Below are 57,671 nucleotides of genomic sequence, written 5' to 3' on the forward strand. Positions count from 1 at the left end.
ATCGACGTCTGGCTCAACAACCCCCTGCGCCTGCACGAGGCCAGTGGCACGAGCGGCATGAAGGTCCCCGCGAACGGGGGTCTCAACCTGTCGTGCCTCGATGGCTGGTGGCCCGAGGCCTACAACGGCGAAAACGGCTGGGCGATCGGCGACGGGCGCGTCTACGACGACCTGGCCTACCAGGATCACGTCGAAAGCGAGTCGCTCTACAACCTGTTGGAACGGGAGATCGTCCCCCTGTTCTACGAGCGCACGATCGACGACCTGCCGCGCCAGTGGGTCGCCCGCATGAAGGAATCGATGAAGACCATCGTGCCGGTCTTCAACACCAACCGGATGCTGCGCGAGTACGCCGAGCGGATGTATCTGCCCGCCCTGCGCCGCGTCTGCAAGGTGCGCGCGGACGATTTCGCCATGGCCCGCGCGCTGTCCACCTGGAAGGACCGCCTCCGCAGTCACTGGCACGAGGTGCGGGTCGCCGAGGTGCAGGCCCCCGGGCACCAGATCCTCAAGGTCGGCGACCAGCTTCCGTTGCTCGTCCGTATTCGCCTCGGCCCGATTCCCCCCGAGGACGTCGCCGTCGAGGCCTACTGGGGTCCGCTCACCCCGGACGGCGAAATCACCAGCGGCTCAGCCGTGCGGATGAAGTACGCGCGCGCGGAATCCAACGGCGAGCACTGGTTCGAGGGCGCGGTCCCCTGCCAGGCCAGCGGCCGCAATGGCTACGCGATCCGCGTCGTCCCGTGCCACGAGGACCTGGCCGATCGCTACGATCAGGGCCTGGTCGTCTGGGGCTGAGCCAGAGCGCCGTCGGCCCCGTCCCCAGCCGCACCACCGCGAGAAGGCGCCCGAACGCCTTGCCCAGCGGGGTGCGCCGTCTCATGGCACCCGCGGTAGCCAGACCCGCATCGCGCCGACATCGCGATGACACCAGGCGTAATACGGCACCGCGACGAGCTTGACCGGTGCGTCCCCGCGCGTGGCCGTCCCGCGCAGGATCGTCACGCCGCCGAGCAGCGTCGGCACTGGTTCGGCCCGCAGCGCAGCATCATCGGGCAAGATCAGGTCCGCCACCTCGCCGCCGTTGTCCACCGCCTCGACGCAGTACATGATCGGCCCGCGCTGGAGCGCAACCCGGTCCACGTTGTCCTTCACCGCCGGATTGGCCACCACGCGTCGGACCGCCATCGGCAGCGCCAACTCGACCCGGTCGCCGGCCTGCCAGGTGCGCTTCACACGGGCGTAGCCGCGCTCAACGTCGAGCGGAACCGCCGCGTCGTTCACGCGCAGGGTCGGCTGTGCCGCCGGCTTCTCGAGGAAGTGATACAGGTCGCTCGGCACCGCCTGGTCGCCGGCCCAGCCGGGAATTCGCACGTACACTGTGAACTCGGCGGACTTCTCCGGCGTGATCGTCATCTGCACATTGCCGTCCCAGGGATACCGCGTCGCTTGCGTCAGCGCGACCGTCTGCCCGCCCAGCGGGATCTGGCCGCTGCCGGCGACAAACAGATTCACGTACACGGCGCCGTCGCCGACCGCGTACACGTAGCCGGGGACCGACGGCAGGAAGCGGACAACGTTGGTCGGGCAGCACGAGCAATCGAACCACGCCTGGCGCTTCGCCTTGCCATCCGACGCCAGCGGGTTCACGTAGAAGAAAAGGTCGCCGCTGAGCGAGACACCGGAGAGGAACCCGTTGTAGAGCACGCGTTCGAGCACGTCGACATACTGCGCGTCGCGGTGCAGCAGAAACATGCGCTGGTTCCACATGGCGTTCGCAATGGCCGCGCAGGTCTCGCAGTACGCCGTCGCGTTCGGCAGCTCGTAATCATCGCCGAAAGCTTCTTCACCACCGCGGGCCCCAATGCCGCCGGTCACGTACATGCGCTTGGCGACCATGTTCTGCCAGATGCGGTCGATGGCGCCAATGTAGCGCTCGTCGCCGGTCAGCGTCGCGACGTCGGCCATGCCGCAGTACATGTAGCCTGCCCGCACGGCGTGGCCGACGGGGTGGTCCTGCTCGAGCACGGGCTGATGGTCCTGCGCATACTCGCCGTACAGCTCGCGGTCATGGGCATAGCCGCGCTCGTCGAGGAAGAACTTCGCCAGGTCGAGATAGCGCCGCTCGCCGGTGAGGCGATAGAGCTTCGCGAGGCCAATCTCGATTTCCTGGTGTCCGGGGACGCCGTGGCGGGCCGTGGGCCCGAATTCGCGGGCGATGAGATCGGCGGACTTCAGCGCCACGTCGAGCAGCGTGCGCTTGCCGGTCGCCTGGAAGTGCGCGACCGCGGCCTCGTACAGGTGTCCCATGTTGTACAGCTCGTGACTCTGGGCCAGGTAGGACCAGCGCGTCGCGCCGCAGCCGTCCGGCGGGTTGTCGGGATTCAGGCGGCGGATCGTGTACAGATAGCCGTCCGGCTCCTGCGCCGCGGCGATCTTGGCGATCAGGTCGTCGAGGTACCTATCGAGTTGCGGGTCCGCCTGCACGGTCAACGAGTACGCCGCGCCTTCGATCACCTTGAACACGTCGGAATCGTTGAAGCGCAGGCCTTCGTGCTTGCCCGGCATGAGTCCGCCGGCCTTGGCGAAGTTGTCGATCCGCCCGGTCTCTTCACACTTCTTGAACGCAAAGGGGATCGTGACGCGGCGGTTCGTTTCCAGCCGCGGCGACCAGAACTCGTCCGTGAACTTCACGGCGGTGAACGGCACGGCGGTCACGGCCTGTGGTTTCACATCCTGGGCGCTGGCCAGTCCGGTTGCGCCGGCCGCACAGAGCACGGCCGGCATGATGCGACAGAGATTCATCATGGTTCCTCGCTCACTTCTGCGCCGGCGCCCGGGTGGCCTCCGGCACTACCCAGTCGTGCGCATCCGGGCCGTCGCCAATTGTCGGGAACGACGCGATACGCAGCCGGGCACAGCCCATCGGGATCAACGTTACGGTTTCAAGCGGCTCCTTGCTGCGCGCCGGGCTGGGCTGCAGCAGGCCAACCAGGCCGAGCGCGTCTTCTTTCCAGGCCGGGATCCGCCGCGCGGACGCCCGGAGCGCAACCGGAGCCGCCTCGGCGGTGAACGGCAGGTCATCCTCGGGCCAGGCCTGGGTGAGCACTTCGAACGACGCCGCCGGTTCGCCGGCCCTCAGGACCAGGCCGTAGTTCCACGGCGTGGTCGGCAGGATTTCATAGGCGGGCCAGGCATCCGTCCCGCCGGCGCGCACGATCTGCTCACCGATCTTCAGCGCGTAGGTCAGCGGGCCGCGCGACACGGAGACGCTGTCCTTGTTTTTGGTCCAGCGCTGGAGCGTGATCGACATGGGCAGGCACAGTTCCACACGGTCACCGTCCTGCCAGGTGCGCTCGACCACGATGTACCCGCGCGGCGCCGCCGGCAGCTTCTGCGGCTGACCGTTGACCTGCACCTCAGGCGCCGTGCACCAGCCCGGGACACGCAGATACAGAGGAAAACGCACCGCCTGCCGGACCGCCAGGCGGATCGCAATCCGGTCGTCAAACGGGTAGTTCGTGTCCGTCTGCAGCGTCACCTCGCCGTCCGGCCCGACGCGCACCTTGGCCACAGCGGGCGCATAGAGCGCGGCCGCCACGCCGTTGTCCGGCGTCGCCAGCCACAGGTGCTCGACGAAGTACGGCCAGGCCTGGCTGACATTGTGCTGACAGCAGCGATAGCGGTGCGGGTCGAAGGAGAACATGTCGCCGTCGTTCTGAATGCCCGGGGCCTTGTTGCCGCGGTCGCAGCGCACGAGGTTCGGCGACGTCAGGTAGTGCAGGGCTTTCTGGTCGGCGGTCATGGAGGCGGGCAGCGAGTCGAAGGTCACCTCTTCACAGCGGTCGGCCCAGATCGGGTCACCGCAAATCGTGAGCAGCATCTCGAACGAGCGCATGTACTCCGCCCACGTACAGGTCTCGGTGCCCTGGCGCGGGTCGATGTAGCCGGGCCGCGCGTTTTCGTCTGCGCCGAAGCCGCCGCCTGGCACCTGGCCGTAGATGCCCATGACTTCCGCGTAGTTGCGCTCGGCGGCGCGGAGGAACTTCGGATCCTTGGCCTGCTGGTAGTACACCGCCGGCCCCCGGAAGGCTTGCGCGATGTTCACGCCATGCCAGTCGGCGACCCCGTCGGTCCAGTTTGCGGTCCGGCGATGGATCTTCTCCGCCAGCTCCAGGAGGTACTTGTCACCGCGGATGTTGTAGAGCCAGTAGACGTTGGCGAGGTTGTCGGCGGCGCGCTGCTGCTGCCAGAACGGGAGCAGAAAGTCCTGCTCCGGCCAGTCCAGCTCCCAGCGGAAGAAGCCCGCCATCAAATCGAGCACCCGTTCGTCGCGCGTGAACTCATAGTACGAGCGCAGGGCGTCGAGCATGATCATGTGCGGCCAGACATCTGGTTTGCCGTCGAGGCTCGTGAGGTTGGCACGCGGGCCGAAATAGCCGCTCTCGGCCTGACTGGACAGCACGCCTTCAATCCAGACGCGTGCTTCCTTGATGATGCGCTCGTCGCGGAGGATGTAGCCCAGATTGCCGAAGCCGCGCAGCCAGTACGGCACCTCCTCCCAGCCGAAGTCGCCCTCGCCGGTCGGGCTCAACCACGCGTTGTGCTCTTTCCTCAGGAACTTGCTGATTTCCGTGAGATGCCCGATGAAGCCCTCCGCCTCAAGCTCCAGTTGCTTGCGCAACCAGCCGCGCGGCTCGATCTGCCCCACCGGCAGCTTCGAGAACGGACTGGGCAGGAGCGGCGGCTGGTTATGCACGTAGTGCGTATTGGCCGACTCCACCGGCGGCGCCGCCACCACCGACACCGCGTCCTGCGCGCTCACCATCGACATCGTGATCACCGACAGCATCAGGGCACCCAAACGATACGCACACATGCGGCTCTCCACATGGCCACGTCCCGCACGTGGCACGAGTCTTGCGATTTCCATCACTTCGTGCGGCGCGGCCTGACCGCAGCGCCGATCCTCCACGGCGCCGCGCCCGTCACGCGCTTGCCGTGGTCCCGCAGGATAGCCGGAATCCTCGCTCAGGGGACCATCTGAAACGGCGACCGCCAGCCGTTCGCGGAGGCAGGCACCAGGCGAATGTCACCCACGTTGTGTGCCCCCAATGCCCGCAACCACTTGATCCGCTCGTCCGGCGTGCGGCGGGTCGCCGCGCTCCCCGGTGGGCTGCCGCCGCCCACGCGTCCCGCGCCGTTGAAACCGGGCCGGGAGCGTGAACCGCGCACAGCCCCTCCGCACACCCACTTCCCCCGACCCGCCGCGAAATTACGCTCCCAAACTGAGGCATCGGGCTGCCCGCAGGCTGTGTTCACCGCTGTGTGGCGCGCGCCACGCAGCGCCGACGGCTGGCATGATACGCTCGGCCGCACACGCCGTCGATGCGCGCGGCGGGAGCGATTATCGGTCGAATCGGCGCTGGGCGCCGCCACGACCGAGAAAACCGCATTCCAATCATCGCTGTAATCTGTTATTCTGATGAGCGAGTCGGCCTTGACCCTCTTCTGACCGAAGAGGGAACGGGAGTCCTGTTCGTGCGTCTTGTACAGATCAGGCGCATAAGGAGCATCTCAATGCGTTCGTTCGGGTGCCGTTCTATGCTTGGGCTCGTAGCGACAATGCTCGTCATGGCCGCGGGGGTGCCCGCCGTTGGTGATGAGCTGTCCCTGAACATTGGAACCGACGGTGCTCTGCGCGCCACCGGGGGCAACGCGCCCACACCGCAAGTGATCGTCCGGGGCTACGATACTGAGAGCCTGGATGTGACTGTGCAGTTCCTGGGCTTGGACCTGGCGACGGAACTCACGGACCTCGGTGAGGTCATCCGCGTGAGCTGCCCGGACACGCCGCTGGCCGGCGCGGATGGCGCCCCGGCCCTGCCGGTGGTTCGCAAGCTCTTTGGGGTGCGCCCGGGGGCCCGAATCGACGTGACCGTCGACGAAGGCCCGACACTCTTCGTCGACCTGGCGGCGCTCGGGCTGCGGGGCGTCGTCGCTCCCGTGCAGGGGTATCCCAGCTTGGCGCCGGTGTCCGGTCAGGGCACGCGGCTGGACGCCGAACGGTACGCGGCGGACGCCTTTGAACCCGCGACCCCGGTGAACATCTCGCGCGTGGGTATCGCCCGCGGCCTGGAGCTGCACCTGCTCGAAGTGCGGCCGGTGCGGTACAACCCGGCGCAGGGCGCGCTTGCGGTCTGCCCGCAGATCGATATCGCGCTGCGTTTCGACGGCGGCGAGGACCTGAGCCACCTGGCGACGCCGCTTCCCGGCGTGGCGCAGACACTGCTGAACCCCCCGCCCGTGCAGCGCGACCAGCCGGACCGCGCCAAGATCCTGCTGATCATCACTGCCCAGGACTTCGCCGGCAGCGCTCCCCTGACCCAGTTCATTAATGCCAAGACCACGCAGGGTTACACCGTCTCCACATACACGGCCGTATCCGGCACGACGAACGTGACGATCAAGGCGTACATTCAGAGCCTGTGGCACACGGCCAACACGCCGGACTATGTGCTGATCGTGGGCGACGCCATCAGCAGCGCCGACGTGGCCGAATCCGAGACCATTCCAGTCTGGCGCGGCGGCGGCTCCAAGTTCAACTACACCGACGTGCCCTACGTGTGTCTGGACGCCGGAGACGACTGGATGCCCGACGTTCCACTCGGCCGCTTTCCGGTCGCCACGGTGGGCGAACTGCAGGCCATCGTGGACAAGGTGCTCTACGTGGAATCCGGCGCGTTCGCCGACCCAGACTACCTGAAGCGCGCGGCGTTCATCGCGGGCGTCGATCCGTACGCCGACGCCGAAACCTTGCACAACTACATCATCCTGACGTACATGCTTCCAAACAGCATCACGTCCAACCGCGTGTATGCGCTCAGCTACGGCGCCGACACGCAGGACGTGGCGGACGCGTTCAACGAGGGCATCTTCCTGGGCTCCTACTTTGGCCACGCCACCGCGACCGGCGGCTGGGGCAGCCCGGTCTTCGGCTACGGCGACATCGACAATCTCACGAACGCACAACTCTATCCCTTCCTGGTGAATTTCAGTTGCAGTTCGGCCGGCATCCACTATGTCGGCAGTCTGGGCTGCAATGAAAAATGGATGACGGTCGCGAACAAGGGCGCCGCGTCCGCCTACGGCACGACGCGCGAGCTCGAGCCGTACGCCTGGTCCACCTGGGGCAACCTGTACAAGTTCCTGTTCCAGGCTCTGTACAGTGACGGGACCCGGGAACTCGGCCCGCTGTGCCACGCCGCCGACCTCCTCTTCGTCACGTACTACGGCACGAGCGACCCCGTGTCGCGCGATTTCGTCGAGGAATTCGTCATTCACGGCGATCCGAGCATGGCGGTGCCCGCCCCGCCGGAGCCGCCACTGGGCAACTACCTGATCGTCGCCGCCTCCAACTACGTGAACTCCGCGCCGCTCAACCAGCTCATCGCGGCCCGCGAAGCGGACGGCTTCGTGGTCACCACCTATGCTGTTCCCGCTGGCACCAGCCGCGATTCGATCAAGGCCTACATCCAGAGCCTGTGGGGCACGGGCAACGCTCCCAACTATATCCTCATCGTCGGTGACACGAGCGGCGCGACCTCCACCGCCACGACGATCCCGCACTGGGTCGGCGGCGGCAGCAAGGCCGCGACGACCGACCTCCCCTACGCCTGCATGAACGGCAGCGGCGACTGGTACCCCGACATTGCGATCGGCCGCTTCCCCTGCACATCCGTGGCCCAGCTTCAGGCCATGGTTGACAAGACGCTGTTTGTCGAGGGCGGGTCGTACCCGAACCCCAACTACGTCCGGCGCGTGGCGTTCCTCGCCAACCCGGACACCTACAACACGGCTGAGCCGACCGCCGAATGGGTCATCTCGACCTACCTCGAACCGCGCGACTACGAGCCCGTCCGCATCTACGCGGCCCAGGGCGGCAACACGGCCGCCGTCACCGCCGCCGTCAATACGGGCTGCCTCTTCGTGACCTACATGGGCCACAGCGGCTCCAGCGGCTGGTGGGATCCAGCCTTCAACCAGAGCAACGTCAACGCGCTCACGAACGTCGGTCGCTACGGCCTCGTGTTCGGCTGGTCCTGCAACACGGCCCACTTCGACTACGACGAGTGCTTCGGTGAAACCTGGGTCCGCGGGGCCAGCAAAGGCGCCGCCGCCTACATCTCGGCGTCGAACTATATCTACTGGGGCAGCGTCGAGGCCTGGCTGCCGTCCGCCATCCTGGAGAAGGCGTTCTTCGGCTCGTTCTTCGCCAAGGACATCTGGCGCGTCGGCCCGGCCTGGAACGAAGCGCTGTACCAGTTCCTCGATGAGTACGGCCAGCCCGCCACCCCCGGCGGCTTGCCGACCCAGAACGCTGACATCATCCGCAACTTCTTCGAGGAATTCGTGCTGCTGGGCGACCCGGCGCTCCACCTGCCGCAGGGTGACGGCTTCGGCGTCACAGCCACGCCCGCCACGCAATCGCTCTGCTGTCCGCCGGCCACGCAGGCCTCCTACGTGGTCAGTGTCGCCAAGCTCGGCAATTTCGCGCAGGGCGTCAGCCTCAGCGTGTCCGGCGTCCCCGCCGGCGCCACCGCGAGCTTCACGAACAACGGGCTGCTGCCGCCCTACAATTCGACGCTCACGATCGGAAATCTGGCGAGCGCTCCCCCCGGCAGCTACACGCTGCAAATCACCGGCACGGGCGGCGGTGATCAGAAGAGCGTCAGCGTCACGCTGACGATCTCGAACACCGTCCCCGGCACCGTCACATTGTCGACGCCGCCCAATGGAGCGGTCGATGTAGCGCGCCAGCCCACCCTGACCTGGCAGCCCGCCGCGCAGGCCGCCACGTACGACGTGCAGGTCGCGACGGACGTCAACTTCAACGCGGTCGTCTTCAGCACCACCACGTCGGCCACGACGGCGAACGTGACCGTGAACCTGGATTCCAACCAACTGTACTACTGGCGGGTCCGCGCCATGAACGGCTGCGGCAACGGCACGTACTGCACGCCCTTCTCGTTCACCACGCTCGGACAGCCGGATTACTTCACGGAACTCTTCGCTTCCGGCAGCGGCAGCGTCGACCTGGACTATTACACGCTGTTTCTGATCCCGGACGGCTCGGGCGATTTCTACCACGCCTGCATTGCCAGCGCGACGGCGCTGCCGACCAATCCGGCCGGTGGCACGACCCTTACCCTGAGTGACGACGCCTCGGCCCTCGTCACGCCCCAGGCCGTGGTCAAGCTCTACGGCAACAGCTACTCGTCGTTCTATGTGAACGCCAACGGCAATATCACCTTCGGGCAGGGCGACGGCACGTGGACGGAGAGCCTGACCGTCCACTTCACACTGCCGCGCATCTCGGCGCTGTTTGACGATCTCAACCCCGCCACCGGCGGGACCGTCAGTTGGCGCGCCCTCCCCGATCGCGTCGCGGTCACCTGGCTGAATGTCCCCGAGGTCAGCACCAGCAACGCGAATACGTTCCAGATCGAGATGTTCCTCAACGGCGAGATCCACATCACCTGGCTCGCGCTCGCGTGCAACGACGCCGTGGTCGGCCTCTCCCGCGGCACCGGCATGCCGTCCGACTACGTCGAGTCGGACCTCACCGCCTACGGGCCGTGCGAACCGCCCGGCGCCTGCTGCGTCGGTGAAACCTGCCTGATCGCCTACCAAACGGACTGCCTCGCGTCCGGCGGCACGTTCCTCGGCTCGGGCACGGATTGCGAGCCGAACCCATGCCTCACGTATGACACGTCCTGCCTGATCATCAGCGAGGTCGTGCGGGGCACCGAGAGCGGCGGTTGCCCGCGCTGGGTGGAGATCACTAACACCGGCACCACGGAGTTCCCATTCTTCCAGGGCGGCCTCATCGTGCAGTCCGCCGGCAGCTCCGACGTGGTCGTCGATGTCGATCTCACCGGCGTCGTCATCCCCGCCGGCACATCGTTCGTGATCGTCTCGAACTCGAACGGCGTCTGCACCGGGGCCTTCCCCGCCGTGTACGGCCAGGCCGCCGACCTGTACACGAACTTCACGTTCGGCCTGGGCGACGAGCGCTTCATCCTGACCGACACGGCCGACGGCTCTCACCTGATCGACATCTACGGCGAGTTCGGCGTGGACGGCACCGGCACGCCCTGGGAATACACCGACGGGTATGCTTACCGGCTGCCCCTGTACAACGCGGCCCAGGGTGGGACCTTCGTGCCCGGCGAGTGGTTCTTCGGTGGCGTCGGCAGTCTCAGCGGCGAAAACCCCACCGAACTGCTCCTGACGCTCACGACTCCCGGCACGCACGCGTTTGACGGCCCGTGCCACCCGATCCTGCCCGGTGACCTCAACTGCGACGGCGTGGTCGATTTCAAGGACATCAACCCGTTCATCCTCGCACTCACGAACCCGGCCACGTGGCATGCCATGTATCCGGGCTGCAACATCGCGAACGGCGACATCAGCGGCGACGGTCTGTTCAACTTCGGCGACATCAACCCGTTCGTCACGCTGCTCAGCGGCGGCGGCTTCTAGTCCGCGTCCTGCACAGAGCCAGCCTCCGATCCCGACAACCAACGCGCTCGGGACCGGAGGCTGTTCTTTGCGCCGCTCGCCGTTCACTCGTTATCCGAAGCCGGGTAGCATCCCCGCATGCTGGCGAGCGACTCCGCTTCGATGTCCGCCTGGCACGTGCGGTGCATGCTGTTGGTCGTACTGCTCGGCGCCGGCCTGCTGCGCCTGGCCGCCCTCGATGAGGTCCCACCCGGCCTGCACCAGGACGAGGCCGTCAACGCGTGGAACGCATACTGCCTGCTGCACACGGGGCGTGACCAGGCCGGCGTCTCCTGGCCGATCTTCTACACCCGCGCCCTCGGCGAGAATCGCAGCACGCTCTTCATGTACACGCTGCTGCCGTTCCAGGCTCTCGCCGGCATGAACACCTGGACCATGCGTCTGCCCGCGGCCCTCGCCGGCCTGCTCACGGTCGGGCTGCTCTACCACGTCGGCCGCCGCCTGTTCGGGCCCGCCACCGGGCTGGCCGCGGCCGCCCTGCTGGCCATCAACCCCACGCACATCCAACTGACGCGCTGGGGACACGAGGCGGCCCTGAATCCGCTCCTCACCCTCGCGCCGCTGGCGGCGCTGCTGTGGGCGGGCCTGCCCGGCAGCGACCGCGACGCCACACCCCGCCCCCGCCGCGCCGCACTCGCCGGCCTGCTCACCGGCCTGTGTTGTTACGGCTACCCGGCCGTTCGGCTGTTCCTGCCCGCGTTTCTCGCGGCCAGTATGGCCGTGACCTGGCGCTCCTGGTACGCCTTGCTGACCGCACGCGGCGGACGACGAACACTGGTCGCGTATGTGCTCACACTGGCCGCCACCGCGGGTCCGCTGGCGACCATGCACGTTCTGCACCCGGAGGCGATCGGCAAGCGGGGGCAGACTACGTGGATCTGGTCACCCGACGATCCGCCTGCCACGCGCGTCGCCAAGGTGCTCGCGCGCCACGCCAGTCACTTCGCGCCCGACTTCCTCTTCGCGGCCGGCGACGCCGATGAGACCGCGTGGACCGTACCCTTCGGATTCCTGCCCTGGTACTACGCGCCGCTTTTGGCGCTGGGCGTCGGAGTGTGTGTGGCGCGCTGGCGCCGCTCGCCCGCGGTGCGCCTGCTGCTGGTCGGAGTCGTGCTCTTTCCCGTCGGCGACGCGCTGAACTGGCACATCAGCCTGCACGCTCTGCGCAGCACCGCCGGTCTCTGGCCGCTCGTCCTGCTGGCCGCCCTCGGGCTCACCGCCACGCTCGGTGCACTCGCGCGGCGCCGCCTGCGCGCTTCCCTGGCCGTGGCCGTCATCGGTCTGCTGGCCATCATCGTCCCCCAGACCGTCGCGGTGCTGCAGGCGTATTTTCAAGCCCGGGCCCGGCAACTGCCCGTCTACTACGGCACGCACACCGATCTCGTCTCCGCCTGCGCCTGGCTGCGCCCGCGGCTGTCGGACGTCGACGCCGTGATCTGCTTTGCCGCCGGCCCCAACCCCGGCTACACACCTTACATCGTCATGCTCGTCGCGCTCGGCCATGACCCGCACGCCTGGCACACCGAGCCGCGCGAGGTCGATACGACCGGTGCATGGGACCACTATCGTCGCTACGGGCGCTTCTACTTCGTCGACGGCGCGGCGCGCGCCGCCGTGCTCGCGGAGCTGCGCGCCAACGACCGCCCCGACCGCGTCGTCATCTTCGCCCGTCCCGACCAGGACGCGTACGGCCCGCCGGCCGCCAGCATCCGCACGCCCACCGGCGAACCCGCCGTACTGATCTACGACTGCCGGCTTTGACCGGCCGCGCAGCGTTGCAACCCCGCTCCGCCCGGGTAGCATGCTCACCATGCCCGACACGACGGCTGAAAAACCGGCCAGCGACGTTCCGCCGGCCGCGGCACCCGCGGCGGAGGCGGCCGTACCCCGGCCCAGCCACACGCCGGTGATCAGCGACGTCTGGTCGTGGACGGCCCGCAAGTACCGCATCCGCGCCGTGGCCTCCCTGGCCTTTAATTTCCTGCTCTTCTGCGGCCTGTGCATTTTCACGTACTGGCTGCACGACGGCGTGCTGTTCAATTTCCACCCGGAGACGTACTTGGGCCCGCTGCGCTTCTGGGGCTCCCAGACGCAGAACCTCTACGACTTCATCCTGTTCCCCATCAGCGTCGATCAGACGCCCATTCACGGCGTGGTGATCGGCTTGCTCATGGCCGCGATGGTGGCTGTCCCGATCTCTGTCTCGATCCTGTATCGCTTCAGTTGCGCGCTGCCGTTCATCCTGGCGGTACTGCTGTTGGGGCACCTGCCCTGGATGGCGATCACGCTGCTCGGCAGTTGCGTGCTGGCCTCGGTGCGGCCGTTCCGGATGTCGTTCCGCTTCGGTTCCGCGCTGGTGGCCATGCTCCCCGTACTGCTGTACCTGTTCCTCGCCACGCGCGGCCCGGGCGATACCGTCAGTGCGAGCCTCTCGCCGGAGCGCAAGCTGCTGCTGGCCGCGCCCTGGCTGCTCGCGATCCTCGCCGCGTGCATGATGATGGCCGCCATCATCTTCGCCGCGCGCCTCGTCAACTACCGTCCCGGCGCCGTTGCGCCCGTCATCGCAGTCATGTTCGCCACGCCCGCGATCCTCTTCCATGCCTATGTCGGCGTCGACGAGCTGCACTACCGCGTGCTCGAATCCAAGTACGGCCCGCGCTCTGAGCGCTTCGAGCCCGTGCGCGACGCGACCGACACCATCCTCACGCTGCTGCACCACTGGACCACGCCCGGCCTGGAGCGCGAGCCGCGCCGCAGCGCCCTGCTCGCGATCTGGAGTGCCGACCCCCAGGAGCAGACGGCCCTGAAACGCCGTGTCCTGCGCCGCCTGCTCCTCGACCTGATGGACGACCGCCGCGAGGCCTACGACGCCTGCAAGGACTTCATCGCCGACCACCCCACCAGTCGCTACGTGCCTTGCGCGCTGTTCATCCAGGCCCGCGCGCTTGACACGCGCCTCGACGAGCGCACCCTCATCGGCGAAACCGCGCAGCGCGAACTGTACACCGACTTCCCGCACCTCGAGTCCGAGCCCGTCTGGACCAACCTGCTCACCCAGTACCCGGACTCAGTGCTGGCCGTCGCCGCCCGCAACCGCGTCGCGCAGCTCCGCACGCGCAAGGGCGACGTGGACGGGGCGCTCGCCGTCCTCGCGCCACCGCCCGCCGCGGCCACCGAGCCGGAGCCCACCACCGACGTGCGCGCGCGACCCCGGCCGCTGCTCCACACCACGCCGCCCGAGACCAGCCTCGATTTCGATCCGGACCAGGATCACTTCGAGGCCCGGCGCCTCCGCGAACTGCTCCTGGCCAACCGGGACGACCCCCGCTACGGCGTCGCGCCGCTCCGGGCCCTGTCCGCGCTCGATCCCCACCGCGCCGGCTATCGCGGCCAGTTGCAGTACGTCGCAGCGCAATACCCCGACAGCCTGCTGTACGACAACCTCGTCGTCCGCTGGGCCAGCGCCGCGCCCAAACGCGAAACGCGCGCTGCCGGCCTGCTCGCCTGTATCCAGCGCTTTCCGACCGGCGATGCGCTGCCGCAGGCGATGTTCGAGCTGGCCGACCTTGAACTCCAGGGCTTCGGCGGCGATGAGGCCCGCCGCGCCGCCGGCATCGCCCGCATGCGCGAAGTCGCGACGCGCTTCGAGGACACCTGCTGGGCCACCCGCGCGCGCGAACGCCTCCGCATCCTTGAACCCCGGTCCGAAACCAGCAGCCGGCCCACGGAGCCGCCATGAAACCCATCGTGATGGCCATCACCGGCGCCAGCGGCGCCGTCTACGCGCGCCGGCTGGCCCAGGCGCTCGTCGCCGCCGACGCCCACGTGCACCTCGTCGTCTCGCCGCACGGCCAGCGCGTCCTGGCCGACGAGCTCGACCTGCGGACGCCCGACCCCGCGGCCCTTCTGGGCGCGCCCACGCCGGCCGTCACGCTGCATCCCTACCGCGACATCGGCGCGGTCATCGCCAGCGGCTCGTTTCCCACCGCCGGCATGGTCATCTGCCCGTGCAGCAGCAACACGCTGGCCGCGGTGGCGACCGGCCTCGCGGACAACCTGATCACCCGCGCCGCACTGGTTACGCTCAAGGAGGCCCGCCGACTCGTCGTCGTCCCGCGCGAAATGCCGCTCGGCCAAATCGAACTCGCCAACATGCTCCGCCTCAGCCAGGCCGGCGGGGTCGTCTGCCCGGCGTGCCCCGGTTTCTACCTGCGGCCCACGTCCATCGCCGCGCTCGTGGACTTCGTCGTCGGCCGCGTGCTCGATCTGCTCGGCCTGCCGCACGCCTTGGACACGCGTTGGGACCCGTCGCCGGCCCGCCACCGCGCCCAGCCCGCCCCGCCGGAGTGAGGCATGCCGACGCTGCCCGCCAGCCTGCAGACGTGGGCGGAGATGATCAAGCTCGCCCACTCGGTGTTCGCCCTGCCGTTCGCACTGCTGGCGACGTTTCTGGCCGCCCGGCCGGAGTTGCCACGCTGGTCGCAGTTGACGCTCATCATCGTCTGCATGGTCGCGGCCCGCAGTGCCGCCATGACGTTCAATCGCCTCGCCGACGCCGCGTTCGACGCGCGCAACCCGCGCACCGCGGCGCGTCCCCTCCCGCGTGGCACGATCTCGGTGCCCGTGGCCTGGACGTTCTTCGTCCTCGCCAGTGCGCTCTTCGCGCTCGCGTGCGCCGGTTTCTGGTGGCTTGACCACAACACGTGGCCGTTGCGTCTGTGTCTGCCCATCCTCGCCTGGCTGTGCGGCTACTCGTACACGAAGCGGTTCACCACGTGGTCGCACGTCGTCCTCGGCGCGGGGATCGCGTTCGCGCCCGTGGCGGCGTGGCTCGCAATCCGCCCCGAGACGCTCGGCCCGCCCGCGTGGCTGCTGCTGGTCGCGGTCGCGCTCTGGATCGCCGGCTTCGACCTCATCTACGCCTGTCAGGACGTGGACTTCGATCGCAGTGCCGGCCTGTACAGCGTGCCGGCTCGCTGGGGCACCGCGGCTGCGCTCTGGCTGGCGCGCGCGTTTCACGTCGTGACGGTCGCCGCCCTGCTCGGCACCGGCTGGACCGGCGGGCTGGGCGCGCTCTACTACGCGGGCGTCGCGCTGGTCGCTATGCTGCTGATCGTGGAAAACGCCTTGGTCAGCCCGCGCGATCTGCGCCGCGTGAACGTCGCCTTCTTCACGGTCAACGGCATCGTCGGCCTTGTCCTCGGATTGCTGGGCATCCTCGACATCCTGCTGGCCCGTCATGCAAGCTGAGCCACCTACCGCGCGACCCGTTCGCCGCCGACGCCGGCGCGGTGGCCCCGCGCGCGTCATCCTGCTCTGGCTGCTCCTCATGGCACCGCTGCTCACCTGGGGCCTGCCCACTTCACGCCACGACGACCTGCTCTTCGGCGGCCAGCCCGCGTGGCCCACCGCGCGCTTCAACGCCGCGGACACCGCCGCCCAGCTCGCCGCGCGCGACGCCGGCGCCGACACGGACCTGAACCCGCTCGCGAACCGCACGCAGATCGTCGACCTGACCGCGGACGATGCGGGCCGCGCGGAAATTCTCCGCCGCTATCGCCTCTTCTCGCGCCAGCCCGACGAGATGATCATTTTTCGCGCCCTGCAGCGCATGCACCCGCGCGAGCTGGACTTCGACCCCCGCCTCTACCAGTACGGCGGCGGCTACATCTACCTCGTGGGCGCCGCCCTCGGCGCGGCCGCGGTCACGCACCTCATCCACCTGACCTCCAACCTCGGCTTCTACCTCGAGCACCCCGACGCCTTCGGCCGCTTCTTCATCGTCGCGCGCTGCATCTCGCTGCTCTTCGGCGCGCTCGCCCTCGCTGCCGTCTACCAACTCGCGCGCCGCGCCGGCGGCCGCGCGGCCGGTTGGATCGCGCTCGTCAGCGTCGCCGGTTGCCCCGTCTTCATCACCGCGGCGCTCGAAGCCAAGCCGCATCTGCCGTCCGCCGCCATGATCCTCTGGGCCACGCTGAGCGCGCTGCGCTACCGCGGGCGTGGACGCTGGCGCGACGCGCTTCACCTGGGCTGGCAGGCCGGCTACGCATTCGGCCTGGTCCTCACCGGCCTCGCCGCCGCCCTGCTCTGGCCGGTGCTGCTGCTGCTGCCAAGCGTGAACCGACGCCGCACGCTGCTCGAAGTGCTCGCCGCCGGCGTACTCGCGCTGGCGGTCTACGTCATCACGAATCCGTACGTGCCCTACAACTGGCTACGCGGCCGGTCCGCCCTGACCAGCAACATCGGGAACTCGACCGCGATGTACCGCGACCAGATCCGCCAGGCGCCGCAAGGTGCCGTGCGCGTCGCTGAACTGCTCGTCGCAGGAGCCGGCTACGGCGTCCCCATTCTCGGCACGCTCGGAATGGTGCTCATGCTGCGGCGGCGCTGCGGCGTCACCGTGCTCGGTGCCGTCTGCGGACTTGGCATGCTCGCCCTCTGCATTCTGCTCGGCGCCAACAAGCCCGCCGAGTTCGCGCGCTTCCTCATCCTCCCAGTCCTTCTGCTGAACGTCGCCGCCGCCGGATTCATCGCGAGCGTCGGGCGTCGCCGGCCGATTCTCGGCCTGTTGCTCACGCTGGCCATGCTCGCGACGCTGGGCACGCCGGCCTATATCCGCGCCTTCGCGCGCGACGCCCGTGGCGAACACGAGTCGCGTCTGCTCGCCGCCCGTTACCTCGTCGCGCAAGTGGCCCCCGACGACGTCGTCGGCGTGCTTCAGGAGCCTGCCCCCTACGCCGTCCCGCCGCTCGACTTCGCCACACGCCGCGTACTGTGGCTGCCGCCGACCGCGCCGGCCGATCTCGACCGCGGCGCGCTCCCCGCGTGGCTCGTGTTCACCGCCGACAACGACCACGTCCACACCGGCGCCTGGTGGCAGTCCGACTACAAGCTCGTGGCGCGCTACCCGGTCCCCTCAAGCGACACGCCCATCGCGTGGGCGGACAAGCCGGTCTTCATCTATCGCCGCGCCCCGTCACCGGAGCCGCACTGAACCGGCGCAAAGGGACGGGCGGCACAACCCCAGATGGAGTGTACCGCCCGCAGGACGCGACAGACGATCTCAGCCGTCCCTACGGCTGCAACAATACGAAGCTGAAGGCCGAATTACGGTACTGCTGCGTCGTCACATAACGAATGTGAACGCGGAACTCCAGCGTCATCGGATCGGCATCCGTCTCCAGTGGTTGAACTGCCACCACCAGCATCTCCGCGTCCGCATCCGGGTTGAAGAACACCGGGTGCGGGGTCACGCTGACTGGATAGTCGCCCAACTGGTACAGTGAAGGGTCAAACGAGTCCGGCAGCTCCACGGTCAGCCGGTACTTGCCGGTCGCTTCGCGGTACGACGTCACGTTGTTCGGCAGCGTCAGGTTGGTGCCGGCCGCACTGATCTGGGCCCGGGCGAGCACCCCCGGATCGCCTTCCGGCCCGGTGGGGCCGCTCGGACCTTCCGGCCCTGTTGGACCCGTCGCGCCTTCGGGCCCGGTCGCACCGGCCGCGCCTTCGGGTCCGGTCGCGCCAGTCGGGCCCACCGGACCCGTCGGGCCCTCCGGCCCCGTCGCGCCGGTCGGCCCCGCAGGGCCGGTCGCCCCGGTGGCACCCGCCGGACCGGTCGGGCCCGTCGCCCCCTGCGTCGGCAAGCCAGGATTCGCCAGCCCTTCCTGCAAGTCCTGTTCGAGTCCGTCAACTTGCTCCTGCAAGTTCCGGAGCCAGTACTGGTCCAGCACGCTAGCTCCGATAATTCCGCATCCCGCGAGCCCCAGCGCCAGCAGCGTCACCGACATGACACGAATCGCTTGTGTGCACATGGATCCCGGTCTCCTCAGTTCGCGGCGCCGAAGAAGTGTCGGGCCCTACGTCCGTTTCCGCGCTGGCGGCCGACTGCAGAACCAGCCACGCGCGAAAGTATAGGCCCGACAAGACGTAAGAGTCCAGCTTATCCAGACGCCCCGGCCGGCACCCTCCGCTGGCCCGCCGTGCATGCGCCCCCCTGCCGGCGATCACGCTCAGCGGACGTGCACACCCGTCTGTACCATCTCCGACTGGTGGTAGATGCTGTTGTTCCGGTCGAAGTGGAACTGCGCGTCGCAACTCGCCCGCGTGTAGAACGTCACCTCATCCAACCGGTAACCGTTCTCCACCGCCGGCCAGTCCGAACGCACCGGCCCGAGCGTCGCCAAGTACGCGTGGTCGGCCGATGGCCCCAGCGCGAGGTTCACCGGTGGAGCCGGAACCGCGGCGCTCGAGATCACGCCGCCGGGCTGGGTCGCGCTGCACCCGGCCACCACTACGCTCCACAGAACCAACAGAACTCGTCGCCTCATCATTTCATTCTATCCGGAACCGGTTCCGACAGGTCAAGCAACAACTCGGCGACTCGGGCCAATCGCGACGCGGCTCGCCCCGCGGAAGCGCTTTTATCTGGACGCGCCCACCTCCGTCTGATATCCCCTCCACCCGCCCGCAGATCATTTCCGGTCCCAGGCCGCGCGCAGCCGGTCCGACACCCCGATGAGCCGCCCCGTCTCTATGGACCGGCGTTCGAGCCACGCCAGCGCGATGCTGTTGCGCGTTGACCCGGGCAGGCAGCGCGCGACCGGTCGCCCAGCCTGCACGCACTCGACGAAGTACGCGAGCTGGCGTGCGTAGGCGTCGCCACTCGCGGGCAGCGCCTCCGGCGCCGCGCCGCCGGTATCGAGCAGCACGTTTTCGCCGCGGGACAACGCCCAGCCGAGCGTGCCGCGCTCGCCGTGCACCGTGATCTCCATCTCGAACCCCCACGGCGCCGCCGAGACCCAGCCGCCCTCGATGGTCACGTAGCGCCCGCCGGCATAGCTCCAGAGCGCGCTGACGTGATCGAACTCGCCGGACGGCCCGCGGGTACCGCGCGCCAGGATCGCTTCCGGCAGGCCCAGCGCATACTGCGCGAAGTCGACGTCGTGGACGTGCATATCCAACAGGGCACCACCGCTCTGCCGGCCGTCAAGCAGCCAGTTGCCCGCGGACCACTGGGGCGCGCGGCCGAGACGCCGCAGCGTCATGAACCGCACCGTGCCGATCCGACCGTCCTCGATGCAGCGCTGGATCGTCTCGTAATGCGGCCAAAAGCGGATACATTGGCCGATCATCAGCGTTCGCCCCGTTGCCGCCGCCGCCTGAAGCATGCGGTCGCAATCCGCGACACACCCTGCCATCGGCTTCTCGCACAGGACATGCTTGCCCGCGTGGAGGGCCGTCACGGCCACGTCCGCGTGCAAGGGCGTCGGCAGGGCGATGAGCACGGCGTCAACGCGCGGATCGGCGACTAGTTGTTCCGTCGTAGCGTACGCCGTCACGCCCGCGAGCGCGGCGCGGCCGTCCGGCGCGCCGGCGATGTTGAGATTGCCAACGGCATCATGCCAGTCGCCGGCCCGCCGGCGTGCGTCGCGATCGCAGACGGCGACGACCTCCGCGTGCGGGTTGCCCCGCACTTGCGCCAAATGATTCCGCCCCATGAACCCGAGACCGCAGATGCCGAAACGCAGCTTACTCATACGTGCATGGATACCCGCGATGGCCGACGGTTTCAACCGGGACGGGCGGGTCATCAGAACCCGAAGCGGCAGCGCCGGGCTCGCGCTGCGCGACCCGCTCGCTGGCGCTCGAGGCTCTGATTTACGGCTTAGTGTGGCGCGGCCGGCACCGGGCTCGCGCGCCCGGCGCCGGCCGCAGATGTTGCCAGCTGTGGCGGGACGATCAGCCGCCGCTGCTCAGGAGGGTCACGAACGGGTTGATGTCACCGAACGACGGATAGTTCCCGTCGCCGTTGATGTCGCCATTCTCCGGCGGGCAATCCGGGTACGTCAGCAGCCACGTGCTGTGGTTCGACAGGTAGAGCACAAACGGGTTGATGTCACCAAAGCCGACGTTGCCGTCGCAGTTGAGGTCGCCCACGAGCACCGCTGACGGCTCGACCACCCTGAGCCGCACGCTGTTGGCAGTGTACTCCACGCGCCACGCGCGTCCGCTCGGCAGCGCGGGCAGGTAGACCGGGTTGAACTGGCCGACGCGGGCACTGTACCCCACGACGTCGAAGCTGGCGCCGAGGTTCGGTACGAAGCCGCTGGTGAGCCGGACGTCCAGCTCACCCGCCAGGTTCGCCGTGCCCTGCACGGACAGGCGATCGAAATCATCGAGCGCCGTGCCGTGGATGCGAATGCGCAGCTCGGCCCCCGCGTAGGCCGTGAAATCGCCGTTGACGTAGAGGTGGCCCGACGGCAAGGCGCTGTGGCACGGCAGCAGGTAGTTGTGGTTCTCCATGTCGCCGTAGACGTGCGCGTACGTCGCGCCCGGGCCGCCGGCGTACATCGGCCCGTTGTTGACCAGCTTGCTGCTGTTGCCGACGTCGATATGGCTGCTGGGGTACATGGTCAGGGTGCCGTTGTTCTCCACGGCATTGGCATAGCCCAGCCCGTCGGCGGTGATCCAGCGATCCGAGTTCAGCGTGAAGTTGGCGTAGTTGACGAATCGCCGGCACGTAAAGTTCGCGTAGTTGTTAAATGTCCCGTAGTTCAGCAGCGAGCTGCCGCTGAAATCGCCCTGGTAGTAGTTGAAGGTGCCGTTATTGGTCAGGATGCCGCGGAAAGAACCACCATTGAACGCTGCGCTGCCCATCTGGAACGTCGCGTTGTTGGCGAAGTTGCACAGCCAGTACGTGCTGGGTGGATACGCCAGCTCGCCGCGGACAATCGCGTTCCGCCACAGCGTGAAGTTGCCCGCGTTGTGCGTGAGCGCGGTCGCGCGGAATTCGGCGTTGTTGTCCACGTTGACGCCGGAAGTCGAGTCGTTCGTGAAGTGCGACGTCGTCATCACGCCGCCGTCCTGGTCGTAGTACCCGGAATGATTGATGACCTCGCCGTTTACGTCGAGCAGGCCGGCGTTGGTCCCGAGATAGACGTAGCTGTAATCGCTCGTGGACGTGCCCTTCCAGATTTCCAGGTCGCCGGCGATGGTCGCGGTCCCCCCCGTCTGCTCGTACTTGCCGAGGGTCTGCACGCCGACGAGCAGATCGTCGCCCACGTTCAGGACCGAGGCGCCGTCGGTGTTGCCGAGCTTGTACCACGTGCGATAGGGGTGGGTGCCCTGGCAGCCGATGTTGATGTCGCCCAGCGTGGTGACGGTTCCGCCGGTCTGCGTGAAATAGGCGTCGCCGTTCCAGGCCAGCGAGATGTGGTCGATATCCAGTTCCCCGCCTTTCATCAGGTACGTACCCACGCCGCCGGTGTTGAGGCCCATGATGATGCCGTTCGTTCCGGTCTGCTCGAACTCACCGTTGCGCTGCTCGAACGTGCCGGCATCGCCGTTGCCGATGACGATCTGGTTGTTCACCTGCAGGCGACCGTTGCGCAGGATGTAGGTGCCCGGGTCGTTCTGGCCGACGTACAGGCGGTAGACCTCGGCGATGCCATTGGTATGGTCGAAATCGCCGGGACCGCTGTACCCGACGTAGCATATATCCCCTACGTAGAGACCGGCGCTGGGATCATTGACCGTGTTCATGTAGAAGTGCGCGTTGTGGGTCCCTTGGTAACCGACATACAGATCCTCGTTGACCCACAGGAACGGGGGGCCCTCCATCCAGTACCAGGCGTCGCCGTTCAAGCTGAGGTACAAATTGGTCGTGGTCAGCACCTGGCTGTACTGGAAGATCGCCCCATAGTAGCCGGCGGCGCTGCCGTCGACGGTCACGCCCTGGTAGTTGCTGACGTCCGTCCAGTTGTAGATGACGGACTTGTGGGCGTTGCCGCTGACGAGAATCTTGGCGTGCTCGGTCGAGTTCGGGCAGTGCCCGAGGCTCCAGTTGGCCGCAACGTTCCAGTTGCCACCGGCGGCCGGCACGTACAGATTGTCCGCGGCCCATGCCACCGGTAACACGAGCAGGGCCACCCCCAGGCCCAGCCAGATTCCTGTGCTTGTCGTTCGCTGCGCCGCCATGGCTCACCTCCAGGTTTACTTGCCCGCTGACGTGCTTCGAGCGTGAACCCACGCGGTTCACACTCGTTGGCCGCGAGCGCAGCCCCCACGCATGCCCTGCACCCCGGCGGGTACCCTCATTCCAGGGCCCGCCCTGTGCCAGCCGACCAGATACGCGATATCCGGCGTGGACTGACGCAAACAAAACTGCAAATCGCAGAAAATCCGCCCAGGTGGCGCAGCCGCTTCTCGCTGACGCGTTGCGGGCCCCCAGCGCGTCGAACGGCCAGGGTGGCACGGCCACGGTCCAATGCCCCCCTGCCGCAAGCAACCCATCGACTCCGCCGACGCACACCCGCGCCACAGACCCTCGGCCGTGCGTTCCGCTGGCCGACGCAGGCCAAGACAATCCCCACCGAGACCGAGCAGACATGGCCACGGCAAAACGCCACTCGGCCCGGCGTACGTCCACGACTGACCAGTCGCGACACCCCATTCACGTCGACTGGTGCGCGGCCATGCCACACGTCGCGCTGCGCGACCCGCTCGCTTGCGCTCGGGGCTCTGATTGCGGGCCCCAGGGCTGATGGCTGAAAGCTGACGGCTGACGGCTGAGAGCTTCCTACTGCCACTCAATCGTGCTCGGCGGCTTGCTCGAGACATCGTACGCGACGCGATTCACGCCGCGGACTTCGTTGATGATGCGGTTGCTCACCGTCGCGAGCACCGCGTAATCGATATGGACCCAGTCCGCCGTCATGAAGTCCTTCGACTCCACCAGGCGGATCACGATCACGTTCTGCCCCTCGTACGACCGGCCGTCGCCCATCACGCCGACGCTCGCGACCGGCACGAGCACTGCAAAGCCCTGCGCGACCTTGCGATACCAGCCCGACGCATGGAGCTCTTCGAGCAGAATCTCATCCGCCGAGCGCAGGACCTCGAGCCGCTCTTCCGTGATGTCGCCGGCGATGCGGACCGCCAGCCCCGGCCCCGGGAACGGATGTCGCCAGACGAGCGTCTCCGGCAGCCCGAGCGCCTCGCCGACCAGCCGCACTTCGTCCTTGAACAACAGCCGCAGCGGCTCGACCAGCTCGAAGCCGAGTTCGGCCGGCAGGCCGCCGACGTTGTGGTGCGACTTGATCACCGCGGAGTGCCCGGTCGGTCCATGGCCGGACTCGATCACATCCGGGTAGATCGTGCCCTGGGCCAGGAAACGCGCCCCCGGGATCGACCGCGCCTCCTGCTTGAAGACCTCGATGAACTCGTGCCCGATGATCCGCCGCTTCTCCTGCGGATCCAGCACGCCGGCGAGCTGACTCAGGAACCGCTGCCGCGCATCGACTACGTGCAGCTCCATGCCAAAATGATCCTGGAACGTCAGCTTGACCATTTCGGCCTCACCTCGCCGACACAGGCCGTTGTCGACGAAAATGTTGATGAGGCGCTCGCCGATCGCCCGGTGGACCAGCGCCGCGGTAACGCTGCTGTCCACGCCGCCCGACAGGCCACAGATCACGCGGTCCTGTGGGCCGACTTGCCGGCGGACCGTCTCGACCGCGTGCTCGATGACGTTCTGTACGCGCCAGTCGCCCCGGCAGCCGCAGATGTCGTACGCGAAGTTGCGGATCATCTGCTCGCCGTTCGGCGTGTGCGTCACCTCCGGGTGGAACTGCACGCCGCAGACGGGCAACGATTTGTGCCGGACAGCGGCAACCGGGCAGCCGGCGGTGGTGGCCAGGCTTTCGAAGCAGTCGGCGACCTCGGTGACGACGTCGCCGTGGCTCATCCAGACGGAGACTTCGGAGGGCAGATGCGCGAGCACCCCTTCGGGCCGCTTCACCTGCAGCCGGACGCGGCCGTACTCGCGGGTCTGGCCGGCCTGCACGCGGCCGCCGAGCAGCTCGCACGCCAGGTGCATGCCGTAGCAGATGCCGAGGACGGGTACGCCCAGGTCGAAGATGCCGCGGTCGCAGCGCGGGGCGCCGGCGGCATACACGCTGGCCGGCCCGCCGGAGAGGATGATGCCCTTCACGCCCAGCGCGCGCAGTTGATCGGGCGTGGTCGTGGGCGGCAACAGCTCGCTGTAGACGTGATTCTCACGCACCCGGCGGGCGATGAGCTGGGAATACTGGCTGCCGAAATCGAGGATGACGATAATTTCGTGTGCAGGCATGGCACACCGATACCGCGCCGCCACGCGGCGGTCAATCAGCGCGGCGCGCCGCCCATCGCCTGGTCATTCGTAATGCGCGGGATCGGGCCGTCCGCCGGCGGGATCGTCGCCGGCAGCGACACGACGCGGGCCGGCGGCGGTGCCGGTTCGTGCACCGCCCAGAGGGCCGCGATCAGCGGGAGCAGGTAGATCAGATTGGTGGCGGCGCCCAGCTCGCTGGCGACCAGCGCGCCGGTCAGCGTGATCAACAGCGCGCCCAGCAGGTTGCGCGGCTGCGTACGGCCGCCGACAAAGATCACCAGCGCCGCCCAGACGGCCAGCAGTGCGACCGAGAGCTTCACCATCCGCCGGATGATTACCCACCGCCCCGTCATCGGGGGCGGCCCGCCCCAGAGCCGCCAGGTGCCGGTTACGGGTGGGGCCTCGAATCGGGCGGGCAGCCAGGTCGCTTCCAGCACCGTGCGGGCCGCGACGGCGATCCGCGTGGAGTCCGGCATTTGCCGGACGGCGTCGCGATAGGCCTGCTGCAGCAGCGGCAAAGCGTCACCCTGCGGCGCGACCTGGCGATACAGGACGTTGCGCCCGGTGACACCGTTGGGCCATTCAATGCGCAGCGCGTCCGGGCCGGTGGCAACCTCCGCTAGCGCCGCCGACTCGCGCGTCACGAGCCAGTGCCAGAGGCGCACGGTCGCCACGGTCGAGGGGATCTGCTCTGGTCCTTCACGCTGGTCAAGCAGGAGCGTGCGGTCGTCGGTGAGCCGCGCTGCATAGAGCGGCTGGAAGCCGGCGGAGGCGAGCGCGCCGTCGGCGCGCGGCAGCGCGGGCTGCACCAGCCAGGCCAGCCCGAGGACGATCGCCGCGAGGCCACCCAGCAGTCCGAGCGTGCTGCCGAACGCCTGCCAGCCGCGCCGCCAGTGATACGCCAGCACCACCGGCAGCGCGAGCCACGCCCACGGCCACGCGAGGCCCGCGAGTACGAGCGTCAGCAAGGCGAGCAACCCGCCGAGCCACGGCAACAGCGCAAACGCAAGTGTCCACGTCAGCAAGAGCGCCGGCAACATCACGTCCGGACGCGTCAGGCACTCGCGCGTGCCGGGAAAGACGCACAGCAGTGCGACCATCAGCCACCCGCTGCCGGCGGCTCGCCAGCGACTCCCGATCGTGTACATTCCCAGCAGCACGCCGACGAACAGCACCGCGTTCACCAGTCGCGCGGCGGCGAGATCAGCGTATTCCTGCCACGGCTTGTCCAGCCAGCGCGCCCGGTTTTCCCAGGTCATCGTCTGCGGCGCCGCGTCCTCGTTCCAGTCATAGGTTGGCGGCAACAGGCGCACAGCGCCGGCGTGCACCAGGTACAACAGCGGCGACTGGGCCGCGTAATCGGTCGCATCACCGTACGGCAGCTTGCCTGTGGCGGCGGTGCACAGGCCACCGACGAGTCCATCGCGTGATCCGGGCGTGAGTGGCGCGGTGGCAAGCTGCTGGATCGCCAGGCCCATGCCGGCCAGCACCAATACCAGCCGCACGCCCCCGCTGACCATGCCTCCGGACTGCACGGCGCCGCGCGCCAGCAGGAGCATGGCCCCGCGCAAGAACCAATACACGACGGCACCGGTCAGCCCGAGCAGGGCCCACCACTGCCAAGTGCAGGCGCTGCCCGGTGGCGTGCCACTGGCCTCGCGCAGGCCCAGCAGCAGGCACATCCCGGCGAGTACCAGCGCGTCCAGGTTCCGCAGCCGCAGCCATGGCTTGGGCTGGATGGTAAGCATGAGCACGGCGACGGCCGCGAACCACGCCAGCGTGGACCAACCGAGATCGGGCCAGACCGGCCCGGTCGGCGTCACCGCCGGCGCGGTCGGCGCGGCCTGCGTCGTGGTTATGACGGGGGGTGGCGGCGTGAAGCCGGCAGCCCAGGCCGAACCGACGCTCAGCATCACCAGCCCCGCCCCCAGTGTCCAAGTCAATGCTGTCCGCGTGCTCGCCATAGTCGGCCACCCGATCCTGCTCGTCATGTTCCGCACCGCGCCGGGGCACATCTCGTCGGCGGCGCATCCTACCACGAGGCCACACGACCGGACAGGCGCGCGGCGCGCAGCGCGTCCTGTTCTTATACGCTGGCACTGCGAAACGGATGCGGGCACCCTACCATCGCGGCCCGCTCCGGTTACACTACCGCCTTCTGTGAATTCCGAGGAACCCGCCAAACATTTTCTGACAAATGGGGTGCCCGTATGGCGTCGCCTGCTGACCAGTTCGGTACGTTTGAGTTTCTGAAACGCCTGACCGAGACCCCGGGCGTGCCGGGTCGCGAAGAGCGCGTGCGTGAGTTGCTGCTCGCCGAAACCAAGGGTCTGTGGGACGAAACCACGGTCGACCCCATGGGCAACCTGATCTGCCTGAAGCGCGCCACGCGCAAGCCGCGTGCGAAGGGTCGCGGCGCCGCGCCTGACCGCCCGCAGCGCGTCATGCTCGCCTGTCACATGGACGAGATCGGCTTCTACGTCCGCTACATCGACGACCACGGTTTCCTGCGCATCCATAACGTCGGCGGGTTCGACACGCGCAATCTCTTCGCCCGCCGCGTCGTCGTGCACGGCAAGCAGGACCTGGTCGGCGTGCTGAACCCCGCCGGCAAACCCGTGCATCTGGCCTCCGAAGAAGAGAAGAAGAAGATCCCCGAAATCCGCGAGTTCTGCGTCGATCTATTCCGCCCGAAGAAGGAAGTCGAGAAACTCGTCGAGATCGGCGACCCGGTCACGCTCTGCCAGACAACGGAGGTGATCGGCGACGCCATCTGCGGCAAGGCGCTCGACAATCGCATCGCGCTGTGGGTCGGCATCCACGCTGTCCGCAAGGCGCTGGGAATCCTGCCCAGCGGCACGGTCAAACGCGGCCTGATCGCCGGCACGCCGTACGACATCTACTTCGTCGCCTGCGTGCAGGAAGAGGTCGGCATCCGCGGCGCCACGACAGCGGCGTTCGGCGTCGACCCGGACATCGGCATCGCGATCGATACGACGCTGTGCTGCGACACGCCGGGCATCGGCAAGGACGAGGCGGTGACGGAGTTCGGCAAGGGCGTCGGCATCAAAGTGCTGGACGGCGCCGCGATCAGCCATCGCGGTCTGTTCGACGAGTTCGTCGCGCTGGCCCGCAAGCACAAGATCCCTCATCAGCGCGAGCTGTTGCCGCGCGGCGGGACCGACGCCGGCGCGCTGCAGCGGACGCGCGCGGGCACGAAGACGATCACGCTCTCCGTTCCGACGCGCTACATCCACACCGTGACGGAAGCAATCAGCCGCAAGGACGCCCAGGCGGCGGTCGATCTGCTGGCCGCCTGGCTGACGGCGTAGGTCCGCCGGCGTTACTCCGGCCAATACCGTGCCACGCACCCTGGCTCTTCTTCGACCGCCACGCACCGCAGGCATACCGCGCCCGGCAGGCTACGCGGCAACCCCCCCGCCAATACCACCGCGACGTTCTCCGCCGATGGCTGGCGCTCCGCGAACACCGGCAGGCCGTTCAGCGACTGCCCCGCCAGCGCCGCGCACAACTCGCGCAGCCGCTCCCGCACCACGCCAAAATCCACCAGCACGCCCATGTCATTCAGCTCCGGCCCGGCGTACGTCGCTGTCACGTGCCACGCATGAGCGTGCGGCGTCTCGAACGTCCCGTCCGGATAGCGCAGTTGATGCGTGGCCTGAAACGTGTCGGTAACGCTGACCTCGAACATGGCGTCGTCTTCCTCCTCGGGGCCGCAGGGTCTGACCGCTCGACCCGGTCGGCGAATTGTACCCGCGTCCGGCGTGCACGGACGGCCCACCGTGTGCCGATAAGACGGATAGCGCCGGCGGTTGTCCCACCCGGGGTCGGCCGGCGGCGCGACAGGCACCAGAACTACCGCCATGCCGTCAGTGCAACGCACCTGCCCGTGTTCGCCCGGCCGCCTGGCCGTTCTGGCCGCGCTCGCCGCCCTGCTCATGTCCGGCTGCAGCCTGAGCGCTGACCCACACTACAATCGCTTTGCCCCGCGCACGGATAAGCCGGTTATCACGGAGCGGGCCGACGACGTGATGAATGCTGCCAACCGCGGGGTCGACAACGCGGCGCAACGCCTCGACAATATCATCGATTGAGCCGCGTGACCGTTGGTATGAGGGCAAGCGGGCCGCATGCGTATCTGCTTCACCAGTGACTTGCATGGCGCCACCGGGCTGTACGCTCAGCTTGACGACCTGCTGCGCAGCGCGGCGCCAGACGTCGTGATCCTCGGCGGCGACCTGTTTCCCGACGGCGAACAGGATGATCCACGCGGCACCCAGGGGGCCTACCTGGAGCGGGTTTTTATGCCGCGCGTCGCGGCGTGGCGCACAGCCCAGCCACGGCTGATCATCGTGTGCATCGCCGGCAACCACGAGTGGGCGTGCTCGCGCGACACGCTGCAGGCCCACCATGACGCCGGCCGCATCGTCCTGCTGGACCACCGCCGAGTCTGGCAGCACGACGGCGTCGCCCTGCTGGGCTATTCCAGCACGCCCGCCACGCCGCACTGGTTGAAGGATTTCGAGCGACTTGACCTCGCCGGCGACCCCATCCCGGAATTCGGCGGCGTCACCTGGGATACGCAGACGAACCGCGCGCAACCTGTGGACCTGGCCGCGTTTTTCGGCGGACGGGCGACGATCGCGGACGAGTTGACCGAAGCACCGCTGGCCAAGGCTCCCTGGATCCTGGTGTCGCACGCGCCGCCGTTCGATTCCAAGCTCGACCGGCTGCCAACCGTGCCTTATCCGATCGGGTCGCGGGCGGTACGGCAGTTCATCGAACAACGCCGCCCACTGGTCACGCTGCATGGCCATATCCATGAATCGCCGATCGTGACCGGCAGCTACGCGGACAGGGTGGGTGACTCGCTGTGCATCAACCCCGGCCAGAGCCACACGCGGCTGCATGCGGTCCTGTTCGACACCGCCCGCCCGGCGGAGACCCTCCGGCACACCGTGCTCCGATAGCTCCGGCGGCATGCGATTGCGGCTTGTAGCACGCTCCGTCTACACTGATAGCGCGCGCCAACGAGCCGCGCCGAAAGGACCTGAGCGTTGAAAGACCGCCGTCGCCGCCGCCGTGCGGCCAAGCCCACCGCCACGGAGGCGCGTGAACGACCTCCGTCGCTCGCACCTTTCGGCTTCGCGCTGGGTGTGCTCCTCTTTGCCATCGGGTGGGGCTGGTGGCAGATCTCCCATAAGCCGGCGACGATCGGCCCCGCGACGACCACCGCGTCCGCGCCGCTTAACCTGCTGCTGATCACCCTCGATACGACCCGCGCCGACTACCTCGGCTGCTACGGCAACACCGCCGCCCAGACGCCGGAACTCGACCGCCTGGCCCGCGAAGGCACGCGCTTCGCGGCGTGTGACACCGCGATCCCGCTCACACTGCCGGCCCACTGTACGATCATGACCGGGCTGAATCCCGCCGCCCATGGCGTACGGCGCAACGCGCTCGACCGCCTGGCGCCGGAGCACACGACGCTGGCCACATTGGCGAAGGCCGCCGGGTTCGCGACGCGCGCGGTCGTCGCCTCAGTCGTGCTCGATGGCCGGTACGGCCTCAATCGAGGCTTCGATACGTACAAGGACGTTGTGCCGGCCCCGGGCGCGAACGCCGCAGCCGCCGAGCGTCGGGGCAACGAAGTCTGTGACGACGCGCTGGCGCAGCTGCGCGGCGCGGCCCAGCAGCGCTTCTTCCTCTGGGTCCACTTCTACGACCCGCACTATCCGTATGAATCGTCGCGCGGGGCCGCGCCGGACTCGCCCGCGGCGTATGCCGAAGAAATCACGTTCATGGATCGGCAGATCGGCCGGCTGCGCGCTGCGCTCGAGGAGCTACGACTCGATCGCCGGACGCTGGTCGTCGTGGTCGGCGACCACGGCGAGGGACTCGGCCAGCACGGCGAGTCCGAGCACGGCTATCTCGTGTACGAATCGACGCTGCACGTGCCGCTGATCGTGTGGTGCCCCGACATCATTGCGGCCGGCCGCACCGTGGCGGCGCGAGTGCGCGTGCTCGACCTGCTGCCGACCATGCTGGACTATCTCGGTCTCCCGCCCGCGCCGCATGCAGAGGGCACGAGCCTGCGTCCGCTCATCGCCGGCACGACGGACGACTTGCAGCTCGCGGCGTACGGCGAGTCGTTCACGGCACAGACCGAGTTGGCGTTATGTGCGCTGCGCAGCGTCGCGGAGGGCGATTGGAAGTACATCCTGGCCACGCAGCCGGAGCTGTACGATCTGAGCGCCGATCCGAACGAAGAACACAATCTCGCCGCTGCGCAGCCGGAGCAGGCGGCGCGGCTGCGGGCGCGACTGGCCGAGATCGTGGCCGAAGCTGCCGCGACCGCGGCGCCAGCGACGGCCGGGCCAGCCCTGAGCGATCAGGAAGTCGCCCGCCTCGCGACGCTGGGCTACGTCGCGGCGGCAACCGCGGACGACGCCACGCCGGCGGAGGTGGCGGCAGCGCTGGAACCGCGCGGCGACAGTCCGATGGCGCACATGGCGACGATCGAGCAATATGTCCGGGCCCATCGTCTCGTCGGCGCGGGTGATTTCGCCGCCGCGGAGCCGTTGCTGCGCGCGGTCGTGCAGGCGCTGCCGGACGCACCCACGCCGCTGAACGAGCTGTCGCTGGCGCTGCGGCGTCTGCAACGCGAGTCGGAAATTCTCGACGTATGCGCCCAGGTGCTGGCCGAAAAACCGCCGGCCAGCGGAATGCGCCTTTTCTACGCTCGGCGATTGCTTGAAGCGCGCCGGCTGGCAGAGGCCGAGGAACAGCTCGCCACGCTCGTAGAGCAGAACCCATCAGACGCCGACGCGCATTTCGAGCACGGCAACGCCCTGAACGCCCTGCAGCGCAGTGACGAAGCCCGCGCGGCGTACGAGCAGGCCATCACGGCAAATCCCCATCACAGCCGAGCCCTGCACGCGTTGGCCATGTCCTTGGCCCGCGAGAAGCGCTTCAAAGAAGCGTCCGACTACCTGCGTCGCGCCATCGAGCAAGACCCGCGTTCGCCGAAGCTCAGGCAAGACCTGCAGCGCATTGAGAGCGAACTAGGCCAGCCGTCCCCCTGACGCACGCCGCCGAGATCAGAGCCCAGAGCGCCAGCGACGGGTTTCCGGACGGGTGACGGCGAGTTGACGTAGGGCAGGTCCCCGACCTGCCGTAACGCTAGGACGCGGCCCGCGCCGACCACCCACTTCACTCTTCTACAGATCCTCTCCGGGCCCCTCTGTGCCCTATGTGTGCCTCTGTGGTGCTCCGTCCCGCAGAGGCCAGCAGGCCCCTACCCCGACCACTCCTGCAGTCCGAACCGGAACGCCCATGCCGCCTGGACCAGCAGCAGCAGCGTCAGGAGCACGTACCGCCCGACCGGTTTCCACTCGCGCTGGCACCACGCCGCCAGGACGATCAGGGCCGGCACCGCGACGGCCATGTACCTCCCAATCGGTTCGATGCCGAACTTCGCCCCGCCCGATGCGAGATACGAATGCAGGAAGATCAGCGGCCCCAGTGCCAGCAGCGGCCGGAAGCTCCGCGGCACGCGGCCCAGCCCCGCCAGGCTGAGGAACAGCAGGAAGAAATTCAGCGGCATGTTCCACAGGAACGGATGCGCCAGGTTGATCAGCCCGAGCGGCAGATACAGCACGAGGTCGCGGAAATACTTGAACTGCTCCCACACCGGCGTCAGCGTCAGGAACTCCAGCCACGTCGCCCGCCGTGCATCCGGCACCCAGCCCGCCTTGAAATTCGCGAAATACACCAGCGGTGAGCCAAATTGCCACGTCAGGTACGCGGCGTAGCACAGAATCCCCGCACCAGCGAGCACGCCCAGCGGTATCAGCGTCGCCAGTCGCCGGCCGCGCGGCCCGGAGCGCTTGAACCAATACGCCAGCGCAAAGACCGCCGCGATCGCGAGTGCAGTCGGACGCGTCGCGGTCGCCAAGCCGCACATGACCGCCGCCCGCAGAAACAGGCCACGGTCAATCAGCCACAGCGCCGCCACAAACGTCAGCAGCGTCACGCTCTCGGCGTAGCCGTAGCTGTAATACACGGACGCTGGCCAGCAGAACGTGAACGCGACGGTCAGCAGCGCCGTGGGCTCGTCGACGCGGCGGCGCACCCACAGGTACAGCAGGATGCCCGCCGCCAGACCGAAGACGTGCGCCACGATGATCATCGCCGCGTGCGTCCCGACCAGCCGTGCCAGCGGCCAACACAGCGCCGGATACAGCGGAAAGAAGGCGATGTTCTGCTCGAGCAACTTGCGATCAGTTGTGCCGGGCGGCGGTGTTTGGTAGCGGTAGCCGCCTTCGATGATCGACTTGTAGTGCACGCCATCGAACCGGCAGAGCGGGGCGAGATTCGTCAGCAGGTCGACAATGGATTGGTATTCCGCGCTGCGGCCCTGGGCGGCTTGCGCCTGCAGCCGGCGGACGTGCTTCTCGAACGGCGGGTCGAGCTGGTGTTCAATCCGCACCAGCATCGCCGCCCCGCAATACGTGGCGGTCCACGTCAACAACCGCGTGCCCGCAAAGATCAGCAGCACCAACAGCAGACCACGCGCCACGCCCGGCCGCGCTGCAGGCGGCGCCGGCGGCGTGAATGCAGGATCTTCGAAGAGCAACGGTGCCGGCTTCATCGCGTCCCGGGTGGCACCTCCATCAGGCCGGCCAGCAGGCCAAAGTGCCCGCAGCCCGCCCCCTCGCGACGAAACGAATAGAAGACGTCATTGCGACACAGTGTACACACGCCGGCCAACTCGATCTGCGCGGCGGGCACGCCGGCCGCCTGCAACAGGCTCCGGTTGGCTATCCACAGATCGAAGTACATACGCCCACCGCGACGCGCGAAGCAGGGTTCGCGCTCCGGCAGCGTCACCGCCGCCTCGTACACGTCGGACTGCACTTCATAGCAGCACGGCCCGGCGCCCGGCCCGACGCCGGCGTGCAGATCGGCGGGTCGACAGCCGAATCGCTCGCTCATCACCTCGATGAGTCGCGTCGGCAGCCCCGCGACCGTGCACCGCCAACTCGCATGCACCAGCCCGAGTGCCCGCCGGACGGAGTCATGCACGAGTACCAGCGGGCAATCCGCAGAGAACGTCATGAGCGCAACGCCCGGTTGATCGGTAACGACGCCGTCACATTCGGGCAACGGGCCGGCGGCGACATCCCGCGTGACCACGGTCAACCGGGTTTCGTGGACCTGGAGGCAGTAGTACAAGCGGGACGGGTCGAAGCCCCAGTCAGTCAACATGGTCCGACGTTGCGCCTCGCGCTCCGCCGCCCCGGCGCCATCGCGCGGGGCCACATTCGCCGGCCGCGTGGAGAAGGCATGCACAAGACCGGCCGCGTGCCGCAAACGCTCGAACTGGGCATAGCGCCGCGCGTGGCGCTCTACGAAATGCATCAGAACGACCCGGGTTGCAGCAGGACTTTCACGTTTTCCGGCCGAGCGGCGGCCGCGAGGCCCGCCACACCCTGTGCAAGCGGATACACCGCAGTGACCAACTCATCCACTTCGACCCGGCCATCGGCGAGCAGACGCAGCGCCGGCGCGAACGCCCCGCAACGGCTGCCGATGACGCGCACCTCGTTGACGACCAGTGGCGCCAGGTCCACTCCGGCGGCACCGGCGTACGTGCTTTTCAACACAACCGTGCCGCACGGACGGCACAGGCGCAAGGCCAGCGCCAAACCCGCCGGCGCCCCCGTGCATTCCACAACCACGTCGCTGCCTTCCACGGCCGCGCAATCGGATACATCCAGCGTGCGAATACCCCAACGGGCACATAGCGCCAGCGTGGCCGGGTTGCGCCCGATGACAGTCAACTCGCCAGGCTGCATTGCCAGAACCTGTGCGACGAGCAGCCCCAGCCGCCCGCTGCCCAGCACGACAACGCGCTGTCCCGACTGGAGCGTGACCACATCGAGTACATGTGCCGCGGCGGCCAGCGGCTCGACAAACACGGCCTGCCGATCCGTTACGCGGTCAGGCACGAGATGACAGTTGCCGGCGGGAATCGTCAGGTACTCGGCGAAAGCTCCGTCGCGGCCCGCGATGCCAAGGACGGTGCGGCGCGGGCAGTGGTTGGCCAGCCCCCGCCCGCAGAAGTCGCACCGTCCACACGGGCAGTTGATTTCGGCCACCACGCGGCGGCCGTGCAGCCGGTCATCTCCGGCGACAACGGTTCCCACGAACTCGTGGCCGGGCACGCCGGCGTAGTGCATGTAGCCGCGGGCAATCTCGAGATCGGTCGCGCAGACCCCCGCCAAGTGGACACGGATGCAGACTTCGCCCGCCGCCGGCTGCGGCATCGGATGATCGCGCACGAACTCGACGCGGGGCGGTTGATCAGCAGGGACGATGAGGGCCTGCACCCGAATTCCTCGCGGCCGGCGGAAGGTGAACGACGCGCCGCCGGATGATCACTCGTCCTTGGAGCCCGGCCACAGCCAGCGGACCAGTTCCGTCGTATCGTACCAGCCCTTCTCCCACTGGTTGCTGTACGGCGGCCGGCGCGACTCGGGCACCTCGCCGCGATGCGCGAACGCGTTCTCGCCATTGGCTGCAAGCCAGTCTTCCCAAGCCAGCGCATTGGAATCGTGCGTGCGTCCGGTCAGGCGGACCAGAGAATCCTCGCATTGATGCGCGACGGCGAAGTCCTCGTCGCGCAGCCCCTCGATCAGGGCCGGGACGGTATCCGGTTCCGGGTAATATCCGAGGCCGCGCGCGGCGGCGATTCGTACGTGGCGATCCGGGTCGCTCTTCAGTCGCTCGAGCAGCGTCCGAAAGGCCTGCTCGCGATACTCTTCCGGGATCTGGCCTGCCGCGGACAGGTCAGCCAGGGCGCCGGTAGCGTCCCAGCGGCACAACGCCACCGGTGGCCAGACCTCCTCCGGTGGGTAGTCGCGGTAGTTCAGGATCTTCAGGGCGGTCTCAGTCGCACGTGGATCACCCGTGCGGGCCAGCGCGCGGATTGCGACGCAACGCGTCTGTGGCTCGCTCTCCAGCAGCGCGATGGCAACAAACCCCTTGATCGCCCACTCGCGGTTGTACAGCTTGCTCTTCGAGACCTGGACGACCGCGTCACGCCGGGCGTCGGGGTCGTCCGACGAGACCGCGACGAGCATGTACTGCTGCGGCGTCTTGCGGGGGGCGAACAGCTTCTTGAAGCCGGAGTCGAGTGTGGTCTCAAAGGACTGGTTCTGGCAGCCGGGCACCAGCATGAAACCCAGCCCCACCAACACCACACCAGCGAATCGCCGGTTCACACGTCGCTCAATGCGGCTGCCGCGCGCTCCCGACATAGCGCTCCGGTTCGACCAGCTCGACCTGTTCGATTGGCTCATTGAGGAACCTCGATCCCACCTGCCGAAACCGCGCCGGGTTGTCGCTCACGTAGCAACGCATGCTACCCGGGGTGGGGTCCGAACACAAGCCGCCGTGCTCGGTGAGGTGCCGCTGCACGGCCAGCGAGGTCTCGCGGCCGCTGTCCACAATGTGCACGCCGGGGCCCAGGCAAGCGGCGATGGCCTCGCGCAGCAGCGGGTAATGGGTGCAGCCCAGCACGATGACCTGGATCCCCTGGGCACGCAGCGGCCCGAGGTACGTCTCCACCGTGAGCTTGACAATCGGATCGTCGTTGTTGCGGCCTTCCTCGACCAGCGGCACGAAGAGCGGGCAAGGCTGCGCTATCACGGGCTGGTCCGGCGCCAGCGCGCGGATCGCCTTCGGATAGGCGTTGCTGCCAATCGTTGCCTCGGTGCCGATGACCGCCGCCGGCCGGCCTTGCGCCAGCCGCACCGCCGCGCGCGCCCCGGGCTCGACCACGCCGATGACCGGCGGGGGCAGCTCCTTCCGCAGCACGTCGAGCGCGAGCGCGCTGGCCGTGTTGCACGCGGCGACGATCAGCTTGGGGTCGAACTGCAGCAGAAATCCCGCGGTCTCAAGCGCGAACTGCACGACCGTCGGCCGCGATTTGGTCCCATACGGAATGCGGGCCGTGTCGCCGAAGTACACGAGGTGCTCGTGCGGCAGAAGCTGCCGCAGATGACGCACCACCGACAATCCCCCGAGCCCGGAGTCAAACACTGCGATGGGGCTGGTACTCATGCAGTCCTCCTTGACCGCCTCTCGGACACTGCAACTCTCAGAATACGCGGAACCAGCCAGCCCGGCCAGTGCCTTCGGCGAGCCGCCCCCTTCAATCCGGCACCACCCACCGCCGCACCAGCCGCGAAAAGACGATCGCCGCTGCCGTCCCGACCAGCATCAGTCCGCCGGCCACCAGCAGCACGTGCGGCTGCTCCTCCCACGCGACGACGACATTGTCGCGATAAGCCGCGGCGATGCGCTGTGCCGGCCGGTGCCACCAGAGCGCCACGAGAAACCCCAGCGCCAGCCAGGGCCCGAACGGGATCATGACGGTGCTCTTCAACAGCAGGCCGAGCAGCCAGCCAGCCAGCGCAATGCCGATCGAAAAGAGCAGGCCGAGCAGTGCGATATCCCAGCCCCCCGCCGCGCCCGCCGCCGCCAGGATGTAGATATCGCCGACACCGAACGCCTCGCGCCCAAAAACCAGCGTGAAGACGATCCGCAGCACCCAACCCGCGGCGGCCCCGATGATGGCCCCGTGAACGGCCGTCAGCGCTCCGCCCAGCGGCACGAAGTCTCCCCCCGGCGACCACCCCACGAACCGCCGCCACGCCTCGCCAAACGCGGGCCAGCCGCCGACCGCGCCAAGCGCCAACGCCCCCGCCACGAGCGCCGGAGCCAGCCAGGCCAACTCTTTCAACGCCGTCAGGCGCGCCTGCGGCTGCTCCTCCTCGATCGCGGCGTGAATCTCCGCATCCGCCGACCGCCGCTGACCGCCAACCACCACCACAACGGCGAACGCCGCCAGCAGGGCCGCAGCCACCGGTGGCCGAGCCGCGGAAACTTCGGTATGCAGCGCCGGGTAGACGAACCATGCCGCCAGCAGCACGAGCACCAGCACGCTGAACCGGCCCGCAATGCCGGCGGTCGGCGCCTCCGCGGCGGACAGCGGGCTCTCGGCGGATTCAGCCGCGCCGCCCTCCTCCGGCGCCGGTACCCGCCACACCGTGAGCCAGAGCATGACGCCGCTGGCCAGGAAGGCAGCGAGGGCGGCGGCGGCCGTCGGCGTGCCGGCGTGCGGGACGATGGACTCTGCGCGCGGCCACAGGGCCCGCAGCACGATGGCCGCCACCACGACGGCGTTCGTCACCCGCACATCCACTGAATAGGAAACGATGTCCATCGCCGCGCAGACGACCAGCCCCGCCACGAGCACCAGCCACGCCAGCAGCAGCGGCACATCCTGGGGCACTTGGAGGGCCATTGGTGTGGCCGGCGTCTGTGCAACAAAGATCAGATGGTAGACCAGCACGAACGCCAGGCCGGTCAGCCCCTCGACCAGCGGGTACTGCACCGAGATGCGCTGCCGGCAGTTTCGGCAGCGCCCGCCCAGCAGCAGCCAGCTCACCAATGGAATGTTGTCGTACCACGCAATGCCGACGCGACAGCGCGGACAGAATGAGCGTGGCGGGTTCGCGATCGACAGGCCGTGTGGCAGCCGATAGACGACCACATTTAGAAAGCTGCCCACGCACAGGCCCAACAGCCAGACGAAGATTTCGCAGACCACGTGCAGCATCACGACACTTCCGAGGTCACGACCCGCAGAACGGTCTCGACCACGCGCTCCAGGGGCAGTTCCTCTGTAGATACAACGTGGTCGGCGAGCGCAGCGTACAGCGGCTGGCGCGCGGACAGCAAGCGCCGCACCTCGCCCACGCCGGCCGCGTCCGTCAGCGCCGGCCGCCGGGTCGCCGTGCCCGGATCGGCCTGCGTACGCCGGTGCAATTCCTCAGCCGGGGCCGTGAGCCAGACGCACACGCCGGCGGCCCGCAGTGAGGCACAATTTTCCGGGTTCAAGACCGCCCCACCGCCGACACTCAGCACCTGTCGCGTGCCGCGCGCAACATCCTTTATTACCGCAGTCTCGAGGGCGCGAAACGCCGGCTCGCCGTCCTGTGCGAAGATCTCAGCAATGGTCCGCCGCGTCTGCGCCTCGACGCGCTCGTCCGTATCGACGAACTCCCAGCCGAGGCGCGCCGCCAGCGCGCGGCCGACGCTGCTCTTGCCGCTGCCGCGCAGCCCGATCAGGATGACGTTTCGGGCAGCCATCACGCTACTTCATTCTACCGCTCGCCAGGTTCGCTCCCGCAGCCACTCAGCATTTCTCCCACGCAGGTGCTGCGGGCATCTTGCCCGTTGCTCCGACGGGCGGGACGCCCGTACCACCCCTCTTGTGGGCCACTCTCAATGAAGCATTACACCCGCAATTCCGCTGCGCGCGTCGCCCGCGCGCGATGCCGCTTCAGGAGCGGCTGTACGGTGTGCGCCAGGAATTCCCGTGTTTGCTGCGGGGCCAAGCCAACGTACCGCCGGGCCTCCAGCACCCGCGCCCACTTCACGCGGGCGAACGCGGGATCGCCCTGCAGGCGCTCGATCAGATCGTTCGGCCGGCCATGCTGCTTGACCTGCCGGGCGGCCGCCTGCGCGTGCCGGCGGATCCGCTCATGCAATACCTGGCGGTCGCCGCCGCGGGCCGTCGCCTCCACGAGCATGTCCTCACTGGCGATGAAGGGCAGCTCGGCGGCGAGGCGGGCGGCGATCGTGGCCGGGTACACCACCAGCCCATCGCAGATGTTGTGCAGCAGCAGCGTCAGGGCGTCGGCCGCGAGGAACGCCTCCGGCACAACCAGCCGCTTGTTGCTGGAATCGTCCAGCGTGCGTTCGAGCATCTGGGCCGCGAGCGTCTGCGGCGGCGAAGTCGCGAGACTGAGCAGGTAGCGCGCCAGTCCCGTGGCCCGTTCGCAGCGCATCGGATTGCGCTTGTATGGCATCGCCGAGCTGCCAACCTGGTCCGCTTCGAAGGGCTCCTCGATCTCCTTCAGCATGGCCAGCAGGCGGAGATCGTTGCAGATCTTGTGCGTGCTCGCCGCGAACGACGCCAGCGCGGACACAACCTCCACGTCGATCTTGCGTGAATAGGTCTGCCCGCTTACGGGATAGCAGGCGTCGAAGCCGAGTTGCCGGGCGAACGAGCGTTCGAGCCGCGCCACCTTCGCGGGACTGCCGAGCAGTTTGAGGAACGAAGCCTGCGTGCCGGTCGCCCCGCGCAGCCCGCGGCATTGCAGGCCATCCCGCAGCGCGGCGCAGCGCTCCACATCCGCCACGAGGTCCGCCAGCCACAAGCACGCCCGCTTGCCGACCGTCGTGAGCTGGGCTGGCTGCAAGTGTGTGAAGCCCAGCGTCGGCAGATCGGCATATTCGTCCGCAAACTTCGCCAGTACCGCCACCACACCGACCAGCCGACTGACAATCAGATCAAGCGCCTGCCGCATGAGCAGCAGGTCCGCGTTATCCACGATATCCATGCTCGTGGCGCCGAGGTGAATGATGCCGCGTGCGACCGGGGCCGCGTCGCCAAAGGCGTGAATATGCGCCATGACATCGTGCCGCAGCCGGCGCTCATACTGCTGGGCCGCATGAAAATCGATGTCGTCGACAGCCCGCTCCAGCGCCCGGACCTGCTTGGCCGTCACCGGCAGACCCAGCTCGTGCTCTGCCCGCGCCAGCGCAACCCAGATCCGCCGCCACGTCCCGCAGCGCGACTGCGGGCTCCACAGGCGCAGCATCTCCGCCGACGCATAGCGCGCCGCCAGCGGGTGCTCGAAGTCCTCGTGCGGGCCGGACTTCCGGCGCGCGTGCTGCGGATGCGATACCAAGTGCGGCTTGCGGCGGATCGGCGGCATGGCGGTCAATCCTCCAGGGCGTGGCGCACGTCATTGAGCAGATCGTCGGTCGATTCCAGACCAGCGTGCAGACGGATGATCCAGGCGGGCTCCCCGGCGTTGGCGGCGAACAGCGTGCTGCTCAGTCCGCCCACCACCAGGCTTTCATACCCGCCCCAACTGCACCCGATGCTGAAGATGCGCAGGCGGTTCATGAACCGGTGCGCGGCGGCCTGCGACTGGTCGCGCAGGGCGAAGCTGAACAGCCCGGAGTAGCCGCGCATCTGGCGTCGTCCGACGGCGTAGTTCGCGTACGACTCCAGGCCGGGGTGATAGACGCGTTGCACCGCCGGGTGCGCCGCCAGCATCCGCGCCAGCGCCAGCCCGCTGCGCTGGTGCTGCTCCATGCGGACGGCTAGCGTGCGCAGCCCGCGGACCAGCAGCCACGCCGCAAACGGGTCGATCGACGCACCGAGATTCTCCGCCTCGCAGCACAGCTTGCGGCCCAGCGCGTCGTCGCGTCCCACTACCACCCCGCCCAGCGTGTCGCTGTGCCCACCGATGAACTTGGTCGCGCTGTGCACCACGAGGTCGACACCGAGATCGAGCGGGCACTGGAAATACGGCGTGGACCACGAGTTGTCCAGCATCGTCAGAATGCCGCGCTGCCGGGCCGCCGCCACGATCGGCGCCAGATCGATTACGTCGAAGCGCCCCGTCGTCGGGCTCTCGAGATAGATCAACTGCGTCTCGTCGCGCAGGGCCGCCGCGAAGTCGTCCGGGTTCGTGCCGGGCACGAACGTCACCGACACGTTGAAGCGGCTGAGGTACTCGGCCAGATAACGGCGCGTCGGCTGGTAGCAGTCAGACACGACCACAACGTGAGCGTCGGTTGTCAGGCGCAGATTGATCGCCGCGGTGATCGCGCCCATGCCCGACGCGAACGCCCGCGCCCAGTTCCCATGCTCCAGCCGCGCCAGCTTCGCCTCGAACACCGCCGTCGTCGGGTTGCTGCGGCGCGTGTAGTCATAGAACGGCGTGTCCGGCTGATCACGCCGGTCGAACGACTCCGCGTCGGGATACACGAACGTCGAAGTCTGGTAGATCGGCGGCGACGCCGCGCCGCGCTGGTCCGGCCGCGGCTCGCCGAAATGGGCACACAACGTCTCGAATCCCCCTGCCGCGCGCGGGTCGCGCTCCTGGTCACTCGCACTCAAGCACTACACTCCTTGTCGCCCCACCGGGGCCTGCCAAGACATTCCCCGTTTTGCACCCGGGGGTCAAGCCGGCCGGGTTGCGGCGGCGGAGAAGTAATCCACGTGCGGCAGCAACTCGGCAGCGCGATGAAACACGATCTCGTTGAATCCAAGCCGCCGACACGTCGTCGCCGCCCGCTGCGGCCACGAGCGGATCGCCGCGATCCGCCGGTAGTCGCCGCCCAGGTCACGGCGCAAGCGGTGCAGCAGCGGCGGCACCGGGAAGTCCGTGCCGAACAGCAGCTTCGCGTGCAGATTCTGCCGCCGCGCCAATCGCCGGAGGTAACCCACCTTGGTCCAAGTGGTGAGGGCCGCGATGTCCGCATACAGCGGCGCGTCGGCAAACTCGCCCGCGAGCGCCGCCAGTAATGCCCGGTGCGAGTCACGATCACCCCACGGCTGTACCGGTGTCGCCGCGTGAGCGACGATCGTACAAGGCATCTCACCCGTCCGACGGAAGCTGCGCAGCGTGTCCAACAGGGGGCCGATGCCGCGATATGCGGGCCGCTGCGTTTTGAGCGTGAACTCCTCGTTGTAATGCACCAGCACCGGCAGGCCGAGGGCCGCACAGCGCCGTAGCACCGCCACGCTACGCGGGTCGGTCACATCGATGTTGTGATGCAGTGGCAGCCACTTCAGCAGGCTGGCCCCCGCCGCGAAGACCTCTTCCACGCACGCGACCGCGTTCGGTCGGTACGGGTGTACGGACGCCCCGAACAGGAAGCGGTCGGGATGCCGCCGACATACGTCCCGAATCAGGCTGTTCGACGTGTAGATGTCACTCCCGAATGTATCGCCAGGGCCCGGCAGCGGCACGCAGCGCCCGTCATCGTCGTGCACCGCATCGAACGCGAGCAACACGAACCGCTCAATCGGCCCCGGCGACTGGAGCTGCTCCGCGTACTCCGCCGCCAGGCGCCGGTCCGCCGCGGCGTCGTCCGTCGGGAACCGCAGCAGCCGCCGTGCCAGCCGCCACGGGACGCGGTGCAGCGCCCGCGGCGACACGCACGAATCGTAGTCGGTCGGCCGCGCCGGCGTACCGGCAGTCACCGGTTCGAAGCTGAACCGCTCGGCCACGACGGGCCGCAGCCGGAGAAAGGTGTAATGACAATGCACGTCAATGATCATGGCGCTGGCCGCGCGGCTCGTCGTCCGCGGACGACTCAGGCCCCTCGCACTCGGCCCAGGCTGCGAGATCGTCCGCCAGATTCATGGGCGCTTCATGGCGCGCGTGTGGCGTAGCGTATTCATGGCGCTGGCCGCGCGTCCAGCGCAATAGGACGATGGTCACGACCAGCCCAACGACGATCGCGCCCACAAGCCAGCGCCAATCAAGCGCACCGGCGGCGACACGCGGCGCCGCGCGTTCGATCGATGTCGGCCCGGGCGCGATGATCAGCGCCGCCTGTTGCACACGCCCGGACGCGCCGTGATACGAGCGGGTCATGACGAAGTAGCCAGTCACCCGCAGCGCCGCCCCGAGCGGTATGTCCGCCGCGTTCTCGGTCAGGATCAGCGTGCAGGTCAGCGGCTGGTCGGTGCGCTGCAGCTCAAGCTGCCAGAGCTGGCCAAGCTCGGGCCGCGCCGGCAACGTGTACGGCGCCTTGTTCCGTCCGACAACGCCGGTGACGGTGACGGGCCGGCCGCGAAACTCGCCGGGGCGCTCGAGCAGGTCGCGCCAATCCGACACATCGAGCGGCCTCTGGGTCGTGCCGGGCGAACGCGGGCTGCGCTTCACGAAATCCAGCACGGCGTAAAACCCAGGCTGGTCGAAGTTGAACGCGAAATCCTGCGTGGCACCGAGAGCCGTGCGTACATCGGCGGGCAGCTCCCACTCGGCAGGCAACGTCGCAGGCGTTGGAGTCTGCCCGGCTGCATGCGCTGCCAGCGCCCCTACAACCATGGCACCCAGCAGCCCGGCTAGTAGTCGGCGTCCTGCTCCCATGGAAAGCTCGGTTGAGACGTCGCGGGGGCGGTCACGGGGGCCTCGGCGTCGCCCAGCGGTTGCATCTCGGCCGGCGCGAACGTCATCCGCAATTCTCCCTCCTCGGGGAAGACGAGAATGGCAATCCGGTCCTCGTCGGCACGGCGAAGCGCCACCTTGTGCTCCGGCAGAAAATCGACCTGGCTGATCACGAGATACGTCGGCTGGGGCACGTGCGCCGCGTCGATTTCCTTGATCTCCTGAATCGTCAGCGAGCGCAGCGAGTTCAGTACGCGCTCGAAACGGGCCCGGCTCTCCGGGTCGGTCGCCCGCGACACCAGTCGCCGATAGCCCGCGTAGTCGCCGGCCAGCGACGTCTCCATGAACTGCCGCAGGAACGCCACCACGTCCGGATAGTCCCGCTCCAGCCCGGCGGCAAAGTAATACTCCGGCTTCGGCGATGTCGGTTCCACCGCGGCCGGCGCCGGCGCGCTGCTCGGACGCTTCCCGGAAGGCGACCCCCGATCGCACGCCGTCACCCCGCACACGACGGCGATGGCCGTCAGGCTCAGAACACGCCACCAAGTGCTTCGAGGCATACCACGCTACTCCCACGCTGTGGACTGTAGCCTCATGCTAGCTCAAGCGCCGTGATTTGGCGAACGGTCGGGGCTAGGGCTGGCCGCGCCGGGCGAAGCGCACCGCCTGTTTCAGCGCGGTGAGGGCATCGCGTGGCGCCTCATCGGCCTGCTCGAAGTCGAACCACCGCACGCCGTGGCGGACGCCCTCCGCGACGGTCCGCACGAGGTCAGCCGGCTCGTCAAACAGCGGCTGCCAGACAGCGAGCGACAGGCCGTCGTCGGCCTGGACGGGCGCGAGGCCCTCTTCCGCGCGCTGCGTCCGCCGCACGACACGCAGCAGCGGACGAACGCCGACGCGGTCCCGGTACGGAAACGGCTCGTCGGCGGGAAACACGACTTGCAGCAACGGGTCGGTCTGCGCGAGGCGTGCGAGCCAGTCGCCGCAATCCGCCACCCGGACCGCCAGGTAATCAGCGACCAGCGGGTCATCTTCGGTCAGGGCCGGCGTCCCCGCGAGCGCGCGTTCGACCTGGACGCGCACACTGCGCGCCGCCTGGTCGGGAGCGACCCCGGCGCGGGCGGCAACCTGCCGGCAGGCGGAGCAGAAGCACGTGTCCACCAGGCGGCGCGCGGCCGGCTGCCAGCGCAGCGGACGAGGGAGCGCGCGATCCATCGGCAGATCGGGCACCCAGTCGGCCAGCTCCCAGGCAGCCGGTTCGTAGCGGTGCAGATCGTCCAGCGTTGCCCGGACCAGCTCGCGCAGGTCAGGCTGCGAGGCACAGCCACCCGCCGCGGTGACTTCCTGCCCCCAGGCGTTCCGCTGCAGCAGGTGGCTCGCCTGTTCCAGCAGCACCGCCGCGCCGCGCAGGTCGAGCCGCATGACGAGCTTCAGGTTCAGGCGCTGCGCATGCTCACGCAGCCGGCCCAGCACGTCCGCCCCCGCAAACCACGACGCCCGCACCGGCCGGATGCCCACCGCCGCATACGCCTTGGCCGCGTGGGGGAAATGCCAGCCGCCGGCCGTCTCGAAGTGCGGCTGCTCCGGCGCGGTCCCCACGCGAAAGTGCGTCTGCGGTCCCGTCACGACCGGCACTGTGACGTGCTCGAGCCCGATCTCGCCCGCGGCGCGCTCCAGCAACGCACCCCGGTCGGCCGCATAACTCCAGAGCGGCAAGACGATCCCGAATTGTGCGGCCATGAACAGCCGAACCTCCGTGACCCCGCGCCTGTGGCACCGCACCCGTGGCACCGGCGTTCCACCAGCCAACGTGTACTCCGAGGCACCGCGGGCCACACCGCCGAGGGTAGCCGATTCCGCCGCCGTCTGCTAGCATCCGCGTCTGAGCAACTCGGGAGTGCGCATCGTGCCGAACGAGTCGGATGATAAGCAGCGGTTCTGCCCGGGTGAGGAACACATCCGGATTTCCGAGGCGATCTGCCTGGGCCGACGTCGGGCCAATTTCCGCAAGTGCCCCGGGTGCCAGTTCAATGACGACGAGCGCGGCCAGACGCCATACTACGCCCCCTCCGGCCCCGCCGGGGTCCGGCCACCCCCGCGCGCCGTTCTGGAAATGGAAAAGCGAGACATGATCGAAAAGGTGTTCAAAGCCTATGACGTGCGCGCCACGGTGCCCGACCCGCTGAACGAGGACGTGGCCTGGCGCATCGGCAACGCGACTGCCCAACTGCTGCGCACGACCCTCACCGGCTACAATCGCAGCGATTCCAAGATGAACACGCTGATCGTCGGCCGCGACATGCGCAAGCACAGCCGCAAGCTGTGCCACGCGTTCATGGAAGGCGCCGCCGCCGTCGGCACCCCCGTCGTCGACATCGGCCTCATCGACACATCGCAAATCTATTTCGCGACGAACTACATGCCCTGCTGCGGCGGTGTGCAGACCACTGCCAGCCACAACCCGGCCAACTATAACGGCTTCAAGATCTGTGGCGCCAAGGGCAAGCCGATCGGCGCCGAGACCGGCCTCAAGGAGATCGAGCGCATCGCCCGCGCAATTTCACGGCACGACGTGCCCGAGACGATCCCCATCCGCACGCTCGACCTGTCGGAGCCCTACCGGAACTACCTCCGCAAGTTCATGCGCACGCCGCGGCCGCTGAAAGTCGTCATCGACGCCTCCAACGGCATGGCCGGCCGCTGGTTCCCGATCATCTTCAACGGCGCGCCGAACCTGACGATCATCCCGCTCAACTTCGATCACGACGGGGAATTCGTGCACCCGCCGAACCCGCTCGTGCCAGCGAACCTCCAGCAGCTCCAGGCCGCCGTGCGCGACAACCACGCCGACTTTGGGGCCTGCTTCGACGGCGACGCCGATCGCTGCGTGTTCGTCGACGGCGACGCTCACATGGTGCGTCCGGACCTGGTCACCGCCCTGCTCGCTGTCGAATACCTGCGCGAACGCCCCGGCTCCACCGTGGTCTACGATCTGCGCTCCAGCCGAGTCGTGCCGGAAGTGATCCAGAAGTCCGGCGGCACGCCCCGCCGCGAGCGCGTCGGCCACGTGTTCATGAAGCGCAGCTTGGCCGAGACCAACGCCGTGTTCGGCGGCGAGCTCAGTGGCCACTTTTACTTCCGCGATTTCTTCTTCTGCGACTCGGGCATGATGGCCTTCATCGCCCTCGTGAACGTCCTCACCCGCAGCGGCAAGTCGCTGGCCGAGCTGATCGAGCCGCTCAACATCTACGCCAGCAGCGGCGAACGCAACTTCGAAAACGACGACAAGGACGGCACGCTGCGGCGGATCAGCGAGAAATACAAGGACGCCGAGATCGACCACCTCGACGGCGTGACCGTGCAATACAAGGACTGGTGGTTCAACATCCGCGCGTCGAACACCGAACCGCTGCTGCGCCTAAACATGGAAGCGGCCAACGACCGCCTGCTGGAGGACAAGCTCGCCGAACTGACGCCGCTGCTCGGCAAGGCGGTGGCACACTAATGGCCCGCGCGACCGCGGCATTGCACGCGGGCTTCTTCCATGACGTGCTGCCCAGCGGCGTCGAATTCGGCGCCGACGTACTCCCCCAGCGCAACACCGTCGCCCTCTGCTTCCGCATGCTGTCCGGCGTCATCGATGAGCCGGCCGAGTTGGCCGGCATCGGCGCGGCGGTCGAACGCACCCTTTCCAAGGGCACGCGCAAGTATGACGGCCAGGCGCTGGCGGACGCTTTCGATCAGCGCGGGGCGCAATGGGCATCCGTCAGCGGCCGGCAGTCCATGCTGGTGCGTGTGCTCTGCCTGCCGGAATTCGTCCCGGACATCGTCGAGCTCGTCGCGGAGCTGCTCCGGCATCCGACCTTCCCCGACGAGGCCTGCCGCGTAGCGGTCGAGCTCGCGCAGCAGGAATTGCGGCAGATGGAGGACGAGCCGCAGGAGCTGCTGCGCGATATGATCCAGCGATTGACGTACGGGCCGGTGTTCGGTCGGCACACGGATGGCACGCTCGAGTCGTTGCCGCGCGTGACGCCGGAGGCGATGCGCGCCCATTGGCAGCGCGTCTATCACGCCGGGCGGCTCCAGGTGGCGGCGGCGGGGCCAATTCAGGCGCAGCAACTCGCCCGGCAGGTGGACCAGTGCTTCGCGGGTTTCGGCTCCGCGGACCTGGCTGGCCGCGCGCCGGCGGATTTCGAGTTCAAGCCCGCGCGCGAGCATCGACACAAGGAGCTCGAGCAGCAGTACATCGGCATCACCCTGCCGGGGCTCCCGCGCGACGCGGAGGAATTCGCGGTCGAGCAGGTCCTGCTGGGCGTGCTGGCCGGCGGCATGAGCGGTCGGCTCTTCACGGAGGTGCGCGAGAAGCAGGGCCTGGTCTACTGGGTCGGCGCCTGGCACGAGCAGCCGCGCGGCAAGGGCGTGCTGCACCTCGGCGCCAGCACCACGCCCGAACGCTGCCACCAGACCTTCGACACGCTGCTGCGCGAGCTGCGGCGCGTCGGCGAGGACCTCGACACCATCGAGACCGAACGCGCCCGCGACAGCCTGATCGCCCAGTACGAGACCGAGGACGACCTGACGCGCGCCCGCGTCGGTGACTTGAGCGATGACCTGTTTCACTTTGGCCGGCCGGTCGGGCGCGAGGCCCGATTGGCGGCGCTGCGGGCCGTGAATGTCGCGCAGGTCCGCGCGTATGCCCGCGGGCTGCCGCTGGATCAACTATGCGTCGCGACCCTGGGGCCGCGCGCTCTAGCGTGAGAGGAATGCACCCATGGCTAATCGACCTTTGAACGTCGGCCTGATCGGCGGCGGCGCCGGGGCCTTCATCGTCCACCCCCACCAGCGCGCGATTCACTTCGACGGCACACGCCGCGTCGTCGCCGCCGCACTGCACCCCGATCCGAAGATCGCCCTGCGCGAGGCCGAGAACTGGCCGTACCCGCTGCGCGGCTATCCCAGCTATGACGAGCTGATCTCCACCGAGGCGCGCAAGCCGCTCGGCGAGCGGATCGACTACGCCCTGATCGTCACGCCGAACTTCGTCCACTTCGACCCCGCCATGAAGTGCCTCGCCGCCGGCATCCCGGTGTTCTGCGAGAAGCCGCTGACCGTCACGCTGGACGAGGCGGACAAGCTCGTTGCCGCCGTGAAGCAGCACAAAATCCCGTTCGGCGTCGCCCACACGTACCTCGGCCATTGGACCAGCCGCCTCGCGCGGTTCATCGTTCGCAGCGGGCTGCTCGGCGAGGTCCGCTGGGTGGACGCGTACTACCTCCAGGGCTGGCTCGCCGGCCGCGCCGAGGACCAGGGCGTCATGCAGGCCGAGTGGCGCGTCGATCCGAAGCGCGCCGGGGCCAGTTGCTGCGGCGGTGACATCGGCACGCACGCGCTCATGCAACTGCGGTACGTCACCGGGCTCGATGTAAAGCGGCTCAGCGCCCGGCTGGAAACATTCGTCGCCGGCCGCAAGCTCGATGACCACTTCACGGCGTATTGCGAACTCAGCAACGGCGGTCGCGCCATGGTCCGCGCGTCGCAGATCGCCATTGGCCATAAGAACGACCTTGGCATCGAAGTGAACGGCACGAAGGGCTCGCTCGTGTGGGGGCAGGAGGAGCCGGAGCAGCTCATCATCCGCCTGCCGAACCAGCCGGACCGCGTGTACTGGCGCGGGGCCGTGGCGGCGAATGACGGGTTCCTGAAGGACCTGCCGGCGGACCTGATGGCGGAGCCGAACATTCCGTCGGGGCATCCGGAGGCGTTCCACGACGCGTTCGCCCGGCTGCACCGGTGCTTCGAGCAGGACGTGCGGGCGTACCAGGACAAGCGGCCGTTCAATTGTGACGGCAGCAAGTACGCGAACGTCGCGGATGGCCGGATGGGCATCGCGTTCATCGAGGCGGCAGTGAAGAGCCACGAGAAGGACGGGGCCTGGGTGAATCTGTAGTAGAGCCGACGCCTGAGCCGTCAGCTGTAGGGTGGGCATCGCCCACCGGATCGGAGCCCCGAGCGCCAGCGAGTGGGGCCGCGCTGCGTGGTCCAAGCGGTTTCTTTTTTGCGCGGCCTAATTGGCACCCTTCGTTATTGGGACATTGAAGCTGTCAGCGGTCGGCAGTCAGCGTTCAGCCGGAGGGGGATTCGCGCCGCCGGAGCTGTCAGCGAGAGAAACGGCGTAACAAGGTCCACAAGTAACAAAGTGACAATGTGAGCGGCAGCGGCGCAGCGTGCGGGCACGTGGGACATACAACCCTCCATTGACAAGATAGCCGCAGAAGGCGCGGAGGGCGCGGAGGGCGCGGAGAATACCGGGATTGCTGGATTCTGGCGGGGAAAGCGGTGATAAGGTGATAACGTGACAAAGGGCGTGGGAGGTGGGGACGGGGCGCTGTGCGTGGGAACGTGGGAAGGTGGGCACGTGGGAACAGGCGGTGGCGCGTGGTCCGCGCCGGGAACGGGAGTGAGCGAACGCGTCGAGCGCCGCGGCGACTACTCGACCCGGCGGTTAGAATGCGCAACATGGCCGGGCGGATCAGGTGGCGACGCGTACTCAAGTGGCTGTGCACGGGCGGCTGTGTGCTGATTCTGGCCCTATGGACCGCCAGCGTTGCCGCGCCATTCTCGTACAGCTTTGGCTATCGGGCGCTGGTTGTGTGGGGGGGCAAACTCGTGCTCACCTGGTATGCTACCTCCATACACTCCGTCGGGTGGCAATTCGGCCTTCGCGGTCTCCCGTGGAACGACATCACGTCATACGGGTTCGTCTGGCCCCAACTCGACCCCGATCTGACGCGTACCTACGTCGTGATTCCGCTTTGGTTGCTCCTGCTCACGGCGCTAGTCCTGAGCGCGTTCCTCTGGTTTCGCGACCGCCGCCGCGTGCCGGTCGGGCACTGCCGCAAGTGTGGCTACGACCTTACCGGTAACGTCAGTGGGCGGTGCCCGGAGTGCGGGGCGGCGACCGGCATCGGTACGGCGGAGTGAAATCACCTGCGATGGCGAAACGTGGCCGCCAAAACGGGAGTGCGATACTCTGGATGGCGCGGACGATGGTCGTCATCGTGCTCGCCGCCTGGGCGTTTTCATGGAGCTGGGTCATCGGGTACGGTGATACGGGCGCCTGGTGTGCGCTCGGGCATGGGCGCGTCACAGTCGTTCATCATCGGCACCCGGGCGAGCCGAGCGTCGGGTTCTGCGCCTGGCTACGGCCAATCGGACCGACATGGGAAGCGGCGGCGAAGCGGAATGATCCCGACGCCACACCCTGGCGACGCATGGGCCTGACGCTTCCGGGCATGGACTGGTACGCTTTCGACGTGCCACTCTGGTTGCTCTTGCTGTTCTTCGCAGCGGCGGCCTGGGCACTAAAACCCAAACGGATCGTGCCGGGGCACTGCACGGGCTGCGGGTATGACCTGACGGGCAACGTCAGCGGGCGGTGTCCGGAGTGCGGGACGGCGACTCCGACTGTGCCGGATGATGCGAAGCCGACGGCCTGAATCACATGACGCGGGGCGACGCTCCAGAGGTTCGCTCACTGCCGTTCGCGACTCGGACCACGCGGCGTCCGTGCCCACGTTCCCATCATCCCACGCACCGAATTGCGCTGTGCGAGACCCGCTCGCGGGCGCTCGGGGTTCTGGTCGGTGGGCGATGCCCACCCTACGGCCCTCGCTGGCGCTTCGGGCTCGGATTGGAAATGAACTCGCTGCACGCGGTCCGGCGTTGCCGCCTACGCCAGGTTTGCCTTGTACCACTCGATCGACCGCCGCAGACCGTCGGAGAAGAAGACCTGCGGCTCATAGCCGATCACGCGCTTGGCCGCGTCCAGGGCGGCGAGACTGTGGCGGACGTCGCCGCGGCGCGGTTCGCGGTACTCCGGCGCCAGGTTGGTGCCGAGCAGCTTGTTGATGTCCGCGACGATCTGGTTGAGCGTCGTGCTCTGGCCGCAGGCGATGTTCATCACTTCGCCATGCACTTCGGGTGCTTCCGACGCCAGCAGGTTGGCGTGCACCACGTTGGCCACGAAACAGAAGTCGCGCGATTGCTCGCCGTCGCCGAAGATGATCGGCCGCTCGCCGCGCAGCATGCGCGACACGAAGGCCGGAATCACCGCGGCGTAGTCGCCCTTAGGATCCTGCCGCGGGCCGAAGACGTTGAAATAGCGCAGGCAAGCCGTCTGCAGGCCATACACGTGCGACCAGCACGCGCAGTAGTGCTCCGCCGCGAGCTTGCTGACAGCATAGGGGCTCAGCGGCGCTGGGCGCATGGTCTCGATCTTGGGCATGGTCGGCGTGTCGCCGTACGCACTGCTGCTCGCCGAATAGACGAACCGGCGGGCGCCGGCGTCACGGGCCGCGATCAGCAGGTTCAGCGTGCCGGTGACGTTGATCTCGTTGGCCGGCCGCGGATGCTCGACGCTGCGCGGCACACTGGCGCGCGCGGCCAGATGGAAGACCACTTCCACGTCGCGCATGGCGCGCTCCACCGTCGGCACGTCGCAGATGTCACCTTCGAGCAGCTCGATCTGCCCGGCGATCTCCGCCAGGTTGGCGCGTTTGCCCGTGCTGAGATTGTCCAGCACGCGCACCTGCCGCCCGCGCTCCAGCAGCGCACGGACGATGTGACTGCCGATGAACCCCGCGCCGCCCGTCACCAAGCACTTGCTCATGGTCTAACCTCTGGCAACCTGAAGAACCGCACCGCCGTGGCGGTCGTCGCCGCCGCCAGCGTCTCAAAGTCCACGCCGCGCAACTCGGCCAGCCGTCGCGCCGTGTGCACCAGCAGCGCCGGCTCGTTGGGCCGCACCTTGCGCAGCGGCTCCGGCGACAGGTACGGCGCGTCGGTCTCAAGCATCAACCGCTCCAGCGGCACATAACTCGCCGCTTCCCGGATCGTGTTCGCGTTCTTGAATGTAACCACTCCAGTGAAGGAGAAGTGGCCGCCCAGGTCCAGCGCCCGCCGCGCGATGTCCGTGCCCGCCGAGAAGCAGTGCCAGACGACGCGGTCCGCCAATTGCGGATGGCCGGCGAGGATCTCGCACACGCGGGCCTCGGATTCGCGGGCATGAATGACGATCGGAAGCTGCAGCGCAACCGCCAGGGCGAGGTGGGCCTCGAAGACCTCCTCCTGGCGCGCCCGCGGCGCAAAGTCGTAGTGCCAGTCCAGACCGGTCTCACCTACTCCGACGATGCGCGCGCATACGTCCGCGGGCAATCGCGCGCCGCGTAACAGATTCGTCAGAGCGGTCCAGGAATCCGCATCGCACCGACCGGCTTCGTGCGGATGAATGCCCGCCACGAGGTACAACGCCGGCCGGTTCGCAAGCAAAACCGCTGCCGCCTGTGCGTCGGCCACGTTGACCCCGACCAGGATCAGCCGCTTGACCCCCGCCTCCGCCGCCCGCGCGAGCACCACGTCGACCTGCTCGACCAAGCCGGGACTCGTCAGATGGCAGTGCGTGTCAATCAGCATACGGGTCCGTTACCGGCGCGGAGGGCCCGACTTCACGCGCGGAGCGCCCACGGCCGACCGCCATACGTCTGTATCGGCCGGTCGGTCACTCCGCGTTCGCGACCTGCTCCTTGATCCGGTCGATCGCGCTCTTGATCTCGATGATCTCGCGGGCGATCGCGGCATCCCCCGACTTCGAGCCCATGGTGTTGGCTTCGCGGAGCATTTCCTGCGCGATGAACTCGAGCTTGCGCCCCGCCGGCTCCGGCGCCGTCATGAGCGTCTCGAACTGGCCGAGGTGAGCCGCCAGCCGGCTCAGCTCCTCGCTGATGTCGCTGCGTTCGGCGTAGATGGAAACCTCTTTGAGCAGGTCCTCTTCCGCCAGTCTTACGTTCGTATCGGCGATGAGTTCGGCGATCCGCGCCATGAGACGGTCGCGATACTCGGCGACGACGACCGGCGCCCGCTCGCGAATCACGTCCAGGCAGCGCGCGATCACCGCGCAGTGCGTTGCGAGGTCGGTGCTGAGCGTCGCGCCCTCGCGCGCCCGCATCGCGATCATCCTCTCCAGCGCCTGCTCCGTCAGGCGCGACAGTACGGTCCAGCGCTGCTCGCGCTCGGCATCCGTCAGCTCACGCACCTGGCACACACCCGGCAACGCCAGCAGCGTCGCGAGGTCGATCGTCACACGCGGATCGTCCCCCACCGCACCGCGCAACTGCGCCACATAGGCCTGCACGACGGCGGTGTTCAGTTCCGGCGCCGCCTGCGGTCCGATGCTGCGTACGTGCAGCCGCAGCGTGACGCTGCCGCGCGTGATGCGCTGCCGCAGGAGCCGCTCCACGTCCGCCTCGAGAAACGAGAAGTCATCCGGCAGGTGGATCGCCGTCTTCAAGTAGCGTTGGTTGAAGCTCCGCAGCTCGATTTGGTAGACCTGACCGGCTTCTTCGAGCAGCGCCTCCCCAAAACCCGTCATCGAATGAATCATCGGCAGGGCTCCGGCGGCCCAGCCATCCCGGGCCGTTCTCCGCACACGCCGCACGCCCCAAACCCATCCGCCCGCGGCGTCAGCTCATGCCCCGTCCAGGCCGGCGGTCAGGCGCAGGGCAGCCAGTTTTCCGCGGCCGGCGACCACGACGATCCACCCGCGGGTTGCTCCGCCGGCGTACTCGGCGCCGGACTCGGAGCCGGCGCCGGTGTCTCGGGAGCCGGGGCAGGCGTCACCGGAGGCGGGGTCGGTGGCGGCGCGCTCGACTCCGGTACGGGCGTTACGGGCGTCGGAATCGGGACCGGCGTGATCGGCGCTGGCGCCTGTTCGGCGGGTGGCGGCATGGGCGGCGGTGTATTCAGGCCCGGCCCGACATCGATGAACACGTAGTTGAGAATGACCGTGAACGTCAGCAGCAAGGCAGCGCCGACGATCGTCACCCAGGTGAGAATGTCGCCTGTCTTCGCGCCGAAAGCGGTCGATCCGCCGGTCCCGCCGAACGCACCCGCCAGCCCCACGCCCTTGCCGCGCTGCAGGAGGATCACAATCATCAGCAGGATCGCCAGGACGGCGAAGAAGAACGCCAGGATCGTGTGATACCACTCCATCCCGAGAATCATCAGCTTGCCTCGATTCCAGCCGCTACTTACGGGCGGTCACACGCACTCGCGCCCGGTCCGCGCGAACCTGAGCCCCGTAGTATAAGTCTTCTACACGCCGGTGGCCAGCGCGGCCCGGACGATTCCGACGAACGAATCGGCCTTCAAACTCGCGCCGCCCACCAGCCCGCCATCGACATCGGGTTGCTTCAGCAACTCGCCGGCGTTCTCCGGCTTCATGCTCCCGCCGTACAGGATCCGGACCGTATCGGCCACCGGACCGACAAGTTCGCGCAAACGGGTTCGCAGTTGTGCGTGGGCCTCCTGGGCTTGCTCGGGCGTCGCATTCTGACCGGTGCCGATAGCCCACACCGGCTCGTAGGCGATCACCAAATCATCCGCGGTCTTGAGGGTCACGCCGACCAGGCCGGCGGTGAGCTGGAACATGAGGACTTCAAAGGTCTTGCCGGCCTTCCGTTCGGCGAGCGTTTCTCCGACACACAGGATGGGCGTGAGTCCGGTCCGGCGAGCCGCCTTCAGTTTCAGGTTGATCATCCAATCGTCTTCGAGGTGCCCGATAGTATGTCGGCGTTCTGAATGTCCGATAATTACATACTTGGCGCCGGTCTCTGCGATCATCGCACCGCTGAGTTCGCCCGTGAACGCCCCCTCGGGCTCATGGTAGATATCCTGCGCGCCCAGGCGTATCGAGCTGCCGCGGAGTGCATCCGCCAAGGGATACAGATAAACGGCCGGCGGACACACCGCGACTTCGACGCGTTCGCCGACCTCCGCTGCGTCCAGGCCCGCGCGGATCGCCGCCACGAGATCGAGACCCCACGCCAGATTCAAGTTCATCTTCCAATTACCGGCCACGAGTGGTCGCCGCATGATAATCGCCTCCGGGACGTTCGAATGTAACATCCTATAAATAAGCACTTTGCGCGTCAGATCGCGCGCCGCATTGCTGGGGTTCGTAATCTGGCCGTCGGCGGTGACTGTCCGGGAGCCTTTTCGGGCATCGCACGTTCGCCACGTCCCAGTTACTGTACACGCTATTGAACGTCCCAGAACGCCATCCGTCAATCCCACAAGGGTTTGGAACACGGCCGCGGCGGGAGTATAATGCCCAACTTGTGTTTGCCGCGGCGGCAGGGCGGCCGGGTGCGGCACGGGCCACGACAGTATCGGCACCGAATCAGGAGGACCGGTAGGTCTCGGGACGGAGGTACGCTTCGTATGGTGTCTGCTTTCCATGCCCTCACGGGGTTAGCGGGTCTTGTGTGCAGCACGATCCTCACGCTGGGTTTCATCAGCGCGCCCGTAACGGCGTCCCCTGATGATCAATCCGCGCAGGCGGCCGTCGCCGCCGAGGCCGAGCCCGTCGCGTTGGACTCAATAAACGAGGAGGACGAAGGGCTGGGCACCTATGAGGCAGGCGAGCTCCAGGCAACATTGGTCGCCGATGGCCAGAAGTCTTCGAATCGCCCCCGTACGATCCGCCGCGTGCTCCGGGTGACCGCCTATAACGACCGCGGCACGACGGCAGCCGGCACACAGTCCGGAGTCGGCCAGTGTGCGGCGCCGGCCGATGTGCCGTTTGGGTCGACGATCTATATCCCGGCGTTGAAGCGAACGCTAGTCGTCACGGATCGGACCCACCGCCGGTTCCGTCACAACACGGTGGACATCTTCATGCCGGGCAAGCAGCAGTGCCGGAACTTCGGTCGCCAGTACCTCGAATGCGTGATCACGCCGCCCGACGCGCCGGTGAAGTACGGCGAGCTGGCCAAACGCCTCTAACCGAACGATGAGCTAGGCGACGCGCAGGCCGTCGCGTATAATGCCGCCCGGAAGCGAGCGACGGGAGACGGGGCGCGCCAACGTGTGCGCCCCACCGCGGACACACGGATGGCAAGCCGAGCGGTACATTCCTGCGCGCAGCGCGTAGCCACGGAAGCGCTGGCACACGAAGAGCTTAGCGACGCCGAACGCGACCAGGCGGAGCAGCATGTCGCGCAGTGTGCCAGTTGCCGCGCGCTGTACCGGCAATTGACCGTCAACCGCCTCCCGAGAATCCGGAACTACACCATTCTGACCGAACTGGGGCGCGGCGGCTTTGGCATCGTCTACAAGGCCGTCCACCACGGCAAGGGCCGCTGCGAGGCGCTGAAGCTCCTGTTCGGCCGCACCGCACAACGGACCGCGTATTTCGAAAACGAGGTCCGGCTGGTCGCGCAACTACGGCATCCGAACATTGCGACGCTCTACGACGCCAGCCTGCACACCACCCCGTTGTACTACACGATGGAGTTCGTGCAGGGTGAGCACCTCGACGATTACTTCCGGTCCCACGAGGTTTCGCTGGAGGAACGGATCGAGCTCGTCAAGACCGTGGCGATGGCCGTCGGGTACGCCCACCGGCAGGGCGTGATCCACCGCGACCTCAAACCACAGAACATCCTGGTTGATCCGCAGGGGCAGCCCCGGATCGTGGACTTCGGCATCGCCAAGCGGCTGGGGCTGGATGCCAGCCACCCGCCGGCGGGAGACGATCCGCAGCTCCGGGAGGGTGCGCTGGGCACGTTCGGGTATATCGCCCCGGAGCAGCTCGCCGGGCAGGAAGTGGACGCGCGTGCCGACATCTACGGCCTGGGGGCGCTGCTCTTTCACGTTATCACCGGCCAGCCGGCGCGCTTCGCGACCGAGGTCGAGCGCCTGACGGAGATCCTGCACGAGCGGCAAGTCAGCCGGGCTGACGATCTCGCCGCGATCATCGCGTGCTGCGTCCGGCCGGCGCCTGAAGAGCGCTACGCGAACTG

The 57,671-nt window shown here is 68.0% G+C and carries 43 protein-coding genes and 2 pseudogenes (2 of these 45 running past the window's edge); 18 read left to right on the top strand and 27 right to left on the bottom strand.

What is annotated here, in order from left to right; genetic code table 11:
• A protein-coding gene (gene glgP / locus KA383_11235) for an alpha-glucan family phosphorylase (GenBank protein ID MBP7746693.1) crosses the window boundary here: on the top strand, positions 1–798 show its final stretch. It extends 1,758 nt beyond the left edge of the window; only the last 798 of its 2,556 coding nucleotides appear in the window; the start codon falls outside the window, past its left edge; its stop codon occupies positions 796–798.
• A gap of 81 nt (positions 799–879) precedes the next feature.
• On the opposite strand, the gene KA383_11240 is transcribed toward glgP, so the two are convergent.
• Both KA383_11240 and KA383_11245 read right to left on the bottom strand, forming a co-directional pair.
• A complete protein-coding gene (locus tag KA383_11240) occupies positions 880–2,808 on the bottom strand; it encodes a glycoside hydrolase family 127 protein (GenBank protein MBP7746694.1) in 1,929 nt (642 codons plus the stop codon).
• A 10-nt stretch (positions 2,809–2,818) separates the two neighbouring features.
• Positions 2,819–4,834, bottom strand: coding sequence for a glycoside hydrolase family 127 protein (locus KA383_11245; GenBank protein MBP7746695.1), 2,016 nt, complete (start codon positions 4,832–4,834; stop codon positions 2,819–2,821).
• Between the two features lie 770 nt (positions 4,835–5,604).
• Here KA383_11245 and KA383_11250 point away from each other — a divergent pair.
• The 6 genes from KA383_11250 (at position 5,605) to KA383_11275 (ending at position 17,578) form a co-directional block, all read left to right on the top strand.
• A complete protein-coding gene (locus KA383_11250; GenBank protein ID MBP7746696.1) occupies positions 5,605–10,545 on the top strand; it encodes a hypothetical protein in 4,941 nt (1,646 codons plus the stop codon).
• A 165-nt stretch (positions 10,546–10,710) separates the two neighbouring features.
• Complete coding sequence (locus KA383_11255) at positions 10,711–12,345, top strand: glycosyltransferase family 39 protein (protein ID MBP7746697.1); 1,635 nt, start codon at positions 10,711–10,713, stop codon at positions 12,343–12,345.
• Between the two features lie 49 nt (positions 12,346–12,394).
• Complete coding sequence (locus tag KA383_11260; protein MBP7746698.1) at positions 12,395–14,323, top strand: hypothetical protein; 1,929 nt, start codon at positions 12,395–12,397, stop codon at positions 14,321–14,323.
• Positions 14,320–14,934 carry a UbiX family flavin prenyltransferase gene (locus tag KA383_11265; protein ID MBP7746699.1) on the top strand — a complete coding sequence of 205 codons (615 nt, stop codon included), beginning with the start codon at positions 14,320–14,322 and terminating at the stop codon, positions 14,932–14,934. The genes KA383_11260 and KA383_11265 overlap by 4 nt, the downstream gene beginning before the upstream one ends.
• A gap of 3 nt (positions 14,935–14,937) precedes the next feature.
• On the top strand, positions 14,938–15,834 hold the full coding sequence (gene ubiA / locus KA383_11270; protein ID MBP7746700.1) for a putative 4-hydroxybenzoate polyprenyltransferase: 897 nt from the start codon (positions 14,938–14,940) through the stop codon (positions 15,832–15,834).
• A gap of 79 nt (positions 15,835–15,913) precedes the next feature.
• Positions 15,914–17,578, top strand: coding sequence for a glycosyltransferase family 39 protein (locus tag KA383_11275; GenBank protein MBP7746701.1), 1,665 nt, complete (start codon positions 15,914–15,916; stop codon positions 17,576–17,578).
• Between the two features lie 79 nt (positions 17,579–17,657).
• On the opposite strand, the gene KA383_11280 is transcribed toward KA383_11275, so the two are convergent.
• The 6 genes from KA383_11280 to KA383_11305 form a co-directional block, all read right to left on the bottom strand.
• Positions 17,658–18,395: a collagen-like protein gene (locus KA383_11280; GenBank protein MBP7746702.1), complete on the bottom strand. Its 738-nt coding sequence runs from the start codon at positions 18,393–18,395 to the stop codon at positions 17,658–17,660.
• A 198-nt stretch (positions 18,396–18,593) separates the two neighbouring features.
• Positions 18,594–18,911: a hypothetical protein gene (locus KA383_11285; GenBank protein MBP7746703.1), complete on the bottom strand. Its 318-nt coding sequence runs from the start codon at positions 18,909–18,911 to the stop codon at positions 18,594–18,596.
• Between the two features lie 144 nt (positions 18,912–19,055).
• Positions 19,056–20,120 carry a Gfo/Idh/MocA family oxidoreductase gene (locus KA383_11290; protein ID MBP7746704.1) on the bottom strand — a complete coding sequence of 355 codons (1,065 nt, stop codon included), beginning with the start codon at positions 20,118–20,120 and terminating at the stop codon, positions 19,056–19,058.
• Positions 20,121–20,322: 202 nt separating this feature from the next.
• On the bottom strand, positions 20,323–22,560 hold the full coding sequence (locus KA383_11295; protein MBP7746705.1) for a hypothetical protein: 2,238 nt from the start codon (positions 22,558–22,560) through the stop codon (positions 20,323–20,325).
• 601 nt (positions 22,561–23,161) lie between these two features.
• Positions 23,162–24,715 (bottom strand): glutamine-hydrolyzing GMP synthase, encoded by a 1,554-nt coding sequence (guaA, locus tag KA383_11300; GenBank protein ID MBP7746706.1) that lies wholly within the window; start codon positions 24,713–24,715, stop codon positions 23,162–23,164.
• A 35-nt stretch (positions 24,716–24,750) separates the two neighbouring features.
• Complete coding sequence (locus KA383_11305) at positions 24,751–26,727, bottom strand: hypothetical protein (GenBank protein MBP7746707.1); 1,977 nt, start codon at positions 26,725–26,727, stop codon at positions 24,751–24,753.
• Between the two features lie 219 nt (positions 26,728–26,946).
• Between KA383_11305 and KA383_11310 the strand changes: the two genes are divergently transcribed.
• Positions 26,947–28,068, top strand: coding sequence for a M42 family peptidase (locus KA383_11310; GenBank protein MBP7746708.1), 1,122 nt, complete (start codon positions 26,947–26,949; stop codon positions 28,066–28,068).
• Positions 28,069–28,079: 11 nt separating this feature from the next.
• Here the strand turns inward: KA383_11310 and KA383_11315 are convergent, their stop codons facing one another.
• Positions 28,080–28,448: a 6-carboxytetrahydropterin synthase gene (locus KA383_11315; GenBank protein MBP7746709.1), complete on the bottom strand. Its 369-nt coding sequence runs from the start codon at positions 28,446–28,448 to the stop codon at positions 28,080–28,082.
• Between the two features lie 172 nt (positions 28,449–28,620).
• On the opposite strand from KA383_11315, the gene KA383_11320 reads away from it, so the two are divergent.
• The 3 genes from KA383_11320 (at position 28,621) to KA383_11330 (ending at position 31,842) form a co-directional block, all read left to right on the top strand.
• A complete protein-coding gene (locus KA383_11320; GenBank protein MBP7746710.1) occupies positions 28,621–28,851 on the top strand; it encodes a hypothetical protein in 231 nt (76 codons plus the stop codon).
• Between the two features lie 36 nt (positions 28,852–28,887).
• On the top strand, positions 28,888–29,727 hold the full coding sequence (locus KA383_11325; GenBank protein ID MBP7746711.1) for a metallophosphoesterase: 840 nt from the start codon (positions 28,888–28,890) through the stop codon (positions 29,725–29,727).
• A gap of 87 nt (positions 29,728–29,814) precedes the next feature.
• Complete coding sequence (locus KA383_11330) at positions 29,815–31,842, top strand: sulfatase-like hydrolase/transferase (protein MBP7746712.1); 2,028 nt, start codon at positions 29,815–29,817, stop codon at positions 31,840–31,842.
• Between the two features lie 212 nt (positions 31,843–32,054).
• On the opposite strand, the gene KA383_11335 is transcribed toward KA383_11330, so the two are convergent.
• The 13 genes and pseudogenes from KA383_11335 to KA383_11395 form a co-directional block, all read right to left on the bottom strand.
• The gene (locus KA383_11335) at positions 32,055–33,410 is read right to left on the bottom strand and encodes a hypothetical protein (GenBank protein MBP7746713.1); all 1,356 of its coding nucleotides are present in this window, start codon (positions 33,408–33,410) and stop codon (positions 32,055–32,057) included.
• A complete protein-coding gene (locus KA383_11340; protein MBP7746714.1) occupies positions 33,407–34,180 on the bottom strand; it encodes a laccase domain-containing protein in 774 nt (257 codons plus the stop codon). The genes KA383_11335 and KA383_11340 overlap by 4 nt, the downstream gene beginning before the upstream one ends.
• A complete protein-coding gene (locus tag KA383_11345) occupies positions 34,180–35,088 on the bottom strand; it encodes an alcohol dehydrogenase catalytic domain-containing protein (GenBank protein ID MBP7746715.1) in 909 nt (302 codons plus the stop codon). Before KA383_11345 ends, KA383_11340 begins: the two co-directional genes overlap by 1 nt.
• Before the next feature lie 111 nt (positions 35,089–35,199).
• Positions 35,200–36,045 (bottom strand): HEAT repeat domain-containing protein, encoded by an 846-nt coding sequence (locus KA383_11350; protein ID MBP7746716.1) that lies wholly within the window; start codon positions 36,043–36,045, stop codon positions 35,200–35,202.
• A gap of 7 nt (positions 36,046–36,052) precedes the next feature.
• A complete protein-coding gene (locus KA383_11355) occupies positions 36,053–36,886 on the bottom strand; it encodes a glutamate racemase (protein MBP7746717.1) in 834 nt (277 codons plus the stop codon).
• Between the two features lie 1,288 nt (positions 36,887–38,174).
• Positions 38,175–38,447: pseudogene (locus tag KA383_11360) on the bottom strand (prepilin peptidase).
• A complete protein-coding gene (locus KA383_11365; GenBank protein ID MBP7746718.1) occupies positions 38,447–38,980 on the bottom strand; it encodes a shikimate kinase in 534 nt (177 codons plus the stop codon). The pseudogene KA383_11360 and the gene KA383_11365 overlap by 1 nt, the downstream one beginning before the upstream one ends.
• 146 nt (positions 38,981–39,126) lie before the next feature.
• Positions 39,127–40,614 carry an adenylosuccinate lyase gene (locus tag KA383_11370; GenBank protein MBP7746719.1) on the bottom strand — a complete coding sequence of 496 codons (1,488 nt, stop codon included), beginning with the start codon at positions 40,612–40,614 and terminating at the stop codon, positions 39,127–39,129.
• 5 nt (positions 40,615–40,619) lie between these two features.
• The gene (locus KA383_11375; protein MBP7746720.1) at positions 40,620–41,810 is read right to left on the bottom strand and encodes a PLP-dependent transferase; all 1,191 of its coding nucleotides are present in this window, start codon (positions 41,808–41,810) and stop codon (positions 40,620–40,622) included.
• A gap of 63 nt (positions 41,811–41,873) precedes the next feature.
• On the bottom strand, positions 41,874–42,977 hold the full coding sequence (locus tag KA383_11380; GenBank protein ID MBP7746721.1) for an amidohydrolase family protein: 1,104 nt from the start codon (positions 42,975–42,977) through the stop codon (positions 41,874–41,876).
• Positions 42,967–43,794, bottom strand: coding sequence for a hypothetical protein (locus KA383_11385; protein MBP7746722.1), 828 nt, complete (start codon positions 43,792–43,794; stop codon positions 42,967–42,969). Before KA383_11385 ends, KA383_11380 begins: the two co-directional genes overlap by 11 nt.
• Entirely contained in the window at positions 43,770–44,372 is a 603-nt protein-coding gene (locus KA383_11390; protein ID MBP7746723.1) for a hypothetical protein, read from the bottom strand. Before KA383_11390 ends, KA383_11385 begins: the two co-directional genes overlap by 25 nt.
• A gap of 73 nt (positions 44,373–44,445) precedes the next feature.
• Positions 44,446–45,552 carry a hypothetical protein gene (locus KA383_11395; protein MBP7746724.1) on the bottom strand — a complete coding sequence of 369 codons (1,107 nt, stop codon included), beginning with the start codon at positions 45,550–45,552 and terminating at the stop codon, positions 44,446–44,448.
• A 166-nt stretch (positions 45,553–45,718) separates the two neighbouring features.
• On the opposite strand from KA383_11395, the gene KA383_11400 reads away from it, so the two are divergent.
• The 5 genes from KA383_11400 (at position 45,719) to KA383_11420 (ending at position 51,308) form a co-directional block, all read left to right on the top strand.
• Positions 45,719–47,317, top strand: a complete 1,599-nt coding sequence (locus KA383_11400; GenBank protein MBP7746725.1) for a phosphomannomutase/phosphoglucomutase — start codon at positions 45,719–45,721, stop codon at positions 47,315–47,317.
• Complete coding sequence (locus KA383_11405) at positions 47,317–48,570, top strand: insulinase family protein (protein ID MBP7746726.1); 1,254 nt, start codon at positions 47,317–47,319, stop codon at positions 48,568–48,570. Before KA383_11400 ends, KA383_11405 begins: the two co-directional genes overlap by 1 nt.
• Positions 48,571–48,583: 13 nt before the next feature.
• Positions 48,584–49,759 carry a Gfo/Idh/MocA family oxidoreductase gene (locus KA383_11410; protein MBP7746727.1) on the top strand — a complete coding sequence of 392 codons (1,176 nt, stop codon included), beginning with the start codon at positions 48,584–48,586 and terminating at the stop codon, positions 49,757–49,759.
• Between the two features lie 569 nt (positions 49,760–50,328).
• On the top strand, positions 50,329–50,793 hold the full coding sequence (locus tag KA383_11415; GenBank protein MBP7746728.1) for a hypothetical protein: 465 nt from the start codon (positions 50,329–50,331) through the stop codon (positions 50,791–50,793).
• A 53-nt stretch (positions 50,794–50,846) separates the two neighbouring features.
• Complete coding sequence (locus KA383_11420; protein MBP7746729.1) at positions 50,847–51,308, top strand: hypothetical protein; 462 nt, start codon at positions 50,847–50,849, stop codon at positions 51,306–51,308.
• Between the two features lie 233 nt (positions 51,309–51,541).
• Here the strand turns inward: KA383_11420 and KA383_11425 are convergent, their stop codons facing one another.
• The 5 genes and pseudogenes from KA383_11425 to KA383_11445 form a co-directional block, all read right to left on the bottom strand.
• On the bottom strand, positions 51,542–52,480 hold the full coding sequence (locus KA383_11425) for an SDR family oxidoreductase (GenBank protein ID MBP7746730.1): 939 nt from the start codon (positions 52,478–52,480) through the stop codon (positions 51,542–51,544).
• Positions 52,477–53,283 (bottom strand): TatD family hydrolase, encoded by an 807-nt coding sequence (locus KA383_11430; protein MBP7746731.1) that lies wholly within the window; start codon positions 53,281–53,283, stop codon positions 52,477–52,479. The genes KA383_11425 and KA383_11430 overlap by 4 nt, the downstream gene beginning before the upstream one ends.
• Before the next feature lie 85 nt (positions 53,284–53,368).
• Complete coding sequence (locus KA383_11435) at positions 53,369–54,250, bottom strand: YicC family protein (protein ID MBP7746732.1); 882 nt, start codon at positions 54,248–54,250, stop codon at positions 53,369–53,371.
• Positions 54,251–54,669: 419 nt separating this feature from the next.
• Positions 54,670–54,858, bottom strand: a pseudogene (gene secG / locus KA383_11440) (preprotein translocase subunit SecG).
• Positions 54,859–54,960: 102 nt separating this feature from the next.
• Positions 54,961–55,740, bottom strand: a complete 780-nt coding sequence (locus tag KA383_11445) for a triose-phosphate isomerase (protein MBP7746733.1) — start codon at positions 55,738–55,740, stop codon at positions 54,961–54,963.
• A gap of 348 nt (positions 55,741–56,088) precedes the next feature.
• On the opposite strand from KA383_11445, the gene KA383_11450 reads away from it, so the two are divergent.
• Together KA383_11450 and KA383_11455 are read left to right on the top strand one after the other, a co-directional pair.
• Positions 56,089–56,652, top strand: coding sequence for a 3D domain-containing protein (locus KA383_11450; protein MBP7746734.1), 564 nt, complete (start codon positions 56,089–56,091; stop codon positions 56,650–56,652).
• Between the two features lie 108 nt (positions 56,653–56,760).
• Positions 56,761–57,671 carry the 5' end (the start) of a protein kinase gene (locus KA383_11455; protein MBP7746735.1) on the top strand. Its footprint extends 1,456 nt past the window's final position, so only the first 911 of its 2,367 coding nucleotides appear in the window; its start codon is at positions 56,761–56,763; its stop codon lies beyond the right edge, outside the window.

This window comes from Phycisphaerae bacterium, assembly GCA_017999985.1.
In the GTDB taxonomy this organism is placed as follows: Bacteria; Planctomycetota; Phycisphaerae; order UBA1845; family Fen-1342; genus JAGNKU01.

Excerpts from the sequence above, each read along its gene's own strand:
- KA383_11240 (MBP7746694.1), bottom strand. The coding sequence starts at position 2,808 with ATGATGAATCTCTGTCGCATCATGCCGGCCGTGCTCTGTGCGGCCGGC.
- KA383_11245 (MBP7746695.1), bottom strand. The coding sequence starts at position 4,834 with ATGTCGATGGTGAGCGCGCAGGACGCGGTGTCGGTGGTGGCGGCGCCG.
- KA383_11250 (MBP7746696.1), top strand. The coding sequence starts at position 5,605 with ATGCTTGGGCTCGTAGCGACAATGCTCGTCATGGCCGCGGGGGTGCCC.
- KA383_11255 (MBP7746697.1), top strand. The coding sequence starts at position 10,711 with ATGCTGTTGGTCGTACTGCTCGGCGCCGGCCTGCTGCGCCTGGCCGCC.
- KA383_11260 (MBP7746698.1), top strand. The coding sequence starts at position 12,395 with ATGCCCGACACGACGGCTGAAAAACCGGCCAGCGACGTTCCGCCGGCC.
- KA383_11265 (MBP7746699.1), top strand. The coding sequence starts at position 14,320 with ATGAAACCCATCGTGATGGCCATCACCGGCGCCAGCGGCGCCGTCTAC.
- ubiA (MBP7746700.1), top strand. The coding sequence starts at position 14,938 with ATGCCGACGCTGCCCGCCAGCCTGCAGACGTGGGCGGAGATGATCAAG.
- KA383_11275 (MBP7746701.1), top strand. The coding sequence starts at position 15,914 with ATGGCACCGCTGCTCACCTGGGGCCTGCCCACTTCACGCCACGACGAC.
- KA383_11280 (MBP7746702.1), bottom strand. The coding sequence starts at position 18,395 with ATGTGCACACAAGCGATTCGTGTCATGTCGGTGACGCTGCTGGCGCTG.
- KA383_11285 (MBP7746703.1), bottom strand. The coding sequence starts at position 18,911 with ATGAGGCGACGAGTTCTGTTGGTTCTGTGGAGCGTAGTGGTGGCCGGG.
- KA383_11290 (MBP7746704.1), bottom strand. The coding sequence starts at position 20,120 with ATGAGTAAGCTGCGTTTCGGCATCTGCGGTCTCGGGTTCATGGGGCGG.
- KA383_11295 (MBP7746705.1), bottom strand. The coding sequence starts at position 22,560 with ATGGCGGCGCAGCGAACGACAAGCACAGGAATCTGGCTGGGCCTGGGG.
- guaA (MBP7746706.1), bottom strand. The coding sequence starts at position 24,715 with ATGCCTGCACACGAAATTATCGTCATCCTCGATTTCGGCAGCCAGTAT.
- KA383_11305 (MBP7746707.1), bottom strand. The coding sequence starts at position 26,727 with ATGACGAGCAGGATCGGGTGGCCGACTATGGCGAGCACGCGGACAGCA.
- KA383_11310 (MBP7746708.1), top strand. The coding sequence starts at position 26,947 with ATGGCGTCGCCTGCTGACCAGTTCGGTACGTTTGAGTTTCTGAAACGC.
- KA383_11315 (MBP7746709.1), bottom strand. The coding sequence starts at position 28,448 with ATGTTCGAGGTCAGCGTTACCGACACGTTTCAGGCCACGCATCAACTG.
- KA383_11320 (MBP7746710.1), top strand. The coding sequence starts at position 28,621 with ATGCCGTCAGTGCAACGCACCTGCCCGTGTTCGCCCGGCCGCCTGGCC.
- KA383_11325 (MBP7746711.1), top strand. The coding sequence starts at position 28,888 with ATGCGTATCTGCTTCACCAGTGACTTGCATGGCGCCACCGGGCTGTAC.
- KA383_11335 (MBP7746713.1), bottom strand. The coding sequence starts at position 33,410 with ATGAAGCCGGCACCGTTGCTCTTCGAAGATCCTGCATTCACGCCGCCG.
- KA383_11340 (MBP7746714.1), bottom strand. The coding sequence starts at position 34,180 with ATGCATTTCGTAGAGCGCCACGCGCGGCGCTATGCCCAGTTCGAGCGT.
- KA383_11345 (MBP7746715.1), bottom strand. The coding sequence starts at position 35,088 with ATGCCGCAGCCGGCGGCGGGCGAAGTCTGCATCCGTGTCCACTTGGCG.
- KA383_11355 (MBP7746717.1), bottom strand. The coding sequence starts at position 36,886 with ATGAGTACCAGCCCCATCGCAGTGTTTGACTCCGGGCTCGGGGGATTG.
- KA383_11365 (MBP7746718.1), bottom strand. The coding sequence starts at position 38,980 with ATGGCTGCCCGAAACGTCATCCTGATCGGGCTGCGCGGCAGCGGCAAG.
- KA383_11370 (MBP7746719.1), bottom strand. The coding sequence starts at position 40,614 with ATGCCGCCGATCCGCCGCAAGCCGCACTTGGTATCGCATCCGCAGCAC.
- KA383_11380 (MBP7746721.1), bottom strand. The coding sequence starts at position 42,977 with ATGATCATTGACGTGCATTGTCATTACACCTTTCTCCGGCTGCGGCCC.
- KA383_11385 (MBP7746722.1), bottom strand. The coding sequence starts at position 43,794 with ATGGGAGCAGGACGCCGACTACTAGCCGGGCTGCTGGGTGCCATGGTT.
- KA383_11390 (MBP7746723.1), bottom strand. The coding sequence starts at position 44,372 with ATGCCTCGAAGCACTTGGTGGCGTGTTCTGAGCCTGACGGCCATCGCC.
- KA383_11395 (MBP7746724.1), bottom strand. The coding sequence starts at position 45,552 with ATGGCCGCACAATTCGGGATCGTCTTGCCGCTCTGGAGTTATGCGGCC.
- KA383_11405 (MBP7746726.1), top strand. The coding sequence starts at position 47,317 with ATGGCCCGCGCGACCGCGGCATTGCACGCGGGCTTCTTCCATGACGTG.
- KA383_11410 (MBP7746727.1), top strand. The coding sequence starts at position 48,584 with ATGGCTAATCGACCTTTGAACGTCGGCCTGATCGGCGGCGGCGCCGGG.
- KA383_11415 (MBP7746728.1), top strand. The coding sequence starts at position 50,329 with ATGGCCGGGCGGATCAGGTGGCGACGCGTACTCAAGTGGCTGTGCACG.
- KA383_11420 (MBP7746729.1), top strand. The coding sequence starts at position 50,847 with ATGGCGCGGACGATGGTCGTCATCGTGCTCGCCGCCTGGGCGTTTTCA.
- KA383_11425 (MBP7746730.1), bottom strand. The coding sequence starts at position 52,480 with ATGAGCAAGTGCTTGGTGACGGGCGGCGCGGGGTTCATCGGCAGTCAC.
- KA383_11430 (MBP7746731.1), bottom strand. The coding sequence starts at position 53,283 with ATGCTGATTGACACGCACTGCCATCTGACGAGTCCCGGCTTGGTCGAG.
- KA383_11435 (MBP7746732.1), bottom strand. The coding sequence starts at position 54,250 with ATGATTCATTCGATGACGGGTTTTGGGGAGGCGCTGCTCGAAGAAGCC.
- KA383_11445 (MBP7746733.1), bottom strand. The coding sequence starts at position 55,740 with ATGCGGCGACCACTCGTGGCCGGTAATTGGAAGATGAACTTGAATCTG.
- KA383_11450 (MBP7746734.1), top strand. The coding sequence starts at position 56,089 with ATGGTGTCTGCTTTCCATGCCCTCACGGGGTTAGCGGGTCTTGTGTGC.